Annotated in this window: 45 protein-coding genes, 1 tRNA gene and 2 pseudogenes; 18 read left to right on the forward strand and 30 right to left on the reverse strand. The window is 38.5% G+C overall.

Annotated features, from left to right (window positions below; genetic code table 11):
* Positions 1-80: 80 nt before the first annotated feature.
* From acnA to ADICYQ_RS26220, 8 genes and pseudogenes are all read right to left on the reverse strand, one after another.
* Positions 81-2862, reverse strand: a pseudogene (gene acnA, locus ADICYQ_RS17270) (aconitate hydratase AcnA).
* A gap of 139 nt (positions 2863-3001) precedes the next feature.
* Positions 3002-3976, reverse strand: a complete 975-nt coding sequence (locus ADICYQ_RS17275; RefSeq protein ID WP_020891076.1) for an MlaD family protein — start codon at positions 3974-3976, stop codon at positions 3002-3004.
* Positions 3973-4725, reverse strand: coding sequence for an ABC transporter ATP-binding protein (locus ADICYQ_RS17280; RefSeq protein ID WP_020891077.1), 753 nt, complete (start codon positions 4723-4725; stop codon positions 3973-3975). The genes ADICYQ_RS17275 and ADICYQ_RS17280 overlap by 4 nt, the downstream gene beginning before the upstream one ends.
* A 1-nt stretch (position 4726) precedes the next feature.
* Positions 4727-5524: an MlaE family ABC transporter permease gene (locus ADICYQ_RS17285; RefSeq protein WP_020891078.1), complete on the reverse strand. Its 798-nt coding sequence runs from the start codon at positions 5522-5524 to the stop codon at positions 4727-4729.
* 57 nt (positions 5525-5581) lie between these two features.
* A complete protein-coding gene (locus ADICYQ_RS17290; RefSeq protein WP_020891079.1) occupies positions 5582-5950 on the reverse strand; it encodes a response regulator in 369 nt (122 codons plus the stop codon).
* Positions 5951-6864: 914 nt separating this feature from the next.
* Positions 6865-9741 carry a PD-(D/E)XK nuclease family protein gene (locus ADICYQ_RS17295; protein WP_020891081.1) on the reverse strand — a complete coding sequence of 959 codons (2877 nt, stop codon included), beginning with the start codon at positions 9739-9741 and terminating at the stop codon, positions 6865-6867.
* A complete protein-coding gene (locus ADICYQ_RS17300; RefSeq protein ID WP_051160266.1) occupies positions 9742-12279 on the reverse strand; it encodes a UvrD-helicase domain-containing protein in 2538 nt (845 codons plus the stop codon). It abuts the gene before it with no gap.
* Complete coding sequence (locus ADICYQ_RS26220) at positions 12276-12953, reverse strand: UvrD-helicase domain-containing protein (protein WP_020891083.1); 678 nt, start codon at positions 12951-12953, stop codon at positions 12276-12278. The genes ADICYQ_RS17300 and ADICYQ_RS26220 overlap by 4 nt, the downstream gene beginning before the upstream one ends.
* 261 nt (positions 12954-13214) lie before the next feature.
* Here ADICYQ_RS26220 and ADICYQ_RS17305 point away from each other — a divergent pair, with 261 nt between their 5' ends.
* The gene (locus ADICYQ_RS17305; RefSeq protein ID WP_316929323.1) at positions 13215-13892 is read left to right on the forward strand and encodes a YdcF family protein; all 678 of its coding nucleotides are present in this window, start codon (positions 13215-13217) and stop codon (positions 13890-13892) included.
* Between the two features lie 114 nt (positions 13893-14006).
* Here ADICYQ_RS17305 and ADICYQ_RS17310 read toward each other — a convergent pair whose 3' ends face one another.
* From ADICYQ_RS17310 to ADICYQ_RS17320, 4 genes are all read right to left on the reverse strand, one after another.
* Positions 14007-14438 carry a CBS domain-containing protein gene (locus ADICYQ_RS17310; RefSeq protein ID WP_040416903.1) on the reverse strand — a complete coding sequence of 144 codons (432 nt, stop codon included), beginning with the start codon at positions 14436-14438 and terminating at the stop codon, positions 14007-14009.
* A 470-nt stretch (positions 14439-14908) separates the two neighbouring features.
* Positions 14909-15367 carry a copper homeostasis protein CutC gene (locus ADICYQ_RS29835; protein WP_020891088.1) on the reverse strand — a complete coding sequence of 153 codons (459 nt, stop codon included), beginning with the start codon at positions 15365-15367 and terminating at the stop codon, positions 14909-14911.
* A gap of 19 nt (positions 15368-15386) precedes the next feature.
* Entirely contained in the window at positions 15387-15662 is a 276-nt protein-coding gene (locus ADICYQ_RS29840) for a copper homeostasis protein CutC (protein ID WP_020891089.1), read from the reverse strand.
* 8 nt (positions 15663-15670) lie between these two features.
* Entirely contained in the window at positions 15671-16663 is a 993-nt protein-coding gene (locus ADICYQ_RS17320) for a glycosylasparaginase (protein ID WP_020891090.1), read from the reverse strand.
* A 375-nt stretch (positions 16664-17038) separates the two neighbouring features.
* On the opposite strand from ADICYQ_RS17320, the gene ADICYQ_RS17325 reads away from it, so the two are divergent.
* The 4 genes and pseudogenes from ADICYQ_RS17325 to ADICYQ_RS17340 all read left to right on the forward strand — a co-directional run bounded on the left by ADICYQ_RS17325 (position 17039) and on the right by ADICYQ_RS17340 (position 23425).
* Positions 17039-18283 carry an ROK family protein gene (locus ADICYQ_RS17325; RefSeq protein WP_020891092.1) on the forward strand — a complete coding sequence of 415 codons (1245 nt, stop codon included), beginning with the start codon at positions 17039-17041 and terminating at the stop codon, positions 18281-18283.
* Between the two features lie 24 nt (positions 18284-18307).
* Positions 18308-20634: pseudogene (locus ADICYQ_RS17330) on the forward strand (glucosamine-6-phosphate isomerase).
* Between the two features lie 162 nt (positions 20635-20796).
* The gene (locus tag ADICYQ_RS17335; RefSeq protein ID WP_040416958.1) at positions 20797-21696 is read left to right on the forward strand and encodes an ROK family protein; all 900 of its coding nucleotides are present in this window, start codon (positions 20797-20799) and stop codon (positions 21694-21696) included.
* A gap of 343 nt (positions 21697-22039) precedes the next feature.
* The gene (locus ADICYQ_RS17340; protein ID WP_040416961.1) at positions 22040-23425 is read left to right on the forward strand and encodes a vanadium-dependent haloperoxidase; all 1386 of its coding nucleotides are present in this window, start codon (positions 22040-22042) and stop codon (positions 23423-23425) included.
* 1 nt (position 23426) lies between these two features.
* On the opposite strand, the gene ADICYQ_RS17345 is transcribed toward ADICYQ_RS17340, so the two are convergent.
* The gene (locus ADICYQ_RS17345; protein ID WP_020891097.1) at positions 23427-23996 is read right to left on the reverse strand and encodes a DUF1349 domain-containing protein; all 570 of its coding nucleotides are present in this window, start codon (positions 23994-23996) and stop codon (positions 23427-23429) included.
* Positions 23997-24302: 306 nt separating this feature from the next.
* Here ADICYQ_RS17345 and ADICYQ_RS17350 point away from each other — a divergent pair, with 306 nt between their 5' ends.
* Complete coding sequence (locus tag ADICYQ_RS17350; RefSeq protein ID WP_020891099.1) at positions 24303-24554, forward strand: hypothetical protein; 252 nt, start codon at positions 24303-24305, stop codon at positions 24552-24554.
* A gap of 59 nt (positions 24555-24613) precedes the next feature.
* Here ADICYQ_RS17350 and ADICYQ_RS17355 read toward each other — a convergent pair whose 3' ends face one another.
* The 5 genes from ADICYQ_RS17355 to ADICYQ_RS17375 all read right to left on the reverse strand — a co-directional run bounded on the left by ADICYQ_RS17355 (position 24614) and on the right by ADICYQ_RS17375 (position 28804).
* On the reverse strand, positions 24614-24910 hold the full coding sequence (locus ADICYQ_RS17355; RefSeq protein ID WP_020891100.1) for a hypothetical protein: 297 nt from the start codon (positions 24908-24910) through the stop codon (positions 24614-24616).
* Entirely contained in the window at positions 24892-25659 is a 768-nt protein-coding gene (locus ADICYQ_RS17360; RefSeq protein WP_020891101.1) for a phosphomannomutase, read from the reverse strand. Before ADICYQ_RS17360 ends, ADICYQ_RS17355 begins: the two co-directional genes overlap by 19 nt.
* Before the next feature lie 474 nt (positions 25660-26133).
* Positions 26134-26862, reverse strand: a complete 729-nt coding sequence (locus ADICYQ_RS17365) for a sulfotransferase-like domain-containing protein (protein WP_020891102.1) — start codon at positions 26860-26862, stop codon at positions 26134-26136.
* 2 nt (positions 26863-26864) lie between these two features.
* Complete coding sequence (locus ADICYQ_RS17370) at positions 26865-27776, reverse strand: aminotransferase class IV (protein WP_020891103.1); 912 nt, start codon at positions 27774-27776, stop codon at positions 26865-26867.
* Between the two features lie 62 nt (positions 27777-27838).
* Positions 27839-28804, reverse strand: a complete 966-nt coding sequence (locus tag ADICYQ_RS17375; RefSeq protein WP_040416905.1) for a Kelch repeat-containing protein — start codon at positions 28802-28804, stop codon at positions 27839-27841.
* 303 nt (positions 28805-29107) lie between these two features.
* Here ADICYQ_RS17375 and ADICYQ_RS17380 point away from each other — a divergent pair, with 303 nt between their 5' ends.
* Positions 29108-29788: a carboxypeptidase-like regulatory domain-containing protein gene (locus ADICYQ_RS17380; RefSeq protein ID WP_040416908.1), complete on the forward strand. Its 681-nt coding sequence runs from the start codon at positions 29108-29110 to the stop codon at positions 29786-29788.
* Here the strand turns inward: ADICYQ_RS17380 and thrC are convergent.
* The 5 genes from thrC to ADICYQ_RS17410 form a co-directional block, all read right to left on the reverse strand.
* Entirely contained in the window at positions 29766-31058 is a 1293-nt protein-coding gene (gene thrC, locus ADICYQ_RS17385) for a threonine synthase (RefSeq protein WP_020891107.1), read from the reverse strand. The genes ADICYQ_RS17380 and thrC overlap by 23 nt on opposite strands.
* A gap of 26 nt (positions 31059-31084) precedes the next feature.
* Positions 31085-32029: a homoserine kinase gene (locus tag ADICYQ_RS17390; RefSeq protein ID WP_020891108.1), complete on the reverse strand. Its 945-nt coding sequence runs from the start codon at positions 32027-32029 to the stop codon at positions 31085-31087.
* A 1-nt stretch (position 32030) separates the two neighbouring features.
* On the reverse strand, positions 32031-34478 hold the full coding sequence (gene thrA, locus ADICYQ_RS17395) for a bifunctional aspartate kinase/homoserine dehydrogenase I (RefSeq protein ID WP_020891109.1): 2448 nt from the start codon (positions 34476-34478) through the stop codon (positions 32031-32033).
* 670 nt (positions 34479-35148) lie between these two features.
* Positions 35149-35829 (reverse strand): head GIN domain-containing protein, encoded by a 681-nt coding sequence (locus tag ADICYQ_RS17405; protein ID WP_040416915.1) that lies wholly within the window; start codon positions 35827-35829, stop codon positions 35149-35151.
* Positions 35830-35849: 20 nt separating this feature from the next.
* Positions 35850-36530 (reverse strand): SDR family NAD(P)-dependent oxidoreductase, encoded by a 681-nt coding sequence (locus ADICYQ_RS17410; protein ID WP_020891112.1) that lies wholly within the window; start codon positions 36528-36530, stop codon positions 35850-35852.
* An 85-nt stretch (positions 36531-36615) separates the two neighbouring features.
* Here ADICYQ_RS17410 and ADICYQ_RS17415 point away from each other — a divergent pair, with 85 nt between their 5' ends.
* The 3 genes from ADICYQ_RS17415 to ADICYQ_RS17425 all read left to right on the forward strand — a co-directional run bounded on the left by ADICYQ_RS17415 (position 36616) and on the right by ADICYQ_RS17425 (position 38833).
* Entirely contained in the window at positions 36616-37500 is an 885-nt protein-coding gene (locus tag ADICYQ_RS17415) for a mechanosensitive ion channel family protein (protein WP_020891113.1), read from the forward strand.
* Positions 37484-37822 carry an MGMT family protein gene (locus ADICYQ_RS17420; RefSeq protein ID WP_040416918.1) on the forward strand — a complete coding sequence of 113 codons (339 nt, stop codon included), beginning with the start codon at positions 37484-37486 and terminating at the stop codon, positions 37820-37822. Before ADICYQ_RS17415 ends, ADICYQ_RS17420 begins: the two co-directional genes overlap by 17 nt.
* A gap of 321 nt (positions 37823-38143) precedes the next feature.
* Positions 38144-38833: a sugar transferase gene (locus ADICYQ_RS17425; RefSeq protein WP_020891115.1), complete on the forward strand. Its 690-nt coding sequence runs from the start codon at positions 38144-38146 to the stop codon at positions 38831-38833.
* A gap of 151 nt (positions 38834-38984) precedes the next feature.
* Here ADICYQ_RS17425 and ADICYQ_RS17430 read toward each other — a convergent pair whose 3' ends face one another.
* Complete coding sequence (locus ADICYQ_RS17430; protein WP_020891116.1) at positions 38985-40439, reverse strand: sodium:solute symporter; 1455 nt, start codon at positions 40437-40439, stop codon at positions 38985-38987.
* Between the two features lie 53 nt (positions 40440-40492).
* Here ADICYQ_RS17430 and ADICYQ_RS17435 point away from each other — a divergent pair, with 53 nt between their 5' ends.
* From ADICYQ_RS17435 to ADICYQ_RS17450, 4 genes are all read left to right on the forward strand, one after another.
* Positions 40493-40780, forward strand: coding sequence for an ATP-dependent Clp protease adaptor ClpS (locus tag ADICYQ_RS17435; protein ID WP_020891117.1), 288 nt, complete (start codon positions 40493-40495; stop codon positions 40778-40780).
* A 12-nt stretch (positions 40781-40792) separates the two neighbouring features.
* A complete protein-coding gene (recR, locus tag ADICYQ_RS17440) occupies positions 40793-41413 on the forward strand; it encodes a recombination mediator RecR (RefSeq protein ID WP_020891118.1) in 621 nt (206 codons plus the stop codon).
* Between the two features lie 42 nt (positions 41414-41455).
* Positions 41456-41529: transfer RNA gene (locus ADICYQ_RS17445), tRNA-Ala, on the forward strand.
* 236 nt (positions 41530-41765) lie between these two features.
* Complete coding sequence (locus tag ADICYQ_RS17450; protein WP_040416920.1) at positions 41766-45344, forward strand: T9SS type A sorting domain-containing protein; 3579 nt, start codon at positions 41766-41768, stop codon at positions 45342-45344.
* Between the two features lie 291 nt (positions 45345-45635).
* On the opposite strand, the gene ADICYQ_RS17455 is transcribed toward ADICYQ_RS17450, so the two are convergent.
* Positions 45636-46796: a hypothetical protein gene (locus ADICYQ_RS17455; protein WP_020891120.1), complete on the reverse strand. Its 1161-nt coding sequence runs from the start codon at positions 46794-46796 to the stop codon at positions 45636-45638.
* A gap of 57 nt (positions 46797-46853) precedes the next feature.
* Positions 46854-48164, reverse strand: coding sequence for a 30S ribosomal protein S12 methylthiotransferase RimO (gene rimO, locus ADICYQ_RS17460; protein WP_020891121.1), 1311 nt, complete (start codon positions 48162-48164; stop codon positions 46854-46856).
* Positions 48165-48629: 465 nt separating this feature from the next.
* Between rimO and trhA the strand changes: the two genes are divergently transcribed.
* Together trhA and ADICYQ_RS17475 are read left to right on the forward strand one after the other, a co-directional pair.
* The gene (trhA, locus tag ADICYQ_RS17470; RefSeq protein ID WP_020891123.1) at positions 48630-49274 is read left to right on the forward strand and encodes a PAQR family membrane homeostasis protein TrhA; all 645 of its coding nucleotides are present in this window, start codon (positions 48630-48632) and stop codon (positions 49272-49274) included.
* A gap of 178 nt (positions 49275-49452) precedes the next feature.
* Positions 49453-49845, forward strand: a complete 393-nt coding sequence (locus tag ADICYQ_RS17475; protein WP_040416925.1) for a DUF302 domain-containing protein — start codon at positions 49453-49455, stop codon at positions 49843-49845.
* Between the two features lie 57 nt (positions 49846-49902).
* Here ADICYQ_RS17475 and ADICYQ_RS17480 read toward each other — a convergent pair whose 3' ends face one another.
* Positions 49903-50574, reverse strand: a complete 672-nt coding sequence (locus tag ADICYQ_RS17480; protein WP_020891125.1) for an FAD-binding oxidoreductase — start codon at positions 50572-50574, stop codon at positions 49903-49905.
* 118 nt (positions 50575-50692) lie between these two features.
* The gene (locus tag ADICYQ_RS17485) at positions 50693-50929 is read right to left on the reverse strand and encodes a hypothetical protein (RefSeq protein ID WP_020891126.1); all 237 of its coding nucleotides are present in this window, start codon (positions 50927-50929) and stop codon (positions 50693-50695) included.
* A 232-nt stretch (positions 50930-51161) separates the two neighbouring features.
* On the opposite strand from ADICYQ_RS17485, the gene ADICYQ_RS26225 reads away from it, so the two are divergent.
* The gene (locus tag ADICYQ_RS26225) at positions 51162-52832 is read left to right on the forward strand and encodes a hypothetical protein (protein WP_020891127.1); all 1671 of its coding nucleotides are present in this window, start codon (positions 51162-51164) and stop codon (positions 52830-52832) included.
* A gap of 1 nt (position 52833) precedes the next feature.
* Here ADICYQ_RS26225 and ADICYQ_RS17495 read toward each other — a convergent pair whose 3' ends face one another.
* On the reverse strand, positions 52834-53682 hold the full coding sequence (locus ADICYQ_RS17495; protein ID WP_235114787.1) for an alpha/beta hydrolase: 849 nt from the start codon (positions 53680-53682) through the stop codon (positions 52834-52836).
* Positions 53683-53846: 164 nt separating this feature from the next.
* Here ADICYQ_RS17495 and ADICYQ_RS17500 point away from each other — a divergent pair, with 164 nt between their 5' ends.
* On the forward strand, positions 53847-54977 hold the full coding sequence (locus ADICYQ_RS17500) for a DegT/DnrJ/EryC1/StrS family aminotransferase (RefSeq protein WP_020891129.1): 1131 nt from the start codon (positions 53847-53849) through the stop codon (positions 54975-54977).
* Between the two features lie 159 nt (positions 54978-55136).
* Here ADICYQ_RS17500 and pgi read toward each other — a convergent pair whose 3' ends face one another.
* Positions 55137-56783, reverse strand: coding sequence for a glucose-6-phosphate isomerase (pgi, locus tag ADICYQ_RS17505; RefSeq protein ID WP_020891131.1), 1647 nt, complete (start codon positions 56781-56783; stop codon positions 55137-55139).
* Positions 56784-57671: the final 888 nt, after the last annotated feature.

Genomic DNA, 57671 nt, shown 5'->3' on the forward strand with positions numbered 1-57671 from the left:
TTTTTTTTATGCTTTTAAAAAAAAGGCCAACGCTTTCAACAATCTTGAATTCAGCGCTGGCCTTTTTTTATTTTAAAACTTTAGGCTTTTAGAAACTGCCTAAGCACATAATGAAGAATCCCTCCATTTTTGTAATATTCTATTTCAATTAAAGAATCAAGACGGGCGATTACTTCAAAATTTATTTCACTTCCATCTTCAGATTTAGCTTTCGCTTTTAAAACTTTCAATGGGGACAATCCCTCCTTAATTCCCTCAATAGAAATATGCTCTTTCCCTGTAAGCCCTAGTGAAGCGGCAGATTGCCCTTCTGAATACTGCATGGGTAAAACACCCATCCCTACAAGATTCGACCTGTGTATCCTTTCATAACTCTCGGCAATCACTCCTTTAATCCCCAATAGGGTGGTTCCTTTTGCGGCCCAATCCCTTGAAGACCCACTACCATACTCTTTCCCCGCCAGAACCAATAAGGGGACGCTATCGGCGATGTATTTACGTGAGGCATCAAATACTGTCATTTCCTCTCCGGAAGGCATATGAGTCGTATATCCCCCCTCTTGAGTGGCCAATTGATTCTTTATCCTCACATTGGCAAAAGTACCTCTTACCATAACTTCGTCATTACCCCTTCTGGAACCATAAGAGTTGAACATTACCTGTTCCACTCCTTTATCAAGTAAATATTTACCCGCAGGGGATTTGGCAGAAAAAGAACCCGCTGGCGAAATATGATCTGTAGTGATGGAGTCACCAAGTTTCAACAATACCCGGGCTTTAAGTATTTCGTCAGGATTATCTACTTGTTCGGAGATCCCATTAAAAAATGGTGCTTCTTTAATATAGCTAGATTCGTCTGACCATTGATATACTTTATCTTCAGGAGCCTTTAAAGCGCGCCACTGATCATTGCCTTCAAATATTTCCCCGTAACTTTTTTTGTAATCTCCGGGTGAAAGTACACGATTGGCCACTTCAAAAATCTCTTCATTGGTAGGCCATAAATCTTTTAAATAAACTGGCTCAAGGTTAGGGTCATATCCCAAAGGCTCATTATTTAAATCAACATCCACCCTACCAGCAAGTGCAAAAGCAACCACTAGCATAGGTGACATTAAGTAATTCATTTTCACCTGAGGATGTACTCTTGCTTCAAAATTCCTGTTACCAGACAATACTGATGCTACTATCAGGTCATTTTCTTCTACCGCTTTGGCTATATGAGAAGGCAAAGGCCCTGAATTACCGATACAGCTTGTACAACCATAACCAACCACATGAAAGCGCAAGGCTTCTAAATCCTCTAGTAGCCCAGCATGATGGAGATAGTCCGTTACAACCTTAGATCCAGGCGCCAGAGAGGTCTTTACCCACGGCTTGACATCAATCCCTCTTTCACGCGCTTTCCGAGCAATAAGTCCTGCCCCAATCATCACGCTTGGGTTTGAAGTATTCGTGCAAGAAGTAATGGCTGCGATGACGACTGAACCATCATAGAGAGCAAATTCCTCATTATTTAATTTGACAGCCACGGTTTTTAGACCGTTTTTTACTTTAGTTTCTATTTCAAGGTCTCGAGCAAGCTGTTGCTTCCCACTTTCCACTGGCTGATTCCCTCCACCTTCATCCAACCATCTACCCACTTCTCTTTTCTCAATGGGTATGTATTCTCTTCCGTGCACTTCCTTAAGTAGAGAGCCAAATTTCTCTTTAAATTCCCTTAAAAGGATTTTATCCTGTGGTCTTTTTGGTCCTGAAACAGTAGGCTCAACAGTGCCTAGATCTAATTCTACAACCGAGGAATAATTGATTTCGTCTTCATTTTCTCTCCAAAGCATGTTTGCTTTGGCATAGTTTTCCACAAGTTTGATTTGCTCTGGAGCCCTATTGGTCCTGCCCATATAATCCAGGGTTCGATCATCTATAGGGAAATAAGTAACCGTACAGCCAAACTCTGGTGACATATTAGAAATGGTAGCCCTGTCCGGTACGGATAAACCATCTAGACCGGGACCAAAAACTTCAACAAATTTACCTACTACACTTTGTCTCCTGAGAAGTTCCGTGATGGTCAAAACCATATCAGTAGCAGTGGTACCCATTGGTAAAGCCCCTGTAAGCCTCAGACCGACCACCTCAGGCATGATGAAATAGATAGGCTGTCCCAATATGGCAGCTTCTGCTTCTATACCTCCAACACCCCAACCAACAACTCCAATCCCATTGACCATGGGCGTATGAGAATCTGTTCCTACCAAAGTATCAGGGAAAACGTTTCCATCTCTGGCAATTACGCCTTGGGCCAGATATTCCAGGTTCACCTGGTGGCAAATACCCATCCCAGGAGGGACTACTGAAAAGTTATTAAAAGATTTTTTGAGCCCACTTTAAAAATTCGTACCGCTCTCCATTTCTTTGATACTCCACATCTACATTTTTTTTGTAGGAGTAATCCGTGCCAAAATAATCTACTTGAACGGAATGATCCACTACCAAATCAACAGGTATCAAAGGATTTATTTTTTCTGGATCTTTACCTTTCCTAACTGCTTCCGAACGGAGAGATGCTATATCTACCACCGCAGGCACCCCCGTAAAATCCTGCATCAAAACCCTTGCCGGCTTATAGGGGATATCTTTTTCTGAGGGCTCTGGTTTCCAATTTAGCAGTGTTTCAATGTTCTCCTTTGTAATCGCAAAATCATCAAAATTTCTCAGTGTATTCTCTAAAAGTACCCTGATTGAAAAAGGGAGTTTATTAATTTGATATCCTTGCTTCTGTAATTCCTCCAAACTCCAGTAATTAAGGTCACCTTGAGCTGATGGAAGTTTCTTTATGATTTTATATGGATCTTTTGTCATAAAATAAGTAGGTTTATTAATAAAAAGGATATTGAATACGAATTTTAAATATAATCTAATATAGTAATATAAGGTATTCCAATCAATTATGGGGCCATAAAAAAAGCGGAAACAAGTTCCGCTTTTTTAAATGCTATTATTACTCTGATTCAGCCTGCGCTTTATCTCTTTTCCTAAAGGACTTCCTAAAGAACCAATGATATCGCAGAGCCTCCAATGTTTCGTTCATTCGAACAGCACCTGTATCCAAACCACTCATCGTACTTTTCAAATTGGCAGCAAATGCCTCATCATTCAAAAGCATACCGATAGCATTGTCTGATTTATTTAAATTTTCACTGACTTTACTGAAGTTTTGAGCTGCATCATTCGCTTCTGCAGAGGTGTTTTCAAGACTTTCGGCAGTAGTTTTTAAACTCGCAAACAGTGTAGTATCATTCAACATATTGTCAATTAATCCTCCCTTTTGGTTAAGCTCGTTAGAGAATTTAGCCAACTCAGCAGTCATCCTATTGCTATTGGCAGCTGTTCTTTCAAGGTTTACCATGATGGCTTTAAAGTTTTTAACTAGCATACTGTCTGTCAACACAGCTCCAACTATGCCTTCTCCACTTGAAATTTTATGCGTAAGAATCTTCAAGTCCTCTGTAATGGATACAAGATTATTATTGTTTACTTGTAATGTCTCCATCATCTTATCCGTATCTAAAGGCATCTCAGCTGCAAGCTTGTCACCGTCTTCAATAGAAGGACCCTGACCTGTGCCACCGTATATCACAATGATTTTATTACCTATAAGTCCGTCAGAGCTAATGGTAGCTTTGGAGTTCTTTTTTATATAATCTTTAGATGAAGATTCAATATTCATTTCAATTTCCACCTGAGAATCACCATAGAAATTGATTTTCTTAACTGTTCCAATTTTAACCCCAGAGAACCAAACATTATTCCCAGTCTGCAAACCTCCTACATCATCAAAAACTGAAGTGACCCTAATGCTTTTAACGAAGGCTTTCTGTTGTGCTCCAAGCGTAAGGATGCCCACAATCAGTATTGCGATCCCAGCCAACACAAATATGCCAACTGTTACAGATCTTTTATTATCATTTCTCATTGTTCGATGAAATTATAGTCATAAAATGATTTTACTCTGCCATCTACGGCATGTTCAAATACCTCTTCAAATTTTCCTGTGTTCCCAAAATGACCATCCAAAAGAACAGCCATCCTGTCTCCTGTCACCTTAGCACAGGTCAAATCATGAGTGATAATGATTGAGGTAGTTTTATATTCTTCATTCACCTGATTGATCAGGTTGTTTATATCCATACAAGTAATCGGATCCAACCCAGCAGTCGGTTCGTCATAAAGCATAATGGCAGGTTTTAGAATAAGTGTCCTGGCTATCCCAATCCTTTTCCTTTGCCCTCCTGATAATTCCGACGGCATTTGATTTATAGCTTGAATAAGTCCAACCCCTTCTAATACTTCCTCCACTAACTTATCCTTATCCCCTTTGCTAAGGTTTTTTACATTCCTTACCAATGGAAACTCCAAATTCTCTCTTACAGTCATACTGTCATACAATGCACTTGCCTGAAAGGAAAACCCGATTTTAAGCCTCAATTCATTGAGACTTTTCGATTTTAATTGGCTCACCTCTTGCCCCAGGACAATAGCAGAGCCACTGTCTTGAGTGAGTAAACCAACCATTATCTTAATCAAAACTGATTTACCACTTCCTGACTTACCTAAAACCACAAGATTTTCTCCACGGTACAGGTCTAAATTTACATTCTTCAGAACGTGCATGTCCCCAAAAGACTTGGAGAGATTTTTTATTTCAATTACTGTATCTTTCATATTATAACTGCCTAAAGAAATTGGTGATCTGTAAGGACAACAATTCTTCAATAAATATTAAAAACATGGCCATAACAACAGCGGAATTCGCAGCTTTACCTACACCCTCTGTTCCTTTAGTTGAATTGTAACCTTTATAACAACCCACAATACCAATAGTAAATCCGAATACCAGAGATTTCACCATTGAGGAGGAGATGTCTAGAAATGAGATCGAGTCAAACACCTGTACAAAGAATGTGCTAATACTTACCTTCTCATTCACGTTTACATTTAAGAATGCCCCCATAAGGGCTAAAAAATCGGTATATAACACCAAAATCGGAATCATAAATGTACTCGCCAAAACCCTGGTTACAACAAGAAATTTAAAAGGGTTAGTGGCAGAAACTTCCATGGCATCAATCTGCTCTGTAACCTTCATCGACCCAATTTCTGCCCCGATACTTGATCCGACCTTTCCTGCAGCAATAAGTGCTGTAACCAAAGGCCCCATGGCTCTCACAACAGCAATTGAAATTAAGGCAGGTAACCAAGAGGTAGCACCAAACTCAGAAAGAGAAGGTCTGGACTGATTGGTGAAAACTATCCCTACTATAAACCCTGTCAAAGAAATTAAAGGCAAGGAATTATAACCAATACGGTAACATTGACGAATTACCTCCTTAAACTCGTAGGGAGGTACCCATACCTCAACAAAAAATTTCTTCAGAAAATTAAACGCTCTTTCTAGTCCAACGAAAAATTTATCTATTCTTGTACTAAACACTTTTTCATTTCCTTTGAGGTTTTCAGCCATATTGTTAATATATTTAATTCAAATGCTTAAAAGGACTTCAAAAATCAACCAATAATTTTAATCGGCCAAAAGTTCCATAAAATTTTGTTCTTGTATTGGTTTAATTAAGAACCCACTTATTTGCTTAAATTCTTTGCTTTTATTCAAATCATTTGGATCCATTGATGCGGTAAGCATTTTAACGTTTCCTTTAATACCTTTGGCTTCCATCCGCTTTAAAAAGTCCCATCCATCCATTTTGGGCATGTTTATATCCAAAAGGATTACATCTGTGTAATTATTACTTAACCATTCTAAAGCATCATAGGGATCTTCAAAAAAAACCATTTTCAAGCCCCTATTCATTTTTTCTAAAATTCGCCTGTTGATCATGTGTTGCACCTTGTCATCATCAACAAATACTATTGTCTTCCTATCCTGCTCCACCTATAACTATTTTTCTAACATTTGTGTTTTCTTTCTTTCGTTTCCCCTTCAAATTTCATTCGTTCTACTTCTCAAAAATGCCCCCTAAGAATAGTTTTTGCAATTGAAAACCCACTGATAATTTATAAAAATAACGGAAATTGAAACTCACCTGAGATTAATTTGAAATAGGCAATGGTCCTATTTTTTAAGTGATAGCATCATTTTCCAAATAAAATCGGAAAAGACTATTTCGTAAAATTTATTAAGTTCAGGTTTAAATTTTAATCCCTATTCTTACATACTAAAATATTTGATTTCCTAATTCATTTTAGATTATCCCTATCCTTAAACCGCTATTAAGGTTTGGATGTTCCCTAATTTTCAGAAAGATAACTCAAGCATATTTTTTATTAGGTAGTTTTTAATAAAAAAAACTAACAACTTGATTTAATACGTTATGACACAGAAAAAATCCTGCCAATCTTTGGTATAAATTCGAAAAATAAATTTTTTATCGCTTTTAAAGAATAAACGCCTCTTCTGGAATTAAACTTCTTCAAAATTCTTTTAAATGCAAAACACCCAATTTATTCAGTTACTATTCCCTATTAAAGCTTCGTTTTAACATTAGTCGATCCTAAACATTGTAAAACCAACGCAAGTTAACTGCACCTATTTTCTTGTAAAGACAACAATCCCGGAAAACAAGATGAACCCTATTTCACCGTCCGTTTTTAAACCTAAAAAGGAAAAACCCCTTAAATTCAAATAGTATCTTGCATCAGTAAACGCTTTCTTCCGCAAAAATAAGCAAAAAGACAGATTTCACCCCTTAACAAACAAAATTTTCTTTACGCTGAAAATAAACCAAATGGATACATTTTAATCAGACTCCGCGGATAAGCAATAAATTTGCAGCCTTTAACCTCAAATCATCGTGAACAAATATTCGCGTAGGGACAATACTGACATTTTTTAATGTCAGTAGTTTGATCAAAAGCTTGGTCTTTATCGAATATTTCTTCCAAGGTTTTTTTAAGCTGGCTAACATAATCATTTCTATAAACAGAGTAGTCCGTTACTTCCACCTTTTGCCTGTAACCTATAACTTCCTGGAGATAAGGATTGAAATCTTCTTTAAAGATCTCACGTAAATTAAACAAAGCTGGCTTAAGCAAGTGTGTATTATCAGGGAAGTTGGCTTCATACAATAAACCATAGAAGAAAGTTTGCATCGCAGCTTTGTTCCTATCGGAATCATCCCTGTCAAACAAACTCTCAATGCTTTTAAAATTTTTATTGTCCAGCCCAGATTTATAATCAATTAACCGGACTGTTTCACCTATACGATCCACCCTATCAATAATGCCCCCAAGAGCTACATCAACTATTCCCTCTTCGGTATTTATAGGCAAATAGGCTTTGTATTTTCTACCAGCTTCCAGCGAAATAATTTCAAAGGGGGCGGATTCTTTGTCCTTTATCAAAACTCCCTGTAAATATTTTTGCAATACATCTCTTGCGATCACCAATTGCCCTGTTAGTTTTTGGCTTCCTTTATCCTCCAAAAAATACTGTTGTTCAATCGCCTTCATCACCGCTGGATACACAAAATCCTTCAGCCCTTCAATATCCGATTCCTCTACAACTTTACGCTTTTTCCTTGCTATAAATCCCATGTAGAGGTTTTCCAAAGATCTGTGAACAAGATTACCAAAAATCGCCGGATCCACTTCTTCCTGAACCTCCTCCGGAACTTCTATCCCCGCTATATAATTAAGGTAAAACTTAAGCCTGCAATCCAACCAAACATTTAATGCCGACGGTGAAAAGGATACTGGCTTTCGGTCACCACTTGTAGGCTTGGTATACCTCATTAAATGGGACAATATAGTACTGTCCTTTTCTATGGAGATTGCCCTTGTTGCAGTCAGACTTACTGGGATATGGGTAATACTGTCCTCCTTTTGAATACCTTCACGATTCATTTCTATTTGAAGCTGATGAATATAGCGACTTTTTTCACTTACCTGACCTTGGGTACCAGCTGTAGTATACAGCAAATGAACATCCTCTGCTTCATGTAAAAGTCGATAAAAAGTATAGGCATAAATAGCGTCATTTTGCTCCTGCATAGGCATGCCAAAAGCCTTTCGAAGATTAAAAGGAATCATTGAATTCATAGAACTGGAAGGAGGGAAACTTCCTTCATTCATATTGCATATGATGACCCTTTTAAAATCAAGGTTCCTTGACTCTAGGACTCCCATCAATTGTAGCCCCTCAAGTGGCTCTCCTTTAAAGGGAAGTTTTATCTCCCCAAAGACCTGCCGAAAGATTCTAAGGAGGAAAGCAATATTCACTTCTTCTTTGATCTCTTTTTCAACAATTCCTTTAAGCCTGTTCATTTGCTTGAAGCACTGATAAAGATAGGTCCGCTCCATGCTATTCTCCTCTAGTGGCGCTGCCAGCATTTGGATTAGCCCTAACATGTTATCCATTAAGTTATCAGTAGTCATTTGCTGAAAAACTTTTGCAAATAAGGGGCCTCCGGCTTCTAAAGTTGAGGTGGAAATGTACAAAGTATTGGTCCGTGCAAAATCCTCTATTAGATTTTTTGAAAACTCAGGGGCAGCATCATATAAATAGACCGTGGACAAAAGTTCTTTGACGGGTTTATGGTAGAACATTACCTCTTCATTCACAACCCTTATGTATCGCTGCAAGTCCACAACAGCTTCCAGAAAGGTGAAAACAGGGGTATGCTTCACTGGATAACCCATGGTAACATTCACTTTACTGACCTTGTCAGGCAAAAGATTTAAAACAGGAAAAAGAAGCTGTTCATCGGGTAAAATAACTACTGTCTCCTCCCAATTCTGTTCTATATCAGGAATTGCCTCTAAAATTGCACCTACCATATTGGCCTGGTTAATTTTTAATGGTACAGCATAGGTTTGAACCTTCCTTTTATTGTCTTCAATGCGACTAGGTGTCGTTTCAGGGAATGTCGGCCCTAGTATCTTGTCTTTTCTGTAATCTCTGAAAAACATACCCGCCTCTTGATTAAGTGCATCCAGGTAATATCGATCAATGTCCCAAAAAACTTCTGCACCATGATTTTCGACATAATGCTTTATAAGCTTTTCTTCAGCCCCAGTAAATGCATTAAAGCCTACAAAAATATTCCCCATTTCTGAGGACTCCGCTTTTTCCAAACCTTCTGCCACTTCGCGGTAAATACTTCCACCGTAAGCCAATCCTAAGGTTTTGAGGGAGCTGTTAAACTGATTGTACAATGGAAATAAAACATCCCAGAACTTTAAAAACTTCTCTTGATGAAACCTGTCCCTGCTTTCGAAAGAAGCCCAAAATGCCTGGATCAATTCGATCTGTGTAGTCGAAAGAAAACTCCAATCGCTTTCAAGGATTTTTTGTTCTTTGAGGTTAATGAACAATTTCTCAGGGTTAACCATAAATTGATCAAGGTCATTAAAGTCCCTAAGGATCATTTCTCCCCAAAAATAAAACCTATCAAAAGTTTCTTCACTACCGGAAAGTGATTTGAAGACTTTGTATAACTCATAAATTAACGTCAGCTTATCAGCAGGTCGCTTACCGGCTATATCATAGAAAAAATCCTCAATGGTGATTACCTTGGGCATATAAGTCGGGTGGGTAATCAACTGCCCCAAGTACTTTGTAAAGAATAAACCAGCCCTTCTATTGGGCAGTATTACCTGAATATTTTTTAGGTCAATCCCCCTCTGCAATAAATCTGCGGCAGTGCGCTTTAAGAATCCATCCATTTAAACAACTTTTACTATTGAACCACTTTCGATATAACAGATAAACCCTCTAACGACCTTCTCTTTTTCAATACTTTTCACCAGCTCCACATAATCCAATACCTGTGTCTTATGAGTTGTTCTTTCTTCACCTGTTTTAAAATCGACCACTTCTATACCATACGGGTAGTAAATTATCCTATCTGGCCGCTTGAATTCTCCTCCTGGTAGAAATATTCCCTGTTCAGTAAGGACTTTTCCTGAGCCATCAAACCAAGAATTAAATGTGGTGTTTTGGCAGAGTTTATCAAACTGAACTTCCAAGGATTTCTTTTCCTCATCGGTAACAGCCCCATCAAAATACATGGCTTGAAGCTCCAGCAAGAAATCTGTTTTGGTTTGGGATTTTTCAATTATCCGGTGTACCAATACCCCAAACGCTCTCTTAGAAACGATTTCAGAGGCTTCAAATTCACCAAATACCTGCTTCACCTTCAGTGATTTTTCCCATGGTCTATATTTCCACACCATGGCCTGGGCAGGAGTATCGGCAGCTTGTTTTGCTTTATTTTGGTGCCAGTCTCCTAGTTCAAACTCCAATTTTTCGCTATTGTAATAACTACCAAAGTCTAATAGTTCATCATTCTGCACATTAAAACTCATGATCTCTCGCAATAAATCTGCAACCGTGGTCAATTTCTTGGGCTTTCCAGGTTTAGTGTAAGGCGTCATTCCCAACAGAACCTCCTCCGCCCTAGTGAATGCCACATATAGCATGTTAAGAGAATCAAGATGATGCAGGAGATTTTCCTCCAAATAGGCTGCTGAGAAAGCCGAATCAAGTAGTTGCGACCTCAAAGTGAGGGGGATAATAGCAGGGGGTAAAGTTTCATCCCAATCGTATTTTGTCCAAATGATATTTTCTTTTCCTGTATCAAACAACTTCCAATCCAGGTAAGGCAAAAGAACAACCTTGTACTGGAGACCTTTGGATTTGTGGATAGTTTGGATGCGAATAGCATTAAATTCTTCAGGAATTTTCACGGTTCTTTTGTAGCCCTGCTGCTCCCACCAGTTGAGAAACCCACCGAGATCCGCTCTATTTTTGGCGATAAAATCAAATACAGCTTCCTTAAATCCCGACAAATAGGCAAGTTCACCTGTACCCTCATTCAAGCCTATGAGATCGATCAATGCTTCCAGTAAATCCATTAAAGGTAATTTTCGGAGGTCTGGAAGTTGGCTGAAAAACTTTTCTTTCAATCCTTGAAAGGCTTCCGGAAGGCTATCTTGCTTGAATAAAACATGGTTAAAAGCTATATTTCTAATCCTTGCCAATTGGATCCAAAAGGTTTTTTCAGCAAGCGAATCTTCCGCATCATTTACTATTTGCAATGCGGCCAAAAGGCATTTCACTACGGTCGCCCGGGTAAGGAATAATGCCTCGTCTGACAGTACATCATACCTGTAATTATTGCCTTTATTATCCTCAGCATAGGCCATAAAGGCATCTGCAATCTGAGCGGCCTGTCCATTCTTTCTAACAAGAATAGCAATGTCCTTCAGTTGATAACCCTGATCCAGTAAACCTTCCACCTGACCAGGCAGCAGCCTAAGGATTTCATCCTCATATTTGGTTTCTTTATCTGTCTCAATAAACTTCAACTTCACTTTTCCATTTACCCCTTTCGCTTTTTGTTTGGGAGCTACGTTTTGTAGGATATCAGCATAGGCCTGCTCTATCATTTCCATTGTTGGATCTCCAAGTGTTGCCTTTAGGTGCTCACTTAAAAATTTGGACAGTTTTGAAAACAGGGTATTGTTAAAAGCAACAATATTGGGCAAACTCCGGAAATTGGTATCCAATTTTTTCACGTTGAGACCAAAATGCCCAAGATCAATTTCTACCTGTTCCATAAGCAGGCGCATTTCTCCTCCCCTCCAGCGATATATAGATTGTTTCACATCACCTACTACCAGGTTTGTTTTACCCATGGAAAGGGTATTGAGCAAAAGAGGGCGGAAACTGGCCCACTGAAAACCAGAGGTATCCTGAAATTCATCCAGCAGAAAATGTTGATAGCGATTACCTACTTTTTCATATATAAAAGGAGCATCATTGTCACTGGTGATGGATTTAAGAAAGTCATTGGTTTCTGAAATCAACAGCATGTTTTCCTCCTCCTTCAGTTCCTTCAATTCCCGAAGAAGATAGCCAAATAGGCCAAAAGTATACAGATTCTTAGAGATCGCATCCAAGGTGTTCCAATGCTTTTTCATCGGTTCAAATTGATGCATTATCTCTCCTAGACCTTCATAATAAGCAGACTCAATTGCAGCTTTCGACTTGCTGGTTTTGGTATACCATCCCTCTGGCCCAAGCAGCAGTTTTTCCTGAGGACCGGTAAGTATTGGTACAGGCTCGTTTTTGTCACCTAATTGATCAAATTTTCTACTAAATGACCTGGTTCCTCCAGAAAAATCCTCCCAAACCAGTCCATTTTTATCCCTGATAGTTTGAGCCGATGACTTTAGCTCCAAGGTTTTGTCAATGATCACTTGTTTTGTTCAAGGATAAAGTTCTTGAAAGTTTGAAATGTTTCAGGATTCTCCAAAAAGACATTGACATCTTTTTGAACCATTTTAAAATCCTCCAGAAAGATTTTCTTCCCAAGATCTTCTACAGATTTCCTTACATCCCATGACTTGCCTTCTGTAATCTTACTTATAGAAAATTCCACCATCCACTTGTGTAGTTCAGGGTCATCTGCTACACGAAGCATTAGCCTATCCACCATCCGGCCCATGACACCATCAAGATCCATTTCTACGTCAAATTTGGCTTGAAGGTCAATTTCTCTTGCAAAAGCCCTGATTACTTTCTGAAAAAAACTATCAATGGTACTCACAGAAAAAGATCCAAAATCGTGAAGGATTGCCGAAAGAACTTCTCCAGCCCTCTTAGACAACTCATCAGGTTTTAGCTGCCACTTGTCTAAAAGCTCTTTGTCCATTGTCTCAGACTCATCCACACCATTTTTAAGCCTTTTCAGCTCATTGATGATTCGATCTTTCATCTCCTGCGTCGCCTTATTGGTGAAAGTAACTGCCAGAATTCGCTTAAATGCCATTGGAGATTCAAGGGCTAATTTAAGGTAGGATGTAGTAAGGGTATAGGTTTTACCCGACCCAGCGGATGATTTATAGATTTGTAAGGGCGTTTCTGTGATCATTTAAATCAATCGTTTAAGGAATCTATGGCACAAAATTGACACTTTACCATTTCATGCTAAGTGAAGTTATGAAGAAAAGTTTCAGACTATAGCTAAATAATGAATATTTTTGAATTTGAAATCAAGGTGAAGTTTCCTTTATCATTCCCAAATCGAAAATAAAATGTTTTTTTATATTTCTCAGTTATTCAGTTTTTTGATAATGCCTTTTAACATCTGCCTGATTCTTATCATTTTGGGCTATGTTTTTGTGAAAAAATCTTGGGGAAGAAACACATTGCTAGCTGGTATAGTATTGCTTCTTTTTTTTCAAATTCCTACCTATCCAATCTGATTATTTATAATTGGGAACCAGCGCCGAAGGATTTTTCATCGTTGCCTACCTACGAATTAGGCGTAGTCCTTACAGGGGTAACGCATATTGACAAGCTACCTAAGGACCGGACTTATTTTTCGCGAGGAGCAGATAGGGCAACACATACTGTACAGTTGTACAAAATGGGTAAAATAAAGAAAATTTTAATTTCTGGAGGGCTTGGTTTCAATCCTGTTCATCCACTTTCAGAAGCGGAATCTTTAAGGGATTTCATGATTTGGGCAGGTGTAAACGAAAAGGATATAATCGTAGAAACCAAGGCGGTCAACACACATGAAAATGCATTGTTTAGCGAAAAAATAATTACATCAGGTGAAATTGAATTGGACAATCCAAACCAATTCTTATTGATAACTTCAGCCTTTCACATGAAAAGAGCTGAGGCATGCTTTAATAAGGTTGGCCTTCACCCCGATACTTTTCCTGTAGATTTTTATGGAAAAAAACCAAATGCCAATTTCAAATCAATAGTTCAGCCTGGTCTTCAAGGTATTATGGTATGGCACAAATTGACAAAGGAATGGGTAGGAATAATGGTTTATTCCCTGGTTGGATATATTTAGCTCTAAAATAGGCAATAACCCTTCCGTTACTTGAAATCATCAGTACCTGAGGAAGGGTTAGTTAATGTTAATTTATACTAAGTTAAATTTTTAGTTCGATAACAGCCGCTTTTCCTACCAGGTAGAAGCCTTTAACTTGGGCATTGCCCTTACAATATCACTAACACTTATTTGACCTATTATTTTATCATCTTTGACTACCGGAAATCTTCTTATTTTCATCGTCAAAAACCTATCCGCAGCATCAAATATTGATATGTCAGGTGGTAAGGTAAATACCTGCGTTGTCATGTGCTCGGATACAGCAGCTGGAAATTTTGGGGTGTTGGTATACTGACCTTTAATTATTTCTTTAAGGCAGTCTCCCTCTGAAATCATCCCCACTAGCCTCCCATTGTCATCTACTACAGGGGCACCTGAAATTCTCTTTCTGGTAAGAACAGTGATCACATGATCAATTGTATCCTCCGGCCTGAAAGTAATTAAATTCGCTGTCATGAAATCCTGGACCAGAAATGGTTGGTCGCTTTTTTTTGTCGGGGCCATTCTTACCCCCTGGAAACTTTTTTACCATGTTTTTATAGGGTTTATTGAAGGTTTAATATATCATTTAAATCCCATAAAAACAAATAATTACACTACAAAACAGCTTGTTACTAAAATAAAATTAAACTTAAACGAAAATTTCAACACAGGAAAATTGGAAAGCCACGAGCATTATCTCGTGCTTTATCTAAAGTAGGAAGTCCCCATTCTATTTTTCACAAATGCAATTTAAAATGGGGAAATACTCCCTATTTCAAACCCTCAATCTCAATAGGTCTAATACTCTTCCTAGCTAGAGATTGTGTTTTTAAATCACCATTCTCACGGCAAAATCAATTGTACAAGCCCTGATCAAAGAAGTGAAAAAAATTGGGAATTAAGGCCATGGCTACTCCCTCCAAAGTAAGTATTCTATTGAAAAAGTCTACAATAGTAAAATGTTAATGTTTTCTATTCATTTCGGTTTTTGATTAAAGCGCTCTAAGGAAGCCAACAACCTCTTTCATTAACTCAGGATCCATCGTCAGTACCATTCCTTCGGTTTCTTCCACTTGAGAAAGCTTTAAATGTTCAATTGAACCCTGCATGGAAGAAGGGCGAAACTTTTTACAGGAGACATGAATTTCTTTCAATTTTCCATCCTTGCTCAATTGTGTAATGTCTTGCAATTTTAACCCTCCTCCTGGTAGGATAATTATTCTTTCTTTTGCCTTATCGAGTAATTCAAGCAAAACAGACAATCCCTCCTCAACACTATTTTCACCACCAGAGGTTAGTATTCTTTTGAAACCTAATGCTATAATCTCCTCTAAGGCAGTAGTTTTATCTAGAACAAGATCAAAAGCCCTGTGAAAAGTACAGGGTTTACCTCCTGCAACTTGAATTAAATGCTCACAATCAGAGGTATTTACTTTTCCTTCCTTATTCAAAACCCCAAAAACAAATCCATCAGCACCATGCTCTAAAAAAAGCTTTGATGTCTTCTTTCATGATCTCAAGTTCAGATTTACTATAGACGAAATCTCCACCCCTAGGCCTAATCATCACAAACATAGGTACTGTGGCTTTGCTTTTTAGCACTTTTAATAAACCTAAACTTGGCGTGGTACCACCTTCCCCAAAATCAGCACAGAGCTCCAGGCGGTCAGCACCATTTTCAACAGCAAGCATAGCCGCCTCTAAAGTGTAAACTGGAGATTCTAATAATATATCTTTCTTCTTCATTGCAATAATTATTTAAACCAGCTATTTGAATCAACAAGCGACTGCTTAGCCTTATGGTGATGCGCGTAGTTAAATCCAGGTTGGATGGAAAATGCACCAAAATCTCCCTCCTTATTTATTGCTAAAAATCCTATTTGTGTATTTTTCAAATCCTTACTTTTAGCTATTGCACGTTTCACCGCTTCCTCACATGCCTCTTGGGGAGTCCTGCCTTGCCGCATCAATTCCACAATAAGAAATGCGCCACATATGCGAATCACCTCTTCTCCCAAACCCGTAGCAGTAGCAGCACCAACTTCTCCATCCACGAAAAGCCCCGCACCAATAATTGGACTATCACCTACCCTGCCATGCATTTTGTAGCCTAGCCCACTTGTGGTGCAAGACCCTGCCATTTCCCCTGTAGCATCAATTCCAATCATACCGATTGTATCATGATTTTCTACATTTATAATCGGTTTATATTTAGCGTTTATTTTCCAATTCTCATAAGCTTTGCTCGCATTTGGACTTAGCACCTCTTCTTCAAGTTGCATTCCTTCCTGAATTGCAAACTGTCTGGCACCTTCTCCCACCAACAATACGTGTGGGGTTTTCTCCATCACCATCCTAGCAAGGGTTATAGGATGTTTTATTTGCCTTAAAAAAGCCACAGCACCACAGGAACCATCTCCTTTCATTATTGAGGCATCCAAGGTCACGATACCCTCTCTATCTGGAATACCATTGAGTCCTACAGAAAATACGTTTTTGTCAACCTCTGTCACTTTCACTCCTTCCTCAACCGCATCCAGGATGTTCCCATCAGCTGATAAAATTTCCCAGGCCTTGTCATTAGCTGCCATACCATGGTTCCAAGTTGAAATTACCTGTGGTTGAGAAACCCGCTGCCCATTAAAGGTATTCTTACTAATGCCTATCCCTGACACCTTGCTTGAAAATGGTGCAAGCATCAGGGAGGAGAGCAATGATTTTTGAATAAAACTCCTTCTACTTTTCATACAATAATTTTCAATTCTTATGTTAACTCGAAATTAAAGAGGCTACAGCAATGCCAGTGGTAAGGTATGGAACTCCTGAAAAAGATCCGCTCAGACAAACAAAAACCTTAGTGCATAATCAGGATTAAAAAGCGAGGAAACAAACATGATTATTTTTTTTTCAAAAAATAGCTTGGCTTTAGTTAATTTATAAATAATTTGAAATTCAATAAACCCCAAATACAAAGTTAAAGGTCTATTCCTCACATTATCTTGAGAAATAAAGAAAAAAGGTCACCACCAACTTTAACACGATCTTATTTGAAAATGTAGATTTTTTTAAATAAGTTGCCTTAATTAATTAAAATTTTATTATTTTGCATCAAAGTTTATCCCATGAATTTAATAGACCCGAAGATAGTACTGGATAAGAAGGAAGGTGTAGTTGAAATTAAGAACTATATCAATAAACTTAAAATCGTTAAGGAGTTATACACTCTTGGTAACAATACTGCTAGCAATATATGTCAATTGGTGGGTATTAGTTTACCAACAGTCAATCTTTTATTATCAGATTTATTAGACGAGCAGATAATAATTAAAGAAGGGAGGGGTCAATCCCAGGGAGGAAGAAAACCTGACCTGTACGGACTTGCACCAGATTCCTTCTATATTTTGGGCATTGATTTGAATAAGTTTGGCGCAAAGGCTGCCATTTATAACACTAAGAATGAAAAAGTTAGCAAAATAAGTTCTATCAAATTATCCCTGAACAATGAATTGGAAACTTTGGATGCCATTTATGATTTTTCAATGAAAATCATAAATTCATCTGGAATTCCTGAAGAAAAAGTAATAGCCGTCGGCATTAGCATGCCAGGATTGGTAGACAGTGTTTCAGGCGTAAACCATACTTACTTGAAGTCTGGCAAAAAGACTTTAAGAGAGCAATTGGAGGATAAGTTTGGTAGAAAAGTTTTTATTGAGAACGATGCAAGGGCAAAAACGCTTGCTGAGTTTAAGTTTGCAAATAAAGGAACAAACAAAAATGTAATGGGCATTTTTGTTGATTGGGGCATAGGTCTTGGAATCATTATAGATGAAAAGCTGTATAGAGGTTATTCAGGCTTTGCTGGTGAGTTTAGCCATTCCCCATTATTTGACGCAAAGGAAATAAGTTGCACTTGTGGCAAAAGAGGGTGCTTGGAGGCAGTAGCTTCAGGTGGAGCAGTAGTGAGACTGGCCAAGGAAGCGATATTACTGGATAAGGACTCTATTCTGGCCAAACTGGCTGATGGCAAGGAAGAGAACCTTGAACCTTCTACCGTGGTGGAAGCCGCAATAGCAGGAGATCAACGTGCCATTAGTATTTTGTCAGATGTAGGTTTAGATTTAGGTAGGGGTATTGCCATTTTAATTCAGCTGTTAAATCCCGAATTGATTATTTTAGGTGGAGCCATTGCAGAAGCCAAGCAATACATTACCACACCTATTCAGCAGGCATTGAATATTTATAGCATGGCCAAATTAAGAGAAAAAACTTCAATAGAACTTTCTCAATTAGGTATGGAAGTAGGGCTTAAAGGCGCCATCGCCATAGTTAATGAGCATATATTTGAGGACACCATAAATTCACAATAGATTAAACAAATTAGATACAAGCATATGTTAGCGAATTATCCACTTTCGAAGACTGAAGAGGCTTTCTTTAGAGATTCTGATATTGAAAAAATCACCACCAAAATCCCTTATTTGGCGGTTGACAATTTCCCTAAGCTAGGTTTACTTACGGCCTGCCGCTTCTTGGAATGGGTTTCCACAAACCCTGAAGGAGTAATCAGTTTACCTACTGGAAAAACACCTGAGTATTTTATCAAATGGACAAAATTCCTTCTTGAGAATTGGGAAGAAAAGAAAGGTCTTGATATTAGAAAAAATATGGGTTAATTGACTGCAGTAAGCCTGTATTAAAAGATCTTCATTTTGTTCAAATTGATGAATTCTATCCGATTTCATCTGCGCAAAACAACAGTTTCCATCATTATGTTAACAAATTTTATATTGAAGGTTTTGGCCTGGATCCACAAAAAGCCCTTCTTATAAATTGTGATGAAATAACACTGTCTGAGGGAAAAAGCTATAAAGAAGTTTTCCCAGATTCTAAAGTGGATTTGACTTTGAGGTTTAGAGAGTATAAAACTCCTCAAGAAAAATTACAACAAGATTCCATCTATCTGATCGACCAATGGTGTGGACAGTACGAAGCAAAAATTCGTGAAAAAGGTGGCATAGGTTTCTTCGTAGGTGGAATAGGTCCAGATGGTCATATTGCATTCAACACACGTGGCTCGGACATTTTTTCGACAACCAGGCTTACAGAAACAAACTTTGAAACGCAAGCCGTTGCGGCAGGTGATTTAGGGGGTATAGAAATATCTGCCAATCGTCTTGTCATTACAATAGGTTTGGATACAATTGTTCATAACCCGGATGCTGTTGCTATTATCATCGCTGCAGGAGAAGCCAAGGCTGGAATAGTGAAGCAATCATTGGAATTATCTATGACCAATGTGTACCCTGCCACTGTATTGCAGAAATTAAAGAACGGAAGGTTCTTTATCACCAAAGGGGCTGCGTCAAAATTAACAGACAGTACTGACCAATACTACTTCACAGGAGAATGGAACGACACTAAAACAGAGCGTGCCGTTTTAGACCTATGTAAGAAACTACAAAGATATGGTCATAGAATCACCCTTGAAGATCTCAAAGAGGACAAATACACCAGTCAGATCCCTGGACTGAACGAGAATACTGTAAAAAATGTAATCAAAAGTATCAGTGACAAGATAGACAGAGGAATGAGTGAGGAGAAAAATGAAGTATTCCTTCATACAGGACCTCACCATGATGATATTTCGTTGGGAATATTGCCTCAAATCACCAAACAGCTACACGAAAACAGCAATGAAGCTCACTTTGCTGTACTTACATCTGGATTTACAGCTGTAACAAACACTTTTGTTATAGAGACGCTTAGGAGTGCCAAAAAGTTTCTGGACAATGGAAGAATTCAAATGGTTAAATTTGAAGATTTCTATTCCTCTGGCTACAAGTTAAAGATGGACAAGGATGTGTATCATTACTTGACAAATGTTGCCTCTGACAACGCTGAAGAAAGGCTTAGAGGACTTTGCCATAGATTGGTAAGGGCTATCGTCTTTACCTTCGGTATCAAGTCTACTTTACAGCTTAGAGAGCAAATAAATGAAATCATCACCGTTCTTAAGAATTCTTATGATGGTGAAAAGAACCCTAAGAACATTCAAACCTTGAAAGGAATGATCAGGGAGTTTGAAGAAGAACTTGTATGGGCTCATTTCGGAGTTCAGGTAAAAAATGTACACCACCTTAGACTAGGATTCTACACAGGTGATATTTTCACCGAGCAACCGGATAAGAAAAGGGATGTAGAACCTATCCTAAATATGCTAAGAGAAATTAAGCCTACAAAACTTAGTTTGACATTAGATCCCGAAGGCAGTGGCCCTGATACGCATTATAAAGTATTACAAGCAACGGCAGAAGCTATAAGGCAGTGGAGCTTGGAAGAAGACCTGAGTAATTTCAAAGTAATAGGCTACAGAAATGTATGGTTTAAATTTGATGCAGCTGAATCAAATGTAATTGTACCTGTTTCTTTAGGAGACATGTCCGTAATGGAAGATTCGTTCTCAAACTGTTATATGAGTCAGGTAAATGCTTCATTCCCAAGCTACGCCCATAATGGGAAATTTAGTACTCTAGCCAAGAATACTTGGGTAGATCAGCTTAGTGATGTTCAACTTCTACTTGGTAAAAACTATTTCTACCAGCATCAATCTGCTAAGGTAAGATCAAGCCACGGCCTAATCTTTTTCAGAGAAATGGAAGTTGAGGATTTCTTGATTGAGGCAAGAGAGTTAGAGAAGTCTACAGAAGGCATGCTGTAATTAAATAAATTATTTATCAAGTTCCCCTGTGGTAAAATCATCATAGGGGAACTTGATATTTCACCATGCCTCAGGCAGGCAGATCGCCAGAAAAGTAATATCCAGGCATTTGGTATGGATACATTAAAGTTAATCAGGGACAACCTGAAATTTGGGAGTAAAATGAAAGGTAACAATATGGTTCTTGGATTGGATATAGGGGGTACAAAAATTAGTTCAGGGTTATTTAGCAATGGAGGCTTAATAGAGAGCATGGAAATAAAAACGCCTGCAAATGCTCCTAAGGAAGAAATCCTAGAAACTATCTCTCAACAAATTGCTGCTTATGAACATTTCAATTTAAAAGCCATAGGCATAGGTATCCCAGGATTAGTTGATCCTATTCATGGGATTATTTATAATTTAGCCAATATTCCTTCTTTCCATAATGTAAATCTTAAGGAATATTTAGAAGAAAGATTCGGAATTCCAGTTGCCATCAATAACGATGCAAATTGCTTCGCTTTGGGGGAATATAAATTTGGTGCGGCCAGGATCCATAAACATGTCATAGGTATTACACTCGGTACTGGCATTGGTACTGGAATAATTGCCAATGGTCATCTGTACACAGGTAGGCTATGTGGTGCTGGCGAATGGGGAGCAATCCCTTACCTGGATGGTACCTTTGAAGACTATTGTGGAAGTAAATTTTTTAAAGAGAGGTACAAGACAAGTGCTAAGAAGCTCTCTGTAAGAGCAAGTGCTGGGGATGAAGAAGCCATTGCTATCTTTTATGAATTCGGAAAACATATAGGAGCCTTGATTTACAGGTTATTGCTAACTTTTGCACCTGAGGCCATTGTGATTGGTGGTTCTATTAGAAAAGCCTTTCCTTATTTTGAAAAAGGAGTTCAGGAAGTAATTGATGCATTTCCCTACCTACCCATTTCTGGAGACCTAAAAGTCTATGTTTCTTCATCAAATGATTCAGCGATATTGGGTGCCATCTCGCTAGTAGAGGAAAACAAGTATTTGTTAAATAGTGATGAGAGCATTAATGTCTCAAATCCCCTGGTTTAAAAAAGATAAACCTGGGCTAAAATAAATGACTGTTAACAGGAGCATTGTTAAGAATCGACTAGAGAAAATGGTATAGCTTTCATTCTTTTCTTATTGAGGAGTAATCTAAGCAGAATCTTATCTGCTTGACCTAGTCAAATCCTGGTGTTAACTGAGCGCCATTTGCAATTGCTTTGCTACTCAACCGTTTTTCTTATTCTAAAAACCAAATCGAAAATTCGGCTGGATATTCGTGCCTAGACACAATCTTCACTTAGAGATGACTTTTCTATTCAGATTAGGGCTTCTGTTATTGAGCTTTAGCCTATTTTTGAATATATTTAGAGACACATCTATGACCAATATGTCAAAAGGCAAAAACCCATTTATCCTTACTATCTTTTTTGTATTATTAGCCAGTAACCTTTTTGCTCAAGCACTCCCTTCCGAAAAGGAGTTTTTTGCTCGAGACAAGCTGATTGAACATCTTTTTTCCATTACAGATATAATGGTGACAGACGTTACAAGCCCTCCTGGAGCTGCTAGGTTTTATGCTTATTCCCTTATGGCTGCTTACCTTGTGTACAGTGATACTGAAAATTTTAATGAAGTCCCTTTATTTCAACAGCTCCAAAGCCCTTTTGACAAGCTAGATCCAAACTTTACCCTTGAAAGAGAAGGTGTAAATCTGGCTTTTGCCAGTACTTATGCAATGCTTGAGGTAGGCAAAAACATAATGCCTTCCGGTAAAAAACTGACTACTGCTCAAGAAACCCTAATAAGCGAATATTCAAAAGAGAAGCTAATTAGAAAAAAAGCATTAAAACGAAGTATCCGTTATGCAGAAAAAATTGCAGCTGTAATATTGGATTACGCCACGGAGGATGGCTACCGACAACTTAGCACCCTCAAACGCTACAGTCCTACAAAAGGACAAGGGAAATGGTACCCTACGCCTCCTGCTTACATGGCGGCTATAGATCCGGAGTGGCGAACGATCCGTCCCTTCTTTTTGGAAAACCTTCCTTCTTTTAGCCCACCTCCTCCTGCTGAATATTCAGAAGATAAAAACAGTTCCTTTTTTACCCAATTGACTGAAATTTATGAAGTCACTTCACAATTAACAGAAGAACAAAAACTTATCGCTAATTTTTGGGACTGCAACCCTTTTAATGTGTCCTATAGTGGGCACATGGCCATAGGGCTTAAGAAAATCTCTCCTGGTGGTCATTGGATAGGAATTACTGGCATTGCAAGTCAGAAAGCAGGATTGGGTTTTGAGGAAAGCCTATACATCCACACCCTCGTAGCCATGGGGCTTCATGATGCTTTTATAAGCTGCTGGGATGAGAAGTATAGAAGTGACAGGATAAGACCCCTTACAGCTATAAACCAGCTTATAGACGAAGCATGGCGCCCTATACTACAAACCCCTCCCTTTCCTGAATATACCAGTGGCCATAGTGTGATCTCAAAAACTTCTGCAGTTTTGCTTACTTCCTATTTTGGGGAAAATTTTAATTTTATAGATACCTCAGAGGTATTCTTTGGCCTTCCAGAGCGAGCATTCGATTCCTTTCTAAAGGCATCGAATGAAGCCGCAATTTCAAGGTTATATGGAGGCATCCATTTCAGAGATGCCATAGAAGTAGGAATGCAACAAGGAGAAAAAATCGCCAATTATATTTTGGAGAGAACAAATTCACACCAAAACCGCTTAATTGAGGATTCCCAAAAACCTGTAAAATAGCCTATTCCTGATTCATTTCTTTAATCTCAAAATGATCAAAGCTGACCTCAAACCCAGCTCCTTTAGGAGAAGCAGCCATAAAGCCGATTTGTAATGAAGGTGATGGCGGAAAATAAGCTTGCCTTAGAAGCTGGAAGGAAGAACCATCCAAACTGAAACTTACCTCTACATAATCTTTTCCACGCTTCGCTTTGATATAAAAGGTCTCAGGCATACCCTCAATTGTTGCTACAGACCAATCTGAACAATCTCGTGTAACGACGGCACTGGCATTTTGAACGCCATCTACATATTCAATTCCTGCTTTAATCCAGTTCTCCTTATCAAGAAAAAGCATTAAGCCCGCCTGGTCATACAAGTCAGTATATTTTCCTGAGAATTGAAGTAAAAGTTCAAAATCTCCAGATTGGTCCGTATGCAAAAAATGACCGGTTTCACTAATAAAACCATAATGGGTTTTTCGCCAGAAGTCTGTTTCTGAGTCTGTCTTTAAGTGCAGCTTCCCAATGTCTTCTGACCAGGAATGAGGTGGGTTCATCCAATTGAATTCACGTCCTTCGATATGTATCATAAATGATGTGGCTTATTGTTTTCTTGTTTACTTTATTCTACAAATAGCAGAAGTGCTTTTTATTGGTTAAAAAGACGCCTTGCCTCGCCAAAAATTTTAGCACTTCTTTTCGAGAGTTCAAATTATTCATTAAAAATTGATCCTTCCTATTTTTGCTAATAATTAATTGGGTTAGGGGAATAATTTCAAACTAATTTCCATTTTTGATGATGCATCGGGGAAGGTTTCCCATCCAATACTTTGGGACAACCTTCATAAAATGGCATGATTTTAGCCAATTCGATAATTACATTTAACAGCAAAGCCATGAATTTAAACCAGTCATCCATAATAAGTTTACAAAACCCTCTTTTTTTTGGTAAAAAAAGAGATGATGTAGATAAAGGTACCAATCGATCTACCCCAGGAACTTCTGGTGAAGGTCCCCGTCCACCCAGAAAAGATGAATATCCTGACGATGAGGACGGAAAAAACAAGAGGAAAAAGTTAAAAAAGAGCACAAAAACTGAGGGAAACCCCAGTTTTTGTGCTCTTTTTTATTTTGTTTGCCAACAATAAACTCTTAAATGATTATCATCAAAGTCAGCTAGTTTTTTATGGAATCGGTGAAATTAGATTTAGTTAACGTCTATCACCATCTTACCTAAAGAAACTACTATTTTCAAAAGGCGGTCATTGATTCCTTTTCTAGCAGAAGCAAATGAATCCTTATTGTAGCAATCTGTATAGTCACTTAGGTGCAAAAAGAGTTTAGTTCCTCCTTCGGTAAGTTCAGCACTAATCTTAAGTCCACTGCTATAGTCTAACTGAACCATGTCCAATTGCCTCAATTCAGGTTCGCTTTTTCTTCCTGTAAGCTTGTTGAAAAACAACTGTTTTTTGTAATCAGAAACACTTACCAACTCTTCATGCATGGCATCGGAAGGTGGTTTGTTACGGAACCTGTCAAATATTTTTTATTTTCCCCTTCTGAAGTAATATTGAAGGTTTTCTCTCCATATAATTTGTACCTGATCTGTAGATCAACGTGAAAATCGTAAAGACTTTTTTCTTTACCTTTCAAATCTTTCAACAATTCTTCAAGCAAGGAAATCTGCAATTCAATGTTTTTATCTTTTTCAAGATCAAGGATAACATGATTACGCTCATCAAAGGCCAGGTAAGCTTCAAATCCTTCTTCCATGGTAAGGATTCTTTCTTTCAAGTCTTCGTAACCTGCATGCGACTCCTTATAGGCGCCATTGTTTTTAGTAACTATCTTGTCAATTTGCTGTGAAAGGACCACCCCTTTGATTACCAACTTGGTCTTTTCTTCGTCCATAGATGGGAAAGAATTTCCCGCTAAAAACGTGTGGGTGAAAATCGCAGCTTGTTGGTGTGCATTGAAAACCAAAAATCTACCTTCAGCATTTGGGTAACCAATTACTGTTCTGCTTAGATCTGGGTCGAAACCTAGAACATAATCATAATCTTGCCCCTTGATTTTGTCTAATGCCGGTAATAAAAACTTATAATTAAGATTTTCAATAGGGCTATCGTCTGGAGTATAGAACAAGGTTTCAACTTCACTTTCAGAGACAAATTTTAACCCTTTTGCAGTCTCTGGCAAATAGATTAACCCCTTGGGCGTAATATTTACTTCTACAGGCTGGTCGTTTTCCATTTGTATACTTATTTCAATTTTGTAAGATGTACCTAATTTGTATAAACTATTGATATGCTAGCCCGGAGAATTTCTATTTATCTCTCAAAATCCCAGGCGGAAGGAATAAGTATCAAAATTATGTTTTAATACACGACAAAGCAAGAAAGCAACCCAACGTTTCTAAAATATTCTTATTTAACACAATTTATTTTCCGGTATTTTAATGAATCTTTTAAAAAAATCTCCAAATTATCCATAATCAACCCTTCTTAAAAGATTTAATATTTTTAACGTACAAATCCAAAAGGATTAGTTCTAAGAATCCAATTATCAGAAAATTAGGGCTGCAGGAAAATTTAACACCTCAACATCAAAATGTGGAGGACTTGAATCGTAAAATAGGAAAGCATTAAAGTAAATACAGCACTCTTATCGTAAGTTGTCTCAATTAAACCTCCATTATTCCATAATACCGGTATCCCGAAAATCTAATTAAAGCGCATGCTTTACCAATCTTTCATAAATGGGTTGACACTCACCCAGCAATGGAAGCAAATGCTCAGGGAAGACTATTTCCTTCTTCTCGTAAGGCTGAAACCCAGTGGACAGATGCACATTTTTGTACCAAAATTTTGCCCACAGGCCATCTTCTGGTATAGGCCCCTTGCTCCAACTTAGCATTCTTTTCTCAAAAGGGACACCTAAAAAATCACATAACTTCCGTAACTGACCTTCCGGATCCATCAAGACCTTTTTGGCATCAAGCACCACAAAAGGCAAGTTCATGGTTTGTAAATATTCTACCAACTTCAATTGCATGGCATAGCCAACATCTTCCATGCCTGGCTTGTCAATCACTTTGGAAAAAGACAGCAACATTTCTTCAGGATTTCGGGTCAAAATAATATTGGCTCCAGCTTGCATGAATTGCCAGTCAAGCTGTATTAAATGGTGGCTCATGTTTTTAAAGAAGGCAACAGGCTTTTGCTGTGGCCCCAACATTCCTTCAACAACCTTCTCCCCATCTGTTTCCATTTTTGAGAGAATTTCATCTGCACCGGGATGAAATGGTTTGGCAGATGAATGGCTAAGGTAATGCCCATACAATGGTTCATCAGCTACAACTGTATCGTTTCGTTGAGCAAAACTATACATTAAGGCTGTTGAAATATTCCGGGGTCCGGACCAAAGGAATATCCTTCTCCTATTTTTGGCTTCCATTATTATTTTAATTGTTGCGCTACCAAGCCTTCATACAATTGACGCAGACTGGTAGTAACAGGCCCGCTGCCTCCATTACCGATGGGTTTTCCGTCTATCTTTACCACTGGTGTTAGCCCTCCAAAAGTTCCGGTGACAAAGGCTTCATCGGCACCATAAACATCAAATAAGGAGAAGTTTTTTTGATGACAAACGATTCCATTTTGAGCACAAACTTTTATCACATTTCCTCGTGTAATGCCATTCATACAGTAGGCACCTGTAGAGGTCCATACTTCATCTCCTTTTACCATAAAAAAGTTCGTCGCATTACAAGTAGAGACAAAGCCATTGATATCCAGCATAAGTGCTTCATCAGCACCTGCCTCAATGGCCTGGATCAAAGCTTGAACCTCATGAAGCTTACTGTGGCAATTTAGCCTGGGATCCAGGTAATCTGGAGATCCTCTTCGTATGGCACTAGTAAAAAGGCTAATTCCCTGGTTTTTGCTTTCCCCATCTGCTTCTTTGTATTCTGCAATAATTACCAGATTTGGCCCAGAAATGGTAAGCCGTGGATCTTGAGACGGTGTTTTTTTAATACCCCTGGTAATCATAGCCCGAACATGAACATGATCTTTCATACCGTTAACTTCAAGGGTATTGTGAATGTTCTTTATCAGTTCTTCACGAGAAAAGGGAAGCTTAATTCCAATAACTTTTGCAGATTGCCACAGTCGGTCCAGGTGCTGATCTATAAATAAAAGCTTTCCACCGTGCACCCTAAAAGCTTCCCAAACACCGTCACCAACCAAGTAGCCACTATCAAAAACGGATATTTTCGCTTCTTCCCGAACAAAAAATTCACCATTAATGAAGATTTTGACCGTCTCATTCCTGGCATCATGCAATGCCTGATGTGTTCCTTTTACCATGAGGGATAATTTAAATTGACCGGTTAATACTTAGCAATCACTGCAACAACAATGTCAGCTGGTTATTTAATGACAAGTTTTTCTATGCTATTCAACTCGGGATTGCCTCCTCTATTGCCACAACCTGCTGCCAGGTAAAAATCATCATTGATCACCACCGCAGGAAACCCATGCCTTCCCCTGTTCAAGTGATTCAGTAAACTCCAGCCATTTTCAGGGTGATAGTATTCTACTTCACTGTGTGCTTTAACTTGCACATCACTTTCGCCGCCTATGACCAAGAAACCTTCTTTATAGGGAATGGTGGTGCTTCCAGCCCTTTCTGTTGGCAATGGGTGATCTGATAAGGTAGTCCACACACCGGTTTTAAAATCATATACGTCCAATTCTGGATAGGTCAACTCAAAACCATGTCCTTCTTTAGCAAAAGAACGCCTGCCTCCAACGGCATACAACTTATCATCTACCACTACTGCCTGGAAATGATCTCTCAGTCTTGGCATAGGAGCAAGCGTTTTCCACTCACCGGTATGCGGGTCATATTCATCCAGGTAATCCCTGTTGTCTGCCCAATGTCCATCTTGAGCTCCACCCAAAAGGTAAAATTTATCGTTATGAACTACCAAACCAGCAGCCCCTCTCCTTCTATCCTCAGGGATTTCATGACTCTTTGTCCAGGAATCTCTTAAAGGGTTGTATATATAGACATTTGAAACAGGGGTTTCATGAGGGTACCCTCCAGTGAATGCACCTATTACATAAATATTATTTTTATAAGTTACCGCTTGAAAATGATGCATTTCAAAAGGTGCGTTTCCTAATTTTGTCCAGTTTCCAATGACAGGATCAAAAACCTCAACCGGTTTATCTCCCCTTCCTCCCATTAGATAAAACTTACCGTCAAAGGCAGCGCCAGAACACTCATGGCGATTTGTACAGGTGGTTTGAGGGTCAAGCGTCTCCCAAGTCTGGGCTTGAATACCAGCCCCAAAAATGGCTAGTGCGAATGTCAAAAATATCTTTACCATATCTGTTTCTATTCAGGTTAAAAGGTTGGTTTCCCATGAATTTAATTGGTACCTAAAATTACAAATTTAAATCAGCCTTTTGTAATTCTATAAAAATTAATCCTTTGGGCTAATAAAAAAAGTTATTGAAAATACATAAAACAAATAATCAACACTGTTAACAAAATTAACCAATCTTATATTTTGTTAAAAAGTAAGTTAACAAGCGTTAATCACTATTAACACTGAATTAACAACTCTATATTCATCAGATCTTTCCCTGATAACCCATAGTACGACATGTCCCTAATTTACCTTATCTCCATGCTTTTTACATCAAACCTATTCATTCCCCTAAATGTGAAAAATGAATATTTTGAACTTCGGGGCAAGCTATTAGATGGCAGCACCATGCTTCCCATAGCAAACGCACACCTTTACTGGTCAGAAAACAAAACCATAAGTAATGAAATGGGCGAATTTTCAATTTGGGTAAAAGAAGGCACTCTTCTCCAGATATCACACATAGGGTACGATAAAACAACCTACCTTACCGAAAGTGATACAGACGTACCAGTAATAATTACACTCACTCCTTCATCTGTAGCATTGGAGGAGGTTATCGTCAAAGCTTTACCAAATGAGCAGACCTTTAAACAGCATATTATTACAGCGACCCCTGCTAACCACACTCAGCAAGAGCTACTAAAGAGCAACCTGGATTTCATAAAGAATATTCATCATTTGGGTTATCAATACGACATGAACAGCTATGACAAACTGCTATCGAGCTTAAGCGACAATGGCGCTACCGTGCTATTCTCCAGCAACCCTTCAATGGGTATACTTGGGTTAATCAAAAAATTAAAAAAAGACGTAGTCTTCCCACCAAAGCGAGGGTCCTCAATACGAAACCCCTCCCTTTGTATCCTTACATGCGTAAAAAAGGGACTTTTCAAAAGTACTTTGAATAAGCGATTAATTACTTCAATAAATATTCTCTGAATTGAAGGTAATCGTTTTCCATGGTATCCACTTGCTTTTCTCCTTGCATAAAAGCAGCCAGTCTTTCCGGCAATATTAATTTCTCACCAAGCGCTTCCTCCACTGTATTTCTGAATTTACCTGGATGGGCTGTTTCCAAAAATATTCCTTGATAGGCAGAAGGATACTCTTTCATAAAAGCTTTCAAGCCAAGATAAGCCACAGCTCCGTGAGGATCCATTGTATACCCTGTCTCTTGTTTCACTTCTACCATCGCCTCCTTGGTGCTTTCATCTGAATAGTAACAGCCTTTTACTTTTTCTTTAAGCTTATCTTCATCCCCACCGAATAAGGCTAGTAATCGGAAAAAATTACTCGGATTCCCAACGTCCATGCTATTGCTTATGGTTTGCTTCGATGGTTTCGGTAGAAATGCGGATCCATTTAAAAAGTCAGGAACCACCTTGTTGACATTGGTGGCTGCGATAAACATATCAATTGGCAAACCCATTCTCTCTGCCAGAATACCTGCAGCGAGGTTACCAAAGTTCCCACTAGGGACAGAGAATACCAATTTTTTATTTTCTTTTGGCAGTCTTGAATAAGCGTAAAAATAATACAAACACTGGGGAATCCAGCGCGCAATATTAATCGAGTTGGCTGAAGTAAGTAACAACTTACTGTTTAATTCAGGATCCAGAAATGCTTCCTTCACCAATTTCTGGCAATCATCAAAAACACCATTTATTTCAATGGCTTTAATGTTTTTACCCAGGGTGGTAAACTGTTTCTCCTGCAGCTCGCTCACTTTTCCCGAAGGGTACAAGATCACAACTTCCACACCTTCTACATCCAAAAAGCCATTGGCCACAGCACTTCCAGTATCTCCAGAGGTGGCAACCAAAACCTTAATCCCATGCTTATCTTGAAGCATGCTCATCAATTTTGAACAGAACCTTGCCCCGAAATCCTTAAAGGCCAATGTAGGACCATGGAAAAGCTCAAGTGCAAAGACATCCTTTTCTACCGCCACCAATGGTGCGTCAAAATCCAAGGTATGGTCTACAAGGGTTTTGATTTGCTCATCGGATAAATCTTCCGAAAACAAAGCACCTATAACCTTATAACCAATTTCCTTAAAAGTTAGCGTATGTAAAGTAGCATAAAACTCCTCAGCTAATACCGGGATTTTTTCAGGCATGTAAAGCCCTTGATCAGGAGCCAGCCCTTTAATTACGGCCTCTTTTAAATCTACTTTATGATTCGGATTGTTGGTACTGTAGTATTTCATTAGAAAGTGACAGATTTGTCAGCGAATTAAATTTCTTCTTCAATAATATATGCTCCTCGGGTGTTTATGGCCGATACATATAAATCTATAGGCAATTGAATTTTATCAAACACCTGTTGGGAAATTCTACTTACTTCCCAGGCGATTTCCTCAGTAGGAGACAAGATGAACATGGTTGGTCCGGAACCGGAAATACCACAACCTAAAGCTCCCGCAGGTATTATACCTTCTTTTACTTCATCATATCCCGGGATAAGGATCGACCGGGATGGTTCAGCTATCACATCATTAAGGGATCGGCTGATTAAAGCCATGTCCTCTTGAAACAAGCCTGCTACCAAACCTGCAATATTACCAGATTGTGTAGTGGCATCCTGTAAGCTTACATTTCTTCTTAATACACTTCTGGAATCTGAAGTATTCAATTCTAAATGTGGATGAACCAAGGTACAATACAGACCCCTTGGCACGTGCAATGGAATTACATCCAAAGGCGTGTATTCACGAATTAAGACAAATCCTCCAAGCAATGAAGGGGAAATATTGTCGGCATGTCCTGCGCCGCAAGCAATTCTTTCAGATTCAATTCCAAATGGAAGCAAATCCTTTTTTTCGTAAGGATTACCCAACAAGGCATTGGTCGCCATAAGAGCAGCTACTGCGCTAGCAGCACTTGATCCCATGCCACTCCCCAAAGGAAGTCCTTTGTAGAGCTCTATTTCCAAGCCTCCAGTATAACCAAGATCATCTACCATGGCTTTGACTGCTACGCTACACGTATTTTTCTCAGTCTCATAGGGCAACTTCCCTTTGTCTCCTTCAATTTTCACTACCCTAACTCCTGGGGTTTCAGAAAGTGATACACTTACTTTGTCCCCTAAGTCTTCTATCGCAAAACCCAAAATATCAAAGCCACATGAAACATTGGCTACAGTAGCGGGTGCAAATGCGGTAACTTTTTGCTTCTCCATATTACCTTGAATAATTTCCTAACCTGATAATGTCTGCGAATACTCCTGCAGCAGTCACATCTGCTCCAGCTCCCGGACCTCTTATGATCATAGGGAACTCATGGTACCTTTCGGTTGTAAACAAAATCATATTATCACTCCCTTCCAAAGAATAAAAAGGATGCTTTTTGTCAACAGATTTTAATCCTACAGTGGCTTTGCCATTTTCTAAGACAGCCATAAACCTAAGTGTTTCTTCCTTTTCGTTGGCTTCATCTACCAAGCCTTTAAAGTAGGCGTCGTGTTCTTTCAGTTTTTCCAGGAATGCATCTACAGATGCTATGTCCTTGCAGTCGTCAGGAACCATACTTTGAATAGAAACATCTTCAAAATGTAAATCCTGCTCTGCTTCTCTACCTAAAATTAAGATTTTTCTTGCTACATCCATACCACTTAGGTCATCCCGTGGATCTGGTTCTGTAAACCCTTTCTCTTTGGCTTGCTCTACTACTTTACTGAATGGTATGCCTTTACTCAGTTCACTGAATATGAAATTCATAGAACCACTTAATACCCCTTCAACCTTCAATACCTTATCACCACTCAAAATCAAATCCTGTAGGGTGCTAATCACAGGTAAACCTGCAGCTACATTGGTTTCGTAGAGGAATTTAATATTTCTTTGACCTGAAAGCTTTTTCAAAGATTTGTAATTCTCCAAAGAACTTGAATTGGCTTTCTTATTAGGGGTTACAATCGCCACTTTCGATGAAAGTACTCTCTCGTAAGTATCTGCTACTTCTTGACTTGCTGTACAATCCACCAATACTGAATTGGAGAAATTCATACTGTTCATCGTGTTTAAAAACACGCTGAGATCCATGGGCAAATCTGATTTAGATGGCACAGGAATAGAAGAAAGATCAAACCCGTCCTCATCAAAAGCCATGTAACGAGAATTCGCAAGCCCATGAATTTTAATATCCAACATATAATCCTCTTGCAACTTATTCAATTGATTTTGAATCATAGCTACCAAAGTTTTGCCAATCAGGCCAACTCCGACGAGGAATACATGCAATACCTTATTATCTGAAAGGAAAAAAGCCTCATGCAAAGCATTCAATCCCTTTTGAAGGTCTGACTGTTTGATAACAGCAGATATATTCAATTCTGAGCTACCCTGAGCAACTGCAGACACATTTATATTGTTCCTTCCAAGGGCCTGGAAGAGTCTTCCACTTGCCCCAGGATGATGCTTCATGTTTTCACCTACAACAGCGATAACAGACATGTTTGGCATAACCTGGATCTTGTCCATCTCCCCAGCAAGAATTTCATAATGAAATTCATTTTCCAACGCCTCACGAGCAAGGTTTGCATTTTCACTTTTGATAGCTATACAAATGCTATGTTCGGAAGATGCCTGACTTATTAGCACCACATTGACATCGGCTTTCGCTAGTGTACCAAACACCCTGCTACTTACTCCTACCACTTCTACTAATCCAGAACCCTGAACGTTTAAAAGGGTAATGTGATTTAAAGAGGAAATACCTTTGATTAATTTATTATTCTCCGGCTTCTCACAAATAAGGGTTCCTTCCTCTTCAGGTTTAAAGGTATTTTTGATATAAACAGGAATTTTACGCTTCATCGCTGGTTGCATGGTAGCTGGAAAAACCACCTTGGCACCAAAATGAGAAAGCTCCATCGCTTCGTTATAACTCAATTGAGGAATAGTAATCGCCGAATAGACCAATCTTGGATCTGCCGTCATTACTCCAGTCACATCAGTCCATATCTCCAGACTATCTGCTTTTAAAGCAGCAGCAAAAATGGCGGCGGTGTAGTCAGATCCACTTCTTCCTATGGTAGTTGTTTCTCCTTTTTCTGTAGCCGCTACAAAACCAGTAATGACAAGAATGCCTGCATTTTTGGAATAAAAGTCGCTGATCAATTGATTGGTTGTAGGGAAAATAACTTTGGCATTCCCAAAACGATCATTTGTTCTGATAAGCTCTCTGGCATCTACGAAAAGAGTATCCATTTCATTTTCTCGCATCCCTTCCGCCATAATGTAAGTGGAAATACGTTCTCCAAAACTTACGACATAATCAGAAGTTCTAGGTGAAAATTCTTTTATTAAGAAAATGCCATGATACAAATCCTCAAGCTCATTGAACCTGACCTTAACGTAGGTCAAAACAGAGGATTGTTTTCTTACTGGAATTAATTGCTTTACAAGCTGAAGGTGGCGCTTTTCCATGGAGAGCAAAAGTGCCTGGTAATCCAAGTCATTTTGCTTGGCGAGATGGGCACATTTTAGCAAATCCTCGGTTACTCCACCAAATGCTGAAAACACTACTGCTATTCGATCTTCTAAGGATGCTTTCTTGACAATGGAAAGAACATTTTTAATTCTTTCCAAATCAGCGATGGATGAACCTCCAAATTTTAATATTTTCATTGCTATTCTTTATCAGTTAATAAGGTTAACAAAAGCCTGTGAAAGACCTCTTGTGTCAGGGGCAATATGTAGGAAAGCACGGGATTACCCCGTAATACCTGTAATTGTGGTGGTATTGCCACTAAAAAATAGACTGCAGTTAAATGTCCGAAAAGATTCGGTTATTGAAATTTTTAGAATTTTATTTACTGCGAAAACCATGATTGATTGTTTGAAGGGACAATTCTAATGACAAATTTTATATATCACAAGTTTTTTAGATTAGAAATCCCTTATTACCTTAAGATTAAAAAACTGATTGCCTGCCAAACAAGTTCCTTATCACTTTTCCAAGGTAGCCTATTGCAAGGTTTGGCTACCTTGGAAAAGTGAATTTATCCTATCTGAAGCCTGGATAAAATGACAGAATTTTGAAGAATAAAGATTCCTTTTGGTTTTAAGGTTAGCGGATACCTTTGCATCTTACCCATAAAGGCTGTCAGCGCAAAGTTGACAGTTATAATTACAGCTTGTTCTTATCAAAGAATATGGGGAAATCAACAGCTCTCAAACACTTCTTTTTTTCTAGCATTTAATATTTCACGAAACAAGCCAGGTAAAAGGCAAATAAACTTAGCAAAACAGGTTGGAATAAAAACCAACCTGTTTTGCTAGTCTGCTATTCCAAAAATTAAAATTGCTCTATCGTACCGCCAATATTTTCTTTGACGTCTATTATATTAGGATTCCCTTTATACCTCACTCTTCCTCTCGTCGCTGCAGTTCCTTTAAGCGATTCTAAAACCTCAAAACTTCCGCTTGCATTGGTATTGGTCCTGATTTCAGCATTTTTCACTACCAAACCTTCTCCATCAATTTCCGCATTTGTAAATGCATTGTAATCAAGATTATCGGCAGTTCCCTTAACAAACATTTTTGCATTGGTTTCAGCCTCCAAAACCAATCTCTCAGCCTTTACGTCTACTTCCAGGTAGGCATTGCTAGCAACTTTCAAATCAATTGTCTTGTTTTCAATTTGATCCTTAACAAAAACTTTAGCGCCAGAAGACACTTCTATATCGTTTATTTGGACGTAAGTAATAACCACTTTGATAGAACTGGACTTGGGATTGTTTCCAGAGACCTCAAGTTCCAATTCACGCTTGTTGATTTTGGTAGTTACTTGACTAATGTCAATTCCCGAAGCAGTAATGGTAATTTCGTGATTTTCTCCTTTGATAAGTTCTACCTCTATGGCATCACTTACTGCTATTTGATCAAAAGCGTTTAATTCTCTTGTTTCGGTGGTGGTCTGTGCCTTAACAGCAATCACCAATAGCAACATGAATAGGGTTAAAATAGTGTTTTTCATAATTCTAAATCATTAATAAATCAATTCACGCCACCGTACAATTTAAAGGTCATATTCCTTAAGGCGGCATTGGTGGCAGCATAATGCATGGCCTCAGCAATTTCATCTGTTTTAACCCAGTCCCCATAGTCAGCGTCCGGCATGGATGCTCTATTTTGAGGAGTGTCGATGATACTGGGAACAAATACGTGAGACCTTACTTTTAGGTTCGCTGTTTCATTGGCAATAAAATCTGCCAGGTCAATCACCATGCTCTTACTCAAAGCGTATGCCAAAACATCTTTTCCTTCATTCGGCTGTAGGGCTGGTTTCGCACCTACAAATAGAAATGTACCATTGTTCGCTTTTCTCATCAATGGTATAAAATGTTTCACCATATTAAAAGCACTGAAAAAATTCAATCGAATCATTTTTTCTATGTCTTTGCTAGACGTGTCATCTATTCCTCCCATGGCAAAGCCACCTACCAATAAAGCCATGCATTCAAGGCTTCCATATTGAATTTGGTATTCCTTGCTAAAATCCATCACAGATTGTTCGTCTGTAACATCTACTTGGTAGACATCATCAGCATCTTCCACTTCATGATCACTGCCCGGTGAAATAAGAGCTATCACTTTAAACCCTTCCCTCTTAAATTTACTAACAACTGCACTCCCCAAATTCCCTGCACTTCCCGTGATTATAATATTTCTATTCATGCTATTATTTTGTTTGGTTATTATGCGGTATTTTTGTCAGTTAAATAGACAAAACATAAAAGTAAGCTTTATTTTTAAAATAGTAATGGAAACGGGGAAAAGCAATATTGAGGTTAATGAGCGAAGAAAACGAATAATATTTGTTTTGAAGGTACTTGCTTATTTCACTTTTCTTGTGCTTCAAGAAACCATAGAACCGGATAAAAATATATTATTCTCTAAGCTTTACAACATCGTAGATGCATTGGCATTCCTTCTTTCAGGAAATATCCTGGTTTCCCTCGGAAGAATATTTTTGGTCAGATTTTATTTGAGAAAAAAGAAAATCAACTCTCTACACAGTAATTTTGTATTAGGAATTAATAGAATTGCGAGTTTGCTGAATGTGATTATATTTTTAATCGCTATCATGGTCTTCTTCGACATTGATCCAAAAGAATTTCTATCCAGTATCACCATTGTAGCTGCTGCCATTGCACTCCTGTCCAGGGATTATATTATCAATATGCTCAATGGTCTGATTATCATGTTTTCAGATCAAATAACGCTAGGTGACTATATTAAAGTTGGAGAGCATCAAGGGAAAATACAAGACATCACTTTACTGAATATCGTACTTTTAAATGATGACTATGACTTGGTAATGGTTCCCAACAGCCTAATTCTCACTGCCAATGTGGTGAATTACAGTCGACAAAATATAAGAAAGCTTACTTTTGACTTTGAAACCACCAATCACTCGAGATTGAACGTGGATGAAATGGAGAATAAATTAAAGAAAATTATAACGCCCTATAAAGAAGAAGTCCACAGTGGTAGCCTTTCCTTAAAAGCCCTTGATATTCGAAAAGACATTGTTCGGATGAAACTTCAAGTCCAGCTCAACAGCCAATCCAGGGAATCAGAAAAGAAAATTCAACGTATAATCAACCAATCAATAATAAACCTGACAGGTGAAGAAAACAAATGACAACTTCTTTTCGCAAGTTTACCAGGTGGTAAAACTCATCCCCTATGGTAGGGTAACTACCTATGGAGCTATTGCATCTTACCTGGGAAGCAAAGGAAGCGCTAGAATGGTTGGCTGGGCAATGAATGCAGCGCACGGTTTGGAAGATGTCCCAGCACATCGGGTAGTCAATAGAATGGGACTTTTAACTGGTAAAAATCATTTCCCAACACCTGATCTAATGCAAAATCTTCTTGAAAAAGAAGGCATAAATGTCAAAAACGATTCAATCATCGATTTTGACAAATTATTCTGGGATCCAGAATCATCATTGAGCCTTTAAAGCCTTTGAAAGACAATGCATTCACAACCTGTTTTATATATAAAAACTACATTTAATCTAAATAAGCCCTCCGAATATTGATATTAATTCATTTAAATGTGTTTTTCATAATTTTATAGGTGTAATATTATGAATCAGTTAATAAATAATCAACAAATTCACTCAAAACAATACCATTAGCGATTTTATTAGGAAATTAAAATCCTTTATTTTAGTTTTGAACTTCATTTTTCAAAAGACAAAATTCAATTTACAACTATTGTGGCACGATAATGGTTATTTGATGTCTAACCTTTTGAACGGTTTAAATAAAACACTAGTATGCCCTCCACTATTACCGAGCGAAAACCAGTCGTCAAATCAATCAATACGAAAGGGAAATATCTGAAAATCTTTCCTGTAGCGATGTTTGATGAATCTCAACAAATGCTCAAAAGAATTTTTGATGTTACATTGAGTTTAGGTTTAATGGTCTTCGTTTTTTCCTGGCTTTTCCCCTTGATTGGAATCATTATAAAATTGACATCAACTGGCCCAGTATTTTTCCAACAACTAAGACATGGAAAGGACAATGTCCCTTTCTTTTGTTACAAGTTTCGGACAATGTATATCAATGACCAGGCAGATACGCAGCAAGCCACAAAAAATGATCCTAGAATTACCTGGATTGGTAAATTCTTAAGGAAATCAAGTATGGATGAATTGCCTCAGTTTTTAAATGTTATAAAAGGAGAAATGTCAATTGTAGGCCCTCGCCCGCACGCAATGCCGATGAATTATAAATTCTCTGCAGAAATTGACAACTTCATGTATCGTCACACCGTCAAGCCAGGAATTACAGGTTTGGCTCAAGCCAAGGGCTTTAGAGGAGAGACGAAAGATTTCTATGACATCTATTCCAGGTGCAAATTGGATATTTTCTATGTGAACAATTGGTCCCCTATGTTGGACATTAAAATCATAATATGGACGGTTTATTCTTTGCTCTTAGACAAAGGAAAAGCTTATTAAAAAACATCAATTCTTTACATGAGAATTTGTGAAATGACAGGCAGATAAAATCATTTTTCAAAAGTGATTCTTTAAAGTATTCAATAGTTTCCTACTTCAGCACTAAACTTACATTGGTTATCTGAGGGAAAATAACTGTAATGGACAACTATCAAGCTTCTGTATTTTTTCTTCTTACCAACCACAGGCCTAAGAACATTAACAAACCATTCAATATCAGTAATTCAAAGCCGAATTTGTACCCCCAGAACCATGTCTCTGAATTCGAAGAAACGAGAAAAGTGATCAATGGGGCCAATACAGCCAAAAGAGGCACCCACTTATCTTTAACTTTATACTTGGTAAATAACCCAAAGGAATAGAGGCCAAGTAATGGTCCATAGGTATATCCAGCAATAAGGAAAACCGCATTGATTACACTCTGATCGTTTAACCAGCGGAAGGTAAGAATCACTAAAAACATCAAAAAAGTAAAGCCAAGATGAACCATTTTCCTGGTAGAAAGCGCTTTATCCTTGTCAGGATTCTTATCTATTTCCAGAAAATCGTAGCAGAAAGAAGTTGTTAGCGCAGTAAGGGTGGAATCTGCGCTGCTGTAGGCTGCAGCGGTAATACCCAAAACAAAAACAATTCCAGTAAAAGTGGAAAAATAAGAGGTTGCCAATAATGGATACAAATCATCTGTACGTTCAGGCAGGGCGATTTGATTTGTTTCGGCATACATGTACAATAAAACGCCCAAGGCTAAGAAAATCAGATTGACGATTACCAGGATATTGGTAAACCAAAACATGTTCTTCTGTGCATCTTTTAGATTTTTACAAGTCAGGTTTTTCTGCATCATGTCCTGATCCAACCCCGTCATTACAATGACTATAAACATCCCCGAGAAAAATTGTTTGAAAAAATTGGTCCCGCTTTTCCAATCCCAGTTAAATATTTTGGAATAAGGTTGATCTGCCACTTTGACCATTAAATCACCTATTCCTGAAATTCCAAGCTCTTTGGAAACCAAAAAGATGCTGACAAAAACTGCCAGAAGCATGAAGAAAGTTTGCAAAGTATCTGTCCAGACCACTGTCTTAATACCTCCTCTGAATGTATATAGCCAAATTAATGTCACGGTGATCAAGACGGAAACCCAGAAAGGCACCCCCCATTTGTCAAACAAGATTACTTGTAAAACCCCGGCCACTAAAAAAACCCTTATAGAAGATCCCAGAACGCGAGAAAGTATAAAAAAAAAGGCTCCAGTCTTATAAGACCAAAACCCAAACCTTCCTTCCAGATAGGAATAAATTGACACCAAATTAAGCCTATAATAGAGAGGGAGTAAAACCTTTGCTATCACGGCATAACCTACCGTGTAACCCAATACCAATTGGAAATAATAGAAATTACTGTTCCCTACTTCACCAGGAACCGAAATAAAAGTCACCCCCGAAAGGGAAGCTCCAATCATTCCGAATGCCACCAAAAACCATGGGGATTGCCTATCCCCTGTGAAAAACGTATCAGATTTTAAATTTCTTGAAGTAAACCATGAGATTAGGAACAACAATAAAAAATAAGATGTTATGACAATTAATACAAGATTTGAGTCCATAATGCTTTTGGCTAAAGGGCATTAAAATTGGGATAAATTATTAACTTTGCAAAATGAAACCTTTAGAACATTTATTTGAATCCGAAGAAGAATTACTAGTAGAGGAACTGGTTGACCAGGAAGAGCATGATTTGGTGGTTTTTAATGACGACGTTAACACGTTCGATCATGTATCCAAGGTTTTAATTAAGGTTTGCAAACATTCTCAAGAACAAGCAGAACAATGCACGATGATCATTCATTATAAAGGCAAGTGTTCTGTAAAAAAAGGCAGTGTAAGTAAACTTAAACCTATGTGTGAGTCCATCCTCGATGCTGGCATACAGGCTTCAATTTTATAAATTAAACCTTAATTGAATTTCCCTTCCAAATTAATCGAAGATGCTGTATCGGAAATAAGCCGACTTCCAGGTATCGGAAAAAAAACAGCATTACGACTTACTTTGCATCTGCTCAAACAAAAAGAGCCGGTAACGATAGCCCTTACGGATGCGCTAATAAACCTTCGGAAAAACATTCAATACTGTGTGATATGTCATAATATCTCAGACAAATCAGTGTGCAGTATTTGTGAAGGTCACAAACGTGACAGAAGTGTTATTTGCGTTGTAGAGGACCTTCCTGATGTATTGGCAATTGAAAATACCAACCAATACTCAGGGCTTTACCATGTATTAGGAGGAGTGATATCCCCTATTCAAGGAATCGGACCGGACGAATTAAAAATAGAAACATTGTTTAAGCGGATAGATAATCCTTCAAATGATGTACAGGTAAAAGAAATCATTTTAGCCTTACCTGCCACTATGGAGGGAGATACCACCTCATTTTTTATCACGAGAAAATTAAAAGACAAAGGATTAAACATTAGTTCAATTGCCCGAGGAATACCTGTAGGAAGTGAATTGGAATACACTGACGAGATTACACTTGGAAGAAGTATCTTAACACGCATAAAATATTCTGCGGAATAATTTGATGAATTAAAATACCTACCTATATTTGCACTCCGTTTTGGGGGATTAGCTCAGTTGGCTAGAGCGCTACACTGGCAGTGTAGAGGTCATCGGTTCGAATCCGTTATCCTCCACAATAGGTTTACAACTTTAGTTGTAAACCTATTTTTTTTATTTTTGGAACTTTTTCAAGCTATATATAATTATTGTAAGACATTCCACCCATATTTGCGTATGGTTGTAACCATATTATTTTTGTTGTCATCAGCTTTTTTGTTGCTGCACTCTTTTTATAACTAAAATATTTCTCCTTCCAATGGTGATATTTTTTGAGACTCCTGTTTTTTATTGGAAATTTAAATGAAAGATTATGCCTTCTTATCTTAAAAACCAGTTCATTCTATTAATCGTTTTCATTTGCACAACGTTTGCTTCACATGCGCAAGATGATACCCACCAGCTCATAGGGGATCTCACCGCAAGCTCTACGGCTCCTCAATCTGATTTAAACAATGCAATCGACGGATTACAAAACACCTCCTGGGTGTCCAGCAATCCTTTCCCCACAAATTATTACAACAATGCTTATCAGAATTTAATACTACAGTCTAATCGTATTGAACTAAGCAATATTTATCCAGAAACATCAAATTCCTACTCACCAACCATTACATTACCTGCTGAAGCCTTTATTAATTTTTCCTCTCCGGAAGACATTTATTTACTAGGACTAAAAATCAATGGGCTACAGGAAAAGGTTACCATAACCTTCTACGATAGTTTAGGAATCGTTAGCAGCGAAGAATTTTTACCTTCTCAGAATTACAACAATATTCGATTTGAGGTTGACCTGGTCAATATTGAGAAGATAAAACTCAGCAGTAATGCTTCCTTTACCCTAATGAATATTGCCATATTAGAGGACCTACCCAAGGAATTTATCACCCTAGATCTAGGCGATAGCTTCGCTGTAAGTGAGCTTAAAACCAAGCATTGGGCTGGAAACAACAATGCCACTGCTACACAACTTCTTGCTGGAAACCATCCAGACAGTCTTGATTTAATCGCAGCGCTTCAACCAAGTGAGATTGCATTTATTAGCACCTCCTTTGTTGAGCCAATAGTAGCCAGGTATTTTCGTATAGAACACACGGTAATTCCCGAGGATTACAAAAAAGTTACCGTATTTGAGATTGAAGCCTATGGAGACAGTATTGCAGAACCAGACCCTGTAATCCCTGAACCAGACCCTGTGACTACTACCTGGGATCCAGATGCAGGTTTGTACCCTACCTTGTCTAAAGCTGCCACAGTAAATGCAAGTTCATCGGCCAGTAATTCTCAAAATGGGCCTGAGTCAATAATGGACGAAAACAATGCCACCGCCTGGCTTTCTTCCAATCCTCTTCCAGATGCTTACGTTAGTAATTCCCGACAAAATATTTTCCTGAATGAAAATGGAATAGCAGGCAATGGTGCAAGCATGGTCAATGCTACGGATGGAAATCTAGGCAACAACACCCCTTCTCTTACCCTCATAAATGGAGAGGCAACTTTCTCACTAAATTTAACCCCTGTTAGGATACATAGATTAGGCTTACGATTGGTGAACAATCATCTTGAGCCTGTAAATATTCTGGTAAGCAACTTACAGGGCGACACCTTGAGAACCACCTATACAAACACAAATGTAGGCCATGTAAGGTTTCAAATAGAGATGGACGAAGTAAACTCCGTTTCCTTGTCTTCAAGTGCACCTTTTGCTATTCAGGAAATCGCTGCCTATTCAGACCCATTGTCAGAATTCGTAACCTTAGATTTGAATGAGATCAAGCCTGTTTCTCGAATTGCGGCAAAACAATGGAATGGTAACAATACAGCCTTAACTTCTAAACTATGGGTTGGACCAACTCTTGATAGCTTGTCTTTGGTGGCAGAACTTGATCCCAATTCCTTGGACATTCATAATATTGAACTTCCAGAGGGAAACCGAACCAGATTCATTCGGCTGGAACAGCAATTGGTAGACATTAACTATAAAAAAGCCACCGTTCAAGAGTTAACAGTATATGATGAATTCGGGAGCTATGGCCCACCACCTGCTCCAAAACCTCAAACATCAAGTTTTGGCAAACTCTTTGGCGTTAATACAGTATGGGCCTGGGGAACAAAAAAGGTCCCCAACTTACAGGGACCGGATGAAGGAGCTCAGAAATTTATCAGAGCTGCCAGCCAAGCCAGGAATTACCATAACATTCATTGGGATACTGCTGATCCTGACATTACACCATCCTATGGAGGAGAAAATCCAGAAGTATTGCGCCCCTGGACACAGTGGACCAGAGAATACAAAGATTGGATAGACAAAGGGTTTGAAGTGGATGCCACTTTCACCTTTGATAGGTTTTTAGAATCCGTTTGGGACCAACCCTTTGCTTCAGGTTATGGACTTGGACATGCTTTTGCCAGCACTTTTGGACCGAGTCATGAAAACCTTATCCGAACAGTAGAAGTAGGTAATGAGCCTTGGGATTACAGTGACTCTACCTACCGCAAAATTTTGGAAGGAACAGCTCAGGGATTAAAGACCGCTGATCCCATGCTAAAAGTATTGCCTGCCGCACTTCAAGCATCACACCCTATAACCAATGGGGGACAAAAAAATTATATGGGCACCAAACTGCATGAAGCAGCAGCACCTTACCTTGACGGTATTAATTTACACCTCTACAGCTATTATAGAAATACTGAAGGTGATCGAATAGCCGTCCACCCAGAGCATCCAGGATCAGAGATGAGGGCATTGTTTTCAGGATTGCGTTTTAGAGATGCCAATATGCCTGGTAAAGAAGTGCATGTTACCGAATGGGGATGGGATGCCTCTAGTGAAAATGAAACAGCTATCAATACAGAAGCCGTAAGCCCTATTTCACAAGCAGTTTATGCGCTACGTGGCTTGTTCTGGTTAAGCAGAATGGGGGTAGACAAAGCGCATTGGTACTTCTTCTCCAATGTAGACACCCTTGCAGGTATAGACCCGATAAACTATCAGCGATCTGGATTGACCGAATCAGGACACTTTGGTTTCCAGGAAAAACGTGCATTTACAGCTGTTGAAGCCATGCAAAACAGAATGGGAAACCTTTATTTTGAGGACGTGATCAAGGAAGATGATCAGGCATACATTTATCAATTGCGAAATGAAGAAGGAGAATTGACACACCTTGTTGCCTGGAGACCTGTCGCTGGAGATGATTCATTAGCTGTTAATTATCAGCTTCCAGTTGATTTCCCAGCTCAAGATGCCTGGTACTTGTCAGGGATTTCTCCAAATGGAGAAAACGTGACACTTCCTTATGCCAATGGCAAACTTACTTTACCCCTTTCTTCCAAGCCTTTACTGATACAATTGGGGAATTCCATTCAAAATGGAGCAACCATCCCCATGGAAGGGAATTTAAAAATGATAAAGAATGAAGCAGCGGTTGAATTGAGGCTAAGCACAAATGTCCCTTTAAAAAGCCCTGAGGAAATTACGCTTATTAATGAACAAACACCGCTTATGGATCCTTCCATTGACTGGATTCAGGAGTCAGCCCTCCTTTGGAAAGCAGATTTAGCCAGTCTTGACCCTGGAACTTACCATACTCGAGCTGAATTAGGTGTTAATAAGGTGCAAACAAATATGGTGTCAATAGACATCCCTCATAGGTTTGTCCTGTCACCAAATCCAACACAGGGTAAAAGTACCTTAAGGTTAATTCAAGAATTTACAGAAATCACAAAAATAGCTATCATCCGTTTAGACGGCTTGCCAATTAGAACCCTTTACCTACCAGCCTTCTCTTCTACCGAAGACCTGGATTTAAGTGGGTTAAAGGACGGTACTTACTTAATTCAGTTAGAAAACTCGAGTTTTAAAGGCCAACAAAAATTCATTAAACAATAAGATGGTTAAATTGCTAACCTTTCCAGTATGCCATAAGGCGTAGGGCGTGAAGCAGTCCCACTTTGCTGGGCGGGTACAATTCCCACCTGACACGATCTTTGAGCTTATCGAAAGTGCGGCCCCTGAGCCTGTCGAAGGGACCACACCCCTATAAGCCAATAAAGTTGAAACCTCAAATTTGGCTGAACTCAGTTCAATTGTAAAGCAAAAAAGGGCTGGGAGTTTTAAAACTCTCAGCCCTTTTTAATATATGAGTGTATCGTCTGCCCACAGATATGGGAAAAGGAATCTTTACATCACTTTATGTTTCTCAAAAGGAACAGTTCTGTCGAATATATAACGATAAGTATGATGTGTTTTGAAGATCGTTGCGTTTAATTGCTCACAAACCCGCATCATCTTAGGATTAAAGTCCCCTACCCAGTTCATTTCTATGGTCTTATAAGGCAATTTCTTTTCGGCTATATTGTCTCTGTAGTCAGTAGCCATAGCACTTTCCACTCCTTTACCCTGAAATTCCGGCACTACACCAAATACCAAGCCCAGCATTTTATTTGGTGGGTTGAAAGTCTTGTGCCAAAGGAATTTCATTTTACCAATAAAATCCATTTTACCATTGACATATTTAAAAAGCTGGTTGATTTCAGGAATACTAATAAAGAAACAAATCGGCTCTCCCTTAAAGAATCCAAAATAAATGAGATAAGGATCAATGATAGGTTTCATTTTAGAGAGCATTAATTTTGCTTCTCTTACGGAAATGGTTTTTCCCAAATGTCCTGCCCAAGCTTTGTTATAAACAGTCATAAAGTATTCAGGAAATTTCTCCCAAAGCTCATCACCTTTAAGACACCTGAATTCAAAATCCTTGTTTTGTAGTATTTTCAATGACCTTTCCCTAATTCTCGGGTCTACAACTACTCCTCTAACATTTCTGCTATAGGTGAATTGTTTAAAATAAATTTGAAACCCATAGGCTTCAAAAAGCGCTTGATAATAAGGGAAATTCCAATACATATTGTAATTGGCAGGGTAAAATCCATCTACCAATAAACCCCACCATTTGTCCCGTTCACCAAAATTAACCGGTCCATCCATGGCTTCCATGCCCTCAGCTTCCAGCCATTCTCGCGCCACGTCAAACAACATAAAAGCTGCTTTTTGGTCATTTATACATTCGAAAAACCCCATTCCTCCCGTTGGGATTTTCTCTTTCCACTTGGGATTGATAAAGGCAGCATTTCTGCCAATGGTTTTGCCCTGATCATCTATCAATAACCAACGAATGGATTTCCCTCCACTTTTATACAGTTTGTTGGTTTCTGGATGAAAAAGGTCCTCGATATCTTTGTCCAGGGGTCTGATCCAGTTTTTCTCGTTCTGGTACAGCCTCACTGCCATTTGAAAAAATTCTTTTTGATGTGCTGAGGTAGTGACTTCCTGTAAATACATGGGTATAAATTCTGCTTTTTTATAAATAAATAAAATGGTAATTAAAACATTAAGGACTTAAATGACTTCTCCGTAAAGGTCAAATTCTGTCGCTTCAGTAATCCTCACATTTACAAAGTCTCCTAGCCTACAGTAATACTTACTAGCATCTATCAATACTTCATTGTCCACTTCTACAGAATCATAAGCTGTACGCCCTACAAACTTGCCATTTTCTTTCTTATCAATAAGAACTTTGTATTCCTTCCCAATTTTCTCTTGGTTAAGTTCAAAAGAAATCTGTTCCTGTATCTCCATCAAACGATTGGCTCTTTCCTGCTTTACTTCCTGAGGAACACTGTCTTCCAAACCGTAAGCATGGGTATCCTCTTCATGAGAATAAGTAAAAACACCTAAGCGTTCAAAACGCATGCGCTCTACAAAGTCCACCATTTCTTCAAACTCCGCTTCTCCTTCGCCTGGATGACCAGTGATAAGTGTAGTCCTTATCGCAATGTCAGGGATTTTATTTCTGATTTCGTTGATCAGTGCCTCTTGTTTTTCACGGGTTGTTCCTCTTTTCATGGTTTTCAACACCTCTGAAGAACCATGTTGCAAAGGAATATCCAGGTAATTACAAATATTGTCCCTTTCCGCCATCACTTCCAGCACATCCATCGGAAAACCTGTAGGGTAAGCATAATGTAACCTTATCCACTCTAATCCTTCTACATCAGAAAGTGCGCGTAAAAGATCTGCAAGTCTTCGTTTTTTATAAAGATCCAAACCGTAATAGGTAGAATCCTGGGCGATCAAAAGAATTTCTTTGGTTCCACCAGCTACTTTGTGCTTGGCCTCTTTCACTAATTCCTCTATTGGACGGGAAACGTGCCCACCTCTCATTAATGGAATGGCACAAAAGGCACATGGTCTGTCGCAGCCTTCGGAGATCTTCATGTAGGCATAATGCGAAGCATGGCTAAGTAGACGTTCACCTACCAACTCATGCTTATAGTCCGCCTTAAATTTCTTCAATAATGCCGGAAGCTCTCTGGTTCCAAAAAAGGCATCCACCTGAGGGATTTCCAACTCCAAATCATCCTTATACCTTTGAGAAAGGCATCCTGTGACATATACTTTGTCCACCAAGCCCTGATCCTTTGCAGCAGCATACTCTAAAATGGTATTGATAGATTCCTGCTTGGCATTGTCTATAAATCCACAAGTATTGATAATTACTATATTATTGTCCTCAGCATTTGATTCATGCCGGGCATCAATACCATTTCCTTTTAGTTGGCTAAGCAACACTTCAGAATCCACAAGGTTTTTGGAACAACCCATGGTGATGATATTGACTTTATCTTTTTTTAAGGTTCGTGCTTTCATATCTTCCTGCAAAAGTACAAAATTACGCTGACAACCATTCTATACATCTCGCCTTTAGCGCAATGTTATTGAATTATTAAAGACTGAAATATTATGTAAAGAATCCTTAATCTCTGTTCGTCTTTATTAAAACGGGAAAAGCCTACTTTTGAATAAGTAATACAGCGACAATTTTTTTATTACTCCTTGTAATTTTTTAAAAAGGCCACGATACAAATCGAGGCCTTTTTCTTTTTGTACCAAGTATCCGCCAGAGAAACCCAATTTACTTGCTACCTTAAATTCGCAAACCTTCCAGGTTTTGCGGATAACCAGCCTGATGTTAAAATTAGCCGAGTGAAACCTGAAAGGTTTTATCTCGATAGGAACCAATTGATTAAAGAAGTCTACGGATTTAAGGTACTATCCATCCGAAATATTGAGGTAAAAAGCCGATATTTACTGAAATACTATTAAAATACTGAAATGGCTGGACAGGTAGAAAGAAAACAAACGATACAGGAAGAGTTTGCTAACACGGTCACGCACCTGATTGGTATTCTTTTTAGCATTGTTGCCATATCTCTTTTGGTCGTTTTTTCTGTTTTAAATGGCACTGCCTTACATGTGGTCAGTTGCTGTATCTTTGGCGCCACCATGTTATTGCTTTATACCTCCTCAACCCTCTACCATGCCATACAGTCCAATGAACTAAAGCCCCTTTTGCGAAGCATTGATCACATTAGTATTTACTTTTTGATATCTGGCACCTATACCCCATTTTTATTGATTGGCTTAGGTGGCACCTTGGGATGGGTTTATTTCGGAATTGTATGGACCATCACCCTATTGGGTTTGGTATTTAAAATATTCTTTATCGGCAGGTTTGAAAAATTATCACTTATCCTGTACCTGGGAATGGGCTGGATGGCCTTGCTTCTTATAAAGCCATTGGTGGCCAACCTGAGTACAGAAATCATTTACCTGATTGCAGCTGGTGGTTTGGCTTATACCATAGGCACTGTTTTTTATGCCAATAAAAAAATGCTTTACGCCCACGCCATCTGGCATGTTTTTGTTCTTGCTGGTACGGTTTTACATTTCATTGCCATACTGTTTATGATTACCTAGAAGATTTCAGCGCCCAACAAAGCTGTCGGAGTTTCAAAACAAATAATGGGCAGAAATGATCACTTATCCACATAAGTTGGCATTTAAGATAAATAATAACCCGAATATGTAACAAAGATCACTGTCTTTGGCCCAATCTATGTGTAGCTTTATAGTTGAACCAATAAATGAAACAGCTATGAAATATTATATGAACAAAACACTCGAAGCACAATCCTTTTCAGGAGTAAAAGAAAAGGTAACTGCAGCCCTAAAAGAACAAGGGTTTGGTGTGCTTACGGAAATAGATATTCAAGCTACCATGAAAAAGAAATTGGACAAGGATTATTTACCGACCGTGATATTAGGTGCTTGTAATCCTGGTTTTGCAGACAAAGTGTTGACCATAGACCCAAATATGTCTGCCATGTTGCCTTGTAATGTAACGATAAGAGAACTTGAAAATGGCAAAATAGAGGTCTCAGCCATCGATCCTGAGGCCGCCATGGTTCCGGTAGGAAAAGAGGAAATCAAACCCCTGGCCAAAGAGGTTAAAGAAAAGTTGGCTAAAGCGATTGAAGCTATAAAATAAAAATAAAGGAGATTTCTATTATCAGAAATCTCCTTCTCTTTCTCTTTATACGGTCATTTATTTTTCAAAAACCAAAGCCTCGGGACTTGCTCCTAATTCTTTTAGAGCGCTATTGACCGCTTTTATAAACCCCTCAGGACCACATACGTAAAAGTTCTGGTGCTTGAAATCGTTGATATTCTCCTTAAGGTAATCTTTGTCAATTCTTCCGCGGTCGTATGCACTGTCTTTCTGATGCTCGATGATATTTTGAAATTTATGTCCTAAAATGGACTTCAATTCTTCAAAAAGGATGATATCATCATTGGTTTTATTGGCAAATAGCAATTGGTTTTTGCCAATCTGATTTTTTTGTCGCAAGTCTCGAAAAATGGAAATAAATGGGGTTATTCCAGCGCCCCCTGCCAAAAATACGCCATCACCCTTGTAGGAAATGGCTCCCCAGGCATCCCCTATTTCCACTTTATCTCCCACTTGAGCATTAGCTAACCTTTTGGTCACCCCTTCATGATCTTCGTAAGTTTTAATGGTGAACTCTAAAAAATCGTCTTTGGGAAGGTTTGTAAAGGAGAATGGTCGCTTTACATCCTCCCAACCTTCTTTCAATAAACTCAATTCAGTGGCTTGCCCTGGCACAAAAGAATAACCTTTGGGTTTTTCTATTTTGAAAGCAAAGGTATCGTGCGTGACTGAACTTTTATCTAAAATACTTAATTGATAAGGCTCCATAGGACTTTAGGTTTTATGGTTAATAAACTGTTCAATTAACCACAAACATTAATCCAGAATCTATTTTAGTATTAATTTTATTAAAAATTAGCTTTATTTTATTATTCAACCTAATAAATTAGTAAACAAAATCATCTAATTCTATGGCATCTCCTCCAGATTCGTAAGCAAAAAAGTCCCACAAAGCTTCTAAATCAAGGCCATTTGAAACTACATTTTCTTGTTCTGAGAAAGGCTGTAATGCAAATGGCTCCATTCCTTTTCCAACCTCTTGGAAAGCAAAATCCTGAATGGTCAAATCGTTTACCAGAAGCAAATATACAAATGGGAGAAGCCAGCATTTTTTCCAGTTCATGATTCCTAAAATTTAATCTAGTTGAATTTCGATCTATTTCTTCTTAAAAATTGACCCTAAAGAAGCAGGTTTACCTTTCTATTTCATCTTAAGTTCAAACTATATACGAACAGTTAACCTTTAATGGATTAAGGTGATTTTCCTTTACACAAACTATTATGGACAATCTGAAAGTTTTGATTGTGATTGTCTTTCTTAGCCCTTAATTTAACCCGAAATTAAAATACTTGAGATGACCATTTTATTTACCATCCTGCTCCATTGGTTCACAGTTTTGCCATTGCCTATTTCAAAAACGACCACCGATTCCATCAAAATCACAGATTTTACGAAAGCCTTTGAAGATTTAAATACCTTGCCAGCTTCCTTTTTGGTAACCAATAATATCTCTTACAATGCAGAAGGAGGCCACCTTCAAGGCATCCAGCTATACAAAGACCATACTGCTTACCTAAGCGGAAGCTCAGAAGACTTGAGTTATATGGTAAAAATGGAACTGGGGGAACAATCCAAGGTTGTATCTATCGATACACTGATGAAGGCTCCACTACGCCATGCCGGTGGATTCCAAATTTTTGATCAGTACCTGGCTGTTGGCATTGAAGACAATAAAAAAAGGAACCTTGCATATCTACAAGTGTATAACTTAGAAGCGGAAAACCCCTTTGATAAACCCATCTATACCATAGAACGAAAAGGGGATTACGAACGGGTTACAGCAGGAGCAGTGGGCATTACTGCTTTTCAAGGTCAAGTATTGATTTTGGTTGCCAACTGGGACAGTCGGGTCCTGGACTTTTATTCCTGTCCTGAGCAGGATTTTTATGCTGGAAAAGGAAAATTCACTTTCAAAAGTGCTATAGAAGTAAAAGGCCCATCCAGAACTAAATGGTCCGATCCATACTGGTTATCTTATCAAAACTTGAATTTGTTTTCGGACCAGAAAGACCAACTGTACATGGTTGGTACCGCCAAGAATGATGAAGGAGAACAAGTTGCAGACTTATTTCACCTTCAACTAGCGTCCTCATCCGCTAAAATCACCAAAATAAATTCTAAGGTATTTGACACCAACACTTCGGTAGACTTTAAAGCCGCTGCGGGTTTAAATATTGCTGTATCTGGCAGTCTGATATTGGCGGCAGCTCCTTATCATTTGGAAAAGAATACCACCATCAATTTATTCACCACTTCTGCCCCAAAATCCACAACCTGGAAAACAATACAGGAGTGGCCTTCTCCGGATGCCCGACAAGCAGCAGCAGCTACTGAACAACATGTCTTTGCGATAAACAATCATTCTATTAGTAAATACAACAGGTCTTCGGGTGAATTAATCGCTTCCAAAAGCTACCCAAACACCAAACATTTGAACAGTGGATTCCTGAGTGAAGGCCTTCTCTATTGTGCCCACTCCAACTATCCAAACCAGCCAGACAGCAGTAGTATTCGCCTAATTGACCCCAAAACACTCGCATTAAAACAAACGATAAATCTGGGGAAAAGTGAAGGTAGCCTTACCTGGATTGTTAAAAACAAGGGCCATTGGTATGCACTCTTCGCTTATTATGGTGAAAACAATCACCTCACTTATCTAGCCAGAATGAATGATAATTGGGAGATTTTACAAAAATGGACCTTTCCCGAATCAGTAATTGAGGAGATGGGTAAAATGAGCATTTCTGGAGGGGTGGCTTGGAAAGAAGGTTTTTTAGTCACAGGCCACGATGAAAAAATATTGTATTATGTTACCCTACCTAAAAACGGCGAAATTTTAAACTTCATGCAACAATATGAAGCACCATTTACAGGCCAGGGAATTGCATTGGATCCTTTTACTGGTGGACTTATTGGAATAAACAGGGCTGACAAAAAAGTGATTGCTGCCCAATTTCGCCCTTAATTTACTCACCCACTGATTTAACAAATTTAGTAACCCATCTAAATCCTCTACCAGGTGTATAGACCATTTGAAGCATCATAGGAATATGCCTTTTGCTCTTCTGCACTTTAAAACTAGGCTCCGGCTCAAATTTCTTGTATTCCTTTATAAACCTATGGGTACCTTCAATAATACTCTCTTCGGTTTTTCCGCCCATCATAATTAGCATTGGGGGCATATTGTCATGTAAAAAATAGATCGGAGAGGTATCCTTCCACACTTCAGGTGAGTCGGTAAAGGTCTTCAAATGAGAAGTCCCTGGTGCATTGTTTTTCTCCTTAAAATAATGGTACATATCAAATCCTGCTGCATCGATTAAAACAGTCGCTGCAATTGGGTTTTTAACTCCCAAACTATCGAAATATTCATCCCGAATAGAAATAAGGCTTGCCAAATGGCCACCTGCAGAATGCCCTGAAACTACTATCTTTTCCGGGTCTCCCCCAAAATCCGCAATATTCTCTTCCACCCAATTCAAAGCCTTCGCAGAAGCTTTTCCCATACTATGGATTTTGTATTCAGGGCTTAAGGGATAATCAATTATGACCGTAACGATATTTCTCCTGGCCCACCTTCGCGCTATGAGGCTGTATTGTTCTTTAGATCCTGACCTCCAGCTACCTCCATGGATAAATACCAAGACAGGGAGGGCTTCTTTAATTTTTTTAGGCCTAAAAATGTTTAACCTTTTTTCAGGCAATTCACCTAGGTAACCTTCTTCCATATAAGTAATGTTCTCCGAAACAGTAATCCCCCTAAAAGAACAGGCCCCACACAAAAACAAGAGAAAACAGTAAACAAGTATTCGCATTTTAGTATCCATTTAACCTAATATACGGGAAATCAACCAATGCAGACCATTCTTAGAAATGCCTAAAGGTAAATAATAGTAGTTTTTTATTGAGTTTATTTCAAATAATAGTATCAATCCTTCCTAGTTAATTATTTTCGTGTCTTAATTCAAGTTGTAAATAAATGATTGAAAATTCTGCTATAAAGTTTCTGGACTTAAAAGCTATAAATCAGGGATTTGAGCCTGAACTCACTGAGACGCTTTTAGAGATCAGTCAAAGTGGTCAGTTTGTCAATGGAGAAATTTCTGAGAAATTTGAAAAGAACTTTGCGCACTATATTGGTACAGAACACTGTATCAGCTTAGGTAATGGCACCAATGCCCTTGAGCTGATTCTAAAGGCTTATTTGGTGATGGGTATTTTAGAAAAAAAGGATGAAATCCTTGTTCCGGCCAATACCTTTTTTGCCACTTTCCTTGCCATCTCCAATCAGGGGTTGGTTCCAGTCCCTGTTGAACCGGACCCTACTACTTTCAACATTTGTGCCTCTTCCCTTGAACAAAAAATCACTGAAAAATCCCGAGCGCTTTTATTGGTTCACCTGTTTGGCAGAAATGCTTTAAGCGAAGAGATAAAACAGCTTTTAGAAAAAAATAACCTCAAATTAATTGAGGACAATGCTCAAGCGGTTGGAAGTATTTATAATGGAAATAGAACTGGTGCACTAGGCCATTCTGCAGCGCATAGTTTTTATCCTACCAAAAACCTGGGGGCCTTAGGAGATGCCGGGGCCGTCACCACCAATGACCTTGAACTTGCCGCCACCATCAGGGCATTGGGCAATTATGGGGGCAAAGAGAAATATGTATTCGAGTACTTGGGTACGCATTCAAAAATGGATGAAATTCAGGCAGGTGTACTCAATATAAAACTCCCTTATTTGGATAAAAGCAACCGCTTTAGAAATGAAATAGCGGGAACTTACCTCCATGAGATCGACTCAATTCACCTGACCCTTCCGAAAGCTCCTGAGCAAAATCAACCTTTATCGCATACCTGGCATTTGTTCACTTTATTGGTTCCAAAAAGGGAAAACCTAATTCGACACCTCTCCAAAATGGGGATTGAAACAGCCATCCATTACCCCATTCCACCGCACCTTCAGCCCGTTTATCGCCAAACAGATTTTGGGGAATTGCCAATAACAGAGAGAATTCATCAAGAAACGCTGAGTATCCCTCTTAACCCTATCTTAAAGAAAACAGAAATTAAATACATTATTGAGGCAATCAATAATTGGGATGGAAAGTGAGGCCTCTGTTCTCAAAGCGCAATCAACCCCACTTATCCAAAATGAAAAAATCACAGGGATAATAAAGCCAATTCCTGCCTCACTGGAGAACAGTTCAGACAGGAATTGGCAATGAATTTAACTTGAAACAGTCAATAGTACGCCATTAACTAATTCAGTTTAATCTTTTCTTAGCGCTTTAAATGCATTGATCAATCCATTTGTAGAAGAATCATGAGAGGCTACCACCTCTTCAGATTTCAATTCAGGCAAAATTGATTTTGCCATGACTTTTCCTAACTCAACACCCCACTGGTCAAAACTGAAAATGTTCCAAATCACACCCTGAACAAATATCTTATGTTCGTACATGGCAATCAAAGCACCTAAAGTCGAAGGGTTAATCTTTTTCACCAAAATAGAATTGGTAGGCCTATTCCCTTCAAACACTCTATGTGGCGCAATTTTTTCAATAATTTCAGGAGATTTCCCTTCCTTCTTCATTTCTTCTTTTACCTCTTCAAGGGATTTACCATTCATTAAAGCTTCAGTTTGTGCAAAGAAATTTGACATTAACTTAGAATGATGATCACTTACCGGGTTATGTGTTTGGGCAGGCGCAATAAAGTCGCAAGGTATCAATTGAGTACCTTGATGAATCAATTGATAAAACGCATGTTGCCCATTCGTTCCAGGCTCTCCCCAAATGACTGGACCTGTTGAGTAGTTGACTTTGTTTCCTTCCCTGTCTGTATACTTTCCATTGCTTTCCATGTTTCCTTGCTGAAAATAAGCAGGGAATCTATGCATGTATTGATCGTAAGGAAGAATAGTCTCCGAGGTAGCACCTAGGAAATTAGTGTTCCAAATACCAATTAACGCGAGAAGGACTGGTAGGTTTTTTTCGTATGCTTCCGTTCTAAAATGCTTGTCCATGTCATGGGCACCTTCCAGCAGTTTTCTAAAATTATCAAATCCTATAGAACAAGCGATGGTCAAACCTATGGCAGACCATAAGGAATACCTTCCTCCTACCCAATCCCAGAATCCAAACATATTATCAAGGTCAATACCAAATTCACTGACGGCATTTCCATTCGTAGAAAGAGCGACAAAATGCTTGGCTACTTCCGCTTCATTTAGGGCTTGTTCTAAAAACCAATCTCTTGCAGTATGTGCATTTGTCATGGTTTCCTGAGTCGTAAAAGTTTTAGAGGCTATAAAAAACAAGGTAGTCTCAGGATTCACTTGTTTCAAGACCTCCGTAATATGAGAACCATCCACGTTAGAAACAAAATGTGTTTTAATATGTGAATGCTGGTAAGGCTTCAGTGCTTCTGTCACCATAACAGGACCAAGATCACTCCCTCCAATACCTATATTTACAAGAGATTCAATGGGTTTACCCGTATAACCTTTCCAAACTCCTTTGGAAACTTTCTCAGAAAAAGTCTTCATCTTGTCCAACACGGCATTGATATCTGGCATCACATCCTTTCCATCTACATACACCGGGACATTGGACCTGTTTCTCAATGCTGTATGTAATACAGACCTTCCTTCTGTCCCGTTGATAGGTTTTCCAACAAACATGTCTTCAATGGCTCCTCTGAGATCTGTTTGATTTGCCAAATCGAAAAGCGAAGAAAGAATTTTATCATCTATTCTATTTTTAGAATAATCAAGCAAAATATCCTTGAAACGAACGCTGAATTTCTCGAATCGAAGAGGGTCCTCTTCAAACAAGGATTTCATTACCAAAGAATTTGCGTCGGTGTCTGTTAGCTTTTTCCAGGCTTCAGTAGAGGTGGGGTTGGTATTTTTCATTGTGTTTATAAATTCAATTTTGAACCTTAAAGCTAAAAATAAATTTCAAGCATTTAAAAAAGTAATTCACTTACCTACTTTTATATTCGTAAAAAATCTCAGGCTTTTATAACAACTGGAAAAGAGCTGCTTAAATCAATAAAAACAAACATCCTTTTATTCCTTGTTAGAATTGCTTTCACCTGAGGGAATAAAAGTGCTGTCTCTGATCCAATTATAGCATATTGGTAAAAAGGCAAGTAACTATTTTACACTAAAATAAGCCTTAAACCTTCTGATTAAAAGATCAAATCGCTTTTGAGAGAATTCAAAATTCTATTGTATAATCCCAGCTAAAGCTACTTGAATACAAGCACAATTGGTCTTGAAACTAAAAGAAGGCATTGATCCGGAGTATCAATTTCAAAGTCGCGACAATTATTAGAAAAACAATACTTCTTCGTAATTCTTTCGTGTAATTTTTTATAAAAACACCATAAAACCAACAATTAAAACGTTATTTGACCAGATCAAAACAATCAGCATAAACGTTTAACAATCAGTACAACACATTCAAATAACTGGTGATTTTATAAAACAAAACAAAAAACCAGTTTAACCCCTATAAAATCCATCAATTAATATTCGATAATTAATATTTTAGCGATAACTTTGTAATCCCTCTAAAAAATCTAGAAAACCCTCCTAACCAACATAAGGAAAGAATAAGATTTGAAGGGGACGTTTATACTAAAAGTACTTAAACCCAAATTATGCAATAGCTTTTCTACTATTCGAAGCAATAATTTATCAAGTAGTCAAGCATAGCTCGAATTGGTGATTACACTACTTTACAAAAATAATTGGAACTGGTTATGCGAATGCTAATGGATAACCCGACTTGAAACA

The organism is Cyclobacterium qasimii M12-11B (assembly GCF_000427295.1).
In the GTDB taxonomy this organism is placed as follows: domain Bacteria; phylum Bacteroidota; class Bacteroidia; order Cytophagales; family Cyclobacteriaceae; genus Cyclobacterium; species Cyclobacterium qasimii.

Coding starts and splice junctions, on each gene's coding strand:
- ADICYQ_RS17405 (WP_040416915.1), bottom strand. CDS start 35,829: ATGAAAAACACTATTTTAACCCTATTCATGTTGCTATTGGTGATTGCT.
- ADICYQ_RS17335 (WP_040416958.1), top strand. CDS start 20,797: ATGAAAGGTAACAATATGGTTCTTGGATTGGATATAGGGGGTACAAAA.
- ADICYQ_RS17415 (WP_020891113.1), top strand. CDS start 36,616: ATGGAAACGGGGAAAAGCAATATTGAGGTTAATGAGCGAAGAAAACGA.
- ADICYQ_RS26220 (WP_020891083.1), bottom strand. CDS start 12,953: ATGATCACAGAAACGCCCTTACAAATCTATAAATCATCCGCTGGGTCG.
- ADICYQ_RS17480 (WP_020891125.1), bottom strand. CDS start 50,574: ATGGAGCCTTATCAATTAAGTATTTTAGATAAAAGTTCAGTCACGCAC.
- ADICYQ_RS17500 (WP_020891129.1), top strand. CDS start 53,847: ATGATTGAAAATTCTGCTATAAAGTTTCTGGACTTAAAAGCTATAAAT.
- ADICYQ_RS17355 (WP_020891100.1), bottom strand. CDS start 24,910: ATGCATGAAGAGTTGGTAAGTGTTTCTGATTACAAAAAACAGTTGTTT.
- ADICYQ_RS17320 (WP_020891090.1), bottom strand. CDS start 16,663: ATGAAAAGTAGAAGGAGTTTTATTCAAAAATCATTGCTCTCCTCCCTG.
- ADICYQ_RS17310 (WP_040416903.1), bottom strand. CDS start 14,438: ATGGCCCCGACAAAAAAAAGCGACCAACCATTTCTGGTCCAGGATTTC.
- ADICYQ_RS17495 (WP_235114787.1), bottom strand. CDS start 53,682: ATGCGAATACTTGTTTACTGTTTTCTCTTGTTTTTGTGTGGGGCCTGT.
- ADICYQ_RS17340 (WP_040416961.1), top strand. CDS start 22,040: ATGTCAAAAGGCAAAAACCCATTTATCCTTACTATCTTTTTTGTATTA.
- ADICYQ_RS17410 (WP_020891112.1), bottom strand. CDS start 36,530: ATGAATAGAAATATTATAATCACGGGAAGTGCAGGGAATTTGGGGAGT.
- rimO (WP_020891121.1), bottom strand. CDS start 48,164: ATGAAAGCACGAACCTTAAAAAAAGATAAAGTCAATATCATCACCATG.
- ADICYQ_RS26225 (WP_020891127.1), top strand. CDS start 51,162: ATGACCATTTTATTTACCATCCTGCTCCATTGGTTCACAGTTTTGCCA.
- thrA (WP_020891109.1), bottom strand. CDS start 34,478: ATGAAAATATTAAAATTTGGAGGTTCATCCATCGCTGATTTGGAAAGA.
- ADICYQ_RS17345 (WP_020891097.1), bottom strand. CDS start 23,996: ATGATACATATCGAAGGACGTGAATTCAATTGGATGAACCCACCTCAT.
- ADICYQ_RS17350 (WP_020891099.1), top strand. CDS start 24,303: ATGAATTTAAACCAGTCATCCATAATAAGTTTACAAAACCCTCTTTTT.
- ADICYQ_RS17370 (WP_020891103.1), bottom strand. CDS start 27,776: ATGGTAAAAGGAACACATCAGGCATTGCATGATGCCAGGAATGAGACG.
- ADICYQ_RS17285 (WP_020891078.1), bottom strand. CDS start 5,524: ATGGCTGAAAACCTCAAAGGAAATGAAAAAGTGTTTAGTACAAGAATA.
- ADICYQ_RS17360 (WP_020891101.1), bottom strand. CDS start 25,659: ATGGAAAACGACCAGCCTGTAGAAGTAAATATTACGCCCAAGGGGTTA.
- ADICYQ_RS17380 (WP_040416908.1), top strand. CDS start 29,108: ATGCTTTTTACATCAAACCTATTCATTCCCCTAAATGTGAAAAATGAA.
- pgi (WP_020891131.1), bottom strand. CDS start 56,783: ATGAAAAATACCAACCCCACCTCTACTGAAGCCTGGAAAAAGCTAACA.
- ADICYQ_RS17325 (WP_020891092.1), top strand. CDS start 17,039: ATGAATTTAATAGACCCGAAGATAGTACTGGATAAGAAGGAAGGTGTA.
- ADICYQ_RS17455 (WP_020891120.1), bottom strand. CDS start 46,796: ATGTATTTACAGGAAGTCACTACCTCAGCACATCAAAAAGAATTTTTT.
- ADICYQ_RS17485 (WP_020891126.1), bottom strand. CDS start 50,929: ATGAACTGGAAAAAATGCTGGCTTCTCCCATTTGTATATTTGCTTCTG.
- ADICYQ_RS17475 (WP_040416925.1), top strand. CDS start 49,453: ATGAAATATTATATGAACAAAACACTCGAAGCACAATCCTTTTCAGGA.
- ADICYQ_RS17430 (WP_020891116.1), bottom strand. CDS start 40,439: ATGGACTCAAATCTTGTATTAATTGTCATAACATCTTATTTTTTATTG.
- ADICYQ_RS17365 (WP_020891102.1), bottom strand. CDS start 26,862: ATGGAAGCCAAAAATAGGAGAAGGATATTCCTTTGGTCCGGACCCCGG.
- ADICYQ_RS29840 (WP_020891089.1), bottom strand. CDS start 15,662: ATGAAGAAGAAAGATATATTATTAGAATCTCCAGTTTACACTTTAGAG.
- ADICYQ_RS17295 (WP_020891081.1), bottom strand. CDS start 9,741: ATGGATGGATTCTTAAAGCGCACTGCCGCAGATTTATTGCAGAGGGGG.
- ADICYQ_RS17280 (WP_020891077.1), bottom strand. CDS start 4,725: ATGAAAGATACAGTAATTGAAATAAAAAATCTCTCCAAGTCTTTTGGG.
- ADICYQ_RS17435 (WP_020891117.1), top strand. CDS start 40,493: ATGAAACCTTTAGAACATTTATTTGAATCCGAAGAAGAATTACTAGTA.
- thrC (WP_020891107.1), bottom strand. CDS start 31,058: ATGAAATACTACAGTACCAACAATCCGAATCATAAAGTAGATTTAAAA.
- trhA (WP_020891123.1), top strand. CDS start 48,630: ATGGCTGGACAGGTAGAAAGAAAACAAACGATACAGGAAGAGTTTGCT.
- ADICYQ_RS17275 (WP_020891076.1), bottom strand. CDS start 3,976: ATGAGAAATGATAATAAAAGATCTGTAACAGTTGGCATATTTGTGTTG.
- ADICYQ_RS17390 (WP_020891108.1), bottom strand. CDS start 32,029: ATGGAGAAGCAAAAAGTTACCGCATTTGCACCCGCTACTGTAGCCAAT.
- ADICYQ_RS17425 (WP_020891115.1), top strand. CDS start 38,144: ATGCCCTCCACTATTACCGAGCGAAAACCAGTCGTCAAATCAATCAAT.
- ADICYQ_RS17375 (WP_040416905.1), bottom strand. CDS start 28,804: ATGGTAAAGATATTTTTGACATTCGCACTAGCCATTTTTGGGGCTGGT.
- ADICYQ_RS17450 (WP_040416920.1), top strand. CDS start 41,766: ATGCCTTCTTATCTTAAAAACCAGTTCATTCTATTAATCGTTTTCATT.